Genomic DNA, 57,671 nt, shown 5'->3' with positions numbered 1-57,671 from the left:
GGCCGCGACCAAGCGCTGGGGCTGGGTCAAGAAGGGCGCGCCGATCGTGATCGAGGTTGGCGGTCGTGACGTTGCCGGTGGCAATGTCTCCGTCATCCGCCGCGATCGCCTTTATCGCGAGGATGGCAAGCTCGACAGCCAGATCGTCGCCAAGGGCGATTTCGTCGCTGGCGCAACTGCGATGCTGGAGGATATCCAGACGTCGCTGTTCGCTGACGCGAAGGCGCGTCTGGACGGCAATATCGACAAGTCGATCACCGATCTCGACGCACTCAAGGCCTATTTCAAGGCCAGCAAGAACCCCGGCTGGGCGCTGGTCCAGTGGGCCAAGCCGACCGGCCCGGAACTGGAGAAGGTCGTGCAGTGGCTGAAGGGCGAGAAGCTCACCCTGCGCAACGTGCCGACCGATGCGGAAGCGGCCGATGGCGCCTGCATCTTCACCGGCGGCACCGCCGTGGAGCGGGTGCTGGTGGGCCGCAGCTACTGACCTACTGACTTTTAATCAGTTGTCCGTTCGTTTCGAGCGTGTCGAGAAACGCGAGCGCCGTGCTTTCGGCTTCTCAACTTCATCGTTAAAGACGATGAAGTTTATCCTGAGCGCCTGCTGCAAGCAGGCAGTCGAAGGGCTCGAAGCGAACGGATTTATGTGCCTGGGGACTGGCTATTGGGCCACCCCCAATTGCTCCAGCGCGAAGGCGCTATATTCGGCCTGGTCGCGATAGCGGCGGAAACGGCCCGACTTGCCGCCATGGCCGGCCTCCATGTTGATGCGGAAGACCAGCGGATTGCTGTCGGTCTTGGTCGCGCGCAGCTTGGCCACCCATTTGGTCGGCTCATAATATTGGACCTGGCTGTCCCATAGGCCGGTGCCGACGAACAGGCTGGGATAGGCTTTCGCCTCGACATGGTCGTAGGGCGAATAGGCGAGCATCACATCATACCAGGACTGCTGCTCGGGATTGCCCCATTCGTCATATTCGCCGGTGGTGAGCGGGATGGTTGGATCGAGCATGGTGGTCACGACATCCACGAACGGCACCTGCGCGATGATGACCTTGTAATCCTGCGGCGCCATGTTCGCGACCGCGCCCATCAGCAGACCGCCAGCGCTGCCGCCCATCGCGGCGACCCGGCCCTTCTTTGCATAACCCTGATCCACCAGCGCGCGGGTCACGTCGATGAAGTCGGTGAAGCTGTTCATCTTGTTCTTGAGATGGCCGTCATCATACCATTGGCGGCCCATTTCCTGGCCGCCGCGAATATGGGCGATGGCATAGACGACACCGCGATCGAGCAGGCTGGGCAGCAACGGCGAAAAGGCCGGGTCGGTCGAATAGCCATAGCTGCCATAGGCATATTGGTAGAGCGGGGCCGAGCCATTCTTCTGGAAGCCCTTGGCGTAGATGAGCGAGACCGGCACCTTCGTGCCGTCGCGCGCGGTCGCCCAGATCCGTTCGGTCACATATTTGGCGGGATCATAGCCTTTTACTTCCTGGACCTTCAGTATCTTGCGTTCGCCGGTATCGACATTGACCTCATAGGTGGTCTGCGGCGTGCGCAAGCTGTCATAGGTGTAGCGGACCCAGGGCGTGCCGCTTTCGGCATTGACGTTGAGCGCCATGGCATAGGCGGGTTCGTCCGCCTCCACGAAGCTGCTCTTGCCGCCCTTGGTCAGCAGGCGCAGGCGCTTGTTGCCGCCCGACCGTTCCTCGATCGCCAAGAAGCTATCGAAGGGCTGGAAATTCTCGATGAACACGCTGGCGCTGGTCGGCACGATGTCCGTCCAGGCGGCGCGGCCCTTGGCGGCATCGGCGTCCGATATGGTCATCAGCCGGTAATTGGGGGCCTGCCAATTGGTGCGGATCGTCCATTTGCCGCCCACATTGTCGCTGCTGTAGAGGAAGTCGCGTTCGCGCGGGGCGAGCGGCGTGAAGCTTGCCGGATTGGCCGACGGGGCGCAGCGTTCCTCATTGCTGACGGTCGATTGCAGGACGATGCAGATGAACTTGTCCGACGTCGTCTTCTTGAGGCCCATGTAGAAGCTATCGTCCTTCTCCTCATAGACCAGTCGATCGGCGCTGAGGGGCGTGCCCAGCACATGCGCCTTCACCCGCTTGCCGAGCAGGGTGGTCGGGTCTTTCTCGACATAGAAGATCGTCTTGCTGTCATCGGCCCAGGCGAAATCGGGTTCGGCATTGGGGATTTCGTCGCTCAGCAGCTTGCCGTCGGCGAGTCCCTTGACCCGGATCACATATTGGCGGCGGCCGACCAGATCCTCGGCATAGGCGAGCAATTTGTCGTCGGGGCTGACTTCCTTGCCACCGATCGCGAAATAGCCCTTGCCCGCGCCCATCTTGGGTTCGTCGAGCAATATTTGCTCGGGCGCGTCCATGCTGCCCTTGCGTCGGGCGACGATCGGATAGTCGCCGCCGGTCTCGAAGCGGCTGTAATACCAGTAGCCCTTCTTGCGATAGGGGACGCTGCTGTCGTCCTGCTTTATGCGGCCGGTGATCTCGGCGTAGAGCTTGTCCTGCAACGGCTTGGTCGGCGCCAGCAGTGTGTCGGCATAGGCATTTTCGGCCGCCAGATAGGCGAGCATCTCGGGGTTCTTGCGGCTGTCGTCGCGCAGCCAATAATAGGGATCCTGCCGCGTCGCGCCGAAGGGCGCCTTCACCTCATGCGGCTTCTTTGCCACGACGGGCGGTTTGGCGGCGGTCTGCGCCTCGGCGGTGGTGGACAGCGCGGCAATGCTGAGGCTCGCCAAGAGCCAGGCCGAAGTGCGGATCATATTCCCTCCCTGCGAATCGCATGGCGGAGGCTGACATGATGGCGGGCAGGGGGGAAGATGATCCGGGCCTGCCATAAGAAACGGCAGGCCCGGACTGAAGCTAGGCGCTCAGTTACAGCACATATTTGCTGAGGTCGGTGTCATGGGCAACCGCCGACAATTGCTTGTCGACATAGGCCTGATCGATCACCAGCGTCTCGCCGCGGCGGTCCTCCGCCTCGAAGCTCACATCCTCCAGCAGCTTCTCCATGACGGTCTGCAGGCGGCGGGCGCCGATATTCTCGACCTCGCTGTTCACCTCGGCGGCGATCTTCGCGACCGCGCGGATGCCTTCGGGCGTCAGGTCGATCGTCACTTCCTCGGTCGCCAGCAGCGCACGATATTGCGCAACAAGGCTGGCCTTGGTGTCGGACAGGATCGCGACGAAATCCTCCTCGGTCAGCGCCTTCAGCTCCACGCGGATCGGCAGGCGGCCCTGAAGCTCGGGCAACAGGTCGCTGGGCTTCGCCACATGGAAGGCGCCCGAAGCGATGAAGAGGATATGGTCGGTCTTGAGCGGGCCATATTTGGTCGAGACGGTCGTGCCTTCGATCAGCGGCAGCAGGTCGCGCTGCACACCTTCGCGGCTGACCGAACCGCCACGCACGTCGCTGACGGCGATCTTGTCGATCTCGTCGAGAAAGACGATGCCATTCTGCTCGGCGCTGGTGATGGCGACGCGGGCGACATCATCCTGGTCGAGGCGCTTGTCCTGCTCTTCCTCGACCAGCTTGTCCCAGGCATCGGCGACGCGCATCTTGCGACGCTTTTTCTGTTGCTGGCCAAAGGCCTTGGACATCATGTCGCTGAGGTTGATCATGCCAACCTGGCCGCCCATGCCGGGGATTTCCATCGGCATCGACGGGGCGTCGGCGACCTCCACCTCCACCTCGACATCGTTCATCTGGTTGCCCTCGATCTTCTGGCGGAAGGAAAGGCGGGTGGCTTCGCTGGCATCCTTGCCGGTCAGCGCATCGAGCAGGCGGGCCATGGCGGCTTCCGACGCGGCTTCGCGCACGGCTTCGCGGCGGCGGTCCTTCTCCAGACGCACGGCTTCCTCGACCAGATCACGGACGATCTGCTCGACATCGCGGCCGACATAGCCGACCTCGGTGAACTTGGTGGCCTCGACCTTGACGAAAGGCGCGTCGGCCAGCTTCGCCAGGCGGCGGCTGATTTCGGTCTTGCCGCAGCCCGTCGGCCCGATCATCAGGATATTCTTGGGCGTCACCTCGTCGCGCAAATCGGCGGGCAGGTGCTGGCGGCGCCAACGGTTGCGCAGCGCGACGGCGACGGCGCGCTTGGCATCATGCTGGCCGATGATATGCGCGTCGAGCGCGGCAACGATGGCTTTGGGGGTCAGATTGTCGTTCATGGTCTTTTCTTGGGATCTCAGGCTGCGCTGTCGAGCGTTTCTATGGTGAGCTGGTCGTTGGTGTAGACGCAGATATCCGCCGCCACACCCATCGCCTTGCGGGCCAGGGTTTCGGCATCTTCCTCATATTCCACCAGCGCGCGGGCGGCAGCGAGGGCATAATTGCCGCCCGAACCGATCGCGGCCACGCCGCCGAGCGGCTCCAGCACGTCGCCATTGCCGGTCAGGATCAGGGTGACGTCCTTATCCGCGACGATCATCATCGCTTCCAGGTTGCGGAGATATTTGTCGGTGCGCCAGTCCTTGGCGAGTTCGACGGCGGCGCGCATCAATTGGCCATTATGGCGTTCCAGCTTGGCTTCGAGCCGTTCGAACAGGGTGAAGGCGTCGGCGGTGGCGCCGGCAAAGCCGCCGATGACGCTGCCGTCATGCAGGCGGCGCACCTTGCGCGCATTGGGCTTCATCACCGTCTGGCCCATGGAAACCTGGCCGTCGCCGGCGACGACGACCTTTCCATTCTTGCGGACCGACATGATGGTGGTGCCATGCCAGACCGGCATGGACGAGCGGTTATGGTCATTCATGACCGCGCATATGGGAGCGGCAGTCAAGCGCTGCAAGCGTCTATGTAGAAACACGAGGCCGCCGCCGAAACGTGCGATTTGCGGGACGATTTCTGACTATCGGTTAAGGAACCAATGTCGATGAATTGACATTGTGCAACGCAGCAATCATTGTCGGTCGTCCCAAATGGAGGGAAGCTACTCATGACTCTCAAGGCCAGAGCACAAGAAAAGGTCGAGCGCGCGGGTATTGCCAACTATTCGTTCGACCAGGATGTTCTGGTGATGTGTGGCGTACGCTATGCGATCGAGGCGTGCGAATGCGGCGAGCCGGATTGCGACGGTGTGCGCCTGCGCAAGAAGTCGGCCTTTCCACGCATCCTGCAATGATGCAGGGCGGCAGGACGCCGCCCTGTCCCCGTTATCAGTGAATGACTTCCTTGCCGGCGGTGCCGACCGATTCGATGTCGCGGCCGACGCCCTGCACCGTGTTGCAGGCGGCGAGCGCGGACAGGAACATGGAGGCAAGGACGAGAGCGACGGTCTGACGCATGGATGATGCACTTTCTGATCTATATTGGTCGGGCCTGTATAATGCGGCCAAACGCGCTGGACAGAGATAATTTCCAAAAAGCTGCAAGGCGGCGCTTGACAGGCCCGGCATCGGATGCGAAAGGCCGCCTCCTCCTTACAGGGGGCGCGTAGCTCAGCGGTAGAGCACACCCTTCACACGGGTGGGGTCACAGGTTCAATCCCTGTCGCGCCCACCATGATTTCAACGATTTGCGTTGAAGCATGGCTGGAGATATCCAACATCGGTAGTTGACCGTTGCAGGCACAGACCAGCACCGGCGCTTGTATGTGCGTCGGCAAGTCGATGGTTGCCGCCGAGGATGAAGCGAAGCGGGCAATTTCGCCCTCATCCCCGGCCATCACAGTCTCTCACATATCGTCGAAGCGCGGAGCGCCTTCGAAATCGACCTGCCCGAACGGCTTGTCGGTGAAGAGATAGGCATAATAATAATTGCGCAGCCGGGTGTGAAAGGCGCGGATGCGGTCCTGATAGGCCAGTTGCGCCTGCATGTCGGTGTCGGCGAGGCGGGCGAGCAGCGCCTGTACGCCGACCGAGGGCAGCAGCCAGCCGACCGAACGGGCGGCAGCATCGCGCGCCTCGATCCCGTGGCGGTAGGCGTTCGCCTTGGGCGCGACGCTTTCATCGCCGACCTGGTGGAAGGCGAAATACCATTTCCAGTGGAATGCGTGGCCTAGCGGCGGGCTGTCCTTCCATTCGGGATGGCCGGCATAGAAGGCCTGCATGGTCTGTTCGCGCGGAATGTCCCAGGCGCGGTTGACCGCCTCGCGCTGGGCGAGCGTCAGTTCCACGCCCTGGCCGACCGGGATGGCACGGTTGATCGCGACATGGGCGATGGTCGGCAGTAGCAGGGTAAGCAGCAGCCACAGGCCGGCAAGCGTCGCGGCATTGGTGACCGAACTCCAGCGCAGCCGTCCTACCAGCAACGTGACGCCGATCCAGAAGGCGAGATAGAGGGCGACGAGGCCGAGCACCGCCAGCAGCGGCAGCAGCGGCACATGCGAAAGACTTGCCCCGATACTGACAGGCAGGGCGAGCGTGAGAAACAGCAGGCCACCACGCAGCAGCACACGCCGTGCCCAGAGATGCCGTCCCGATCCTGCGAGCGCATCGAGCATCCGCAGCCGCCCGGCTTCCCGCTCGCCCGAGACCAGGTCGTGGATCAGGGCAATCACGAACAAAGGCGTCAGATAGACGAGCACGAAGGCGAAATCGAAACGACCGGGCAGCGCCAGTTCGGGATTGAACGCCTCGCCATCGTAAAGCTGTGCTTCCAGCCCCAGCGCGCGGACACGCAGGATGTAAGGTGCGACGTCCCGCAGCCCGAGCGCCACGAAGGCGAGCGGTGCGGGCGCATCCCAGGTGGCATGGAAGCTGTAATAGGCCGCGTTGCCGGGATCCTGTGTCTTGCCGGCCCATTGCGCGACGGCGGCGATATCCTGTGCCTGTTTCGGCTGGATGCGGGCGATGACGGCGCGCTGTCGGGCGACTTCGGTCATGCCGGCAGCGACCGAGGCGATGGCGAGCAGGGCGACGAGCAGCAGCGCCAGCAGCGCCATGCGTGATCGCAGCAGCAGGCGCAGTTCATGGGTGAGGAGGGTCATGGACGGGCTTTCTGAAGATGGCGGGCGACGGGCAGCAGCGCTAGCAGCGCGAGTGCCAGCCAGGCGAGTAGCAGGCCCAGGCCGGGCAGGCTGGCGGTCACCAGGTCGCCGGCGGTCGGCGCGATGAAGCGGAATTGCGGGATCGACTGCCAATGATCGGCAGAGATGCGCTTGCGCTGATCGGCGCCGGCATCCTTGGCCTTGTCATCGGCATAGCTGACGGCATCCGCCTGCAACTGGTTGAGATGCTGGACCATGGCGAAGCGATAGGCTTCGGCCTGAGCGAGGAAGCGGCGATGGCCCGCAAGATCGGTGCCCGCGGCTGCCATCGACAATTGCCGCAGCGAGATGGCCGGGCTGATGATACCGAAGCCGTCGGTGAGCCGGCTCTGCGCCTGCTGGATCGCGAAGCTGCGATCGGCATAGTGGTCGAACAGCCCCGACGTCAGCTTCTCGCCCTCGACCGCGAGCAGGCCGTTATAATTGACCGGCAGATCCTCTACCTTGTCGACGCCATAGCGGCGCAGCACCTTCTGCTTGAAGGCGTTGAAGAAGGGATCGTCAGGATTATGCGCGTCGCCAAGGCGATGCAGATCCTGCTGGATGGCGATGTCGGTTTCCAGGCGGGTGGGCAGGCTATGGGCCTGCGCCGCGATGTCGGGCGCCACGCGCGGCAGCAGGATGACCAGCACCGCCCAAAGCGCCAGCAACGCCAGCAACGCGTCGCGGCCGCGCCTTACCAGCGCGGAGACAAGGATGACGATGATCGACCAGAGTGCCAGATAGGCGCCATAGCCAAGCGCGATCACCGCCATCGGCCCGGCCAGCGCGCCGGGTTGGCCCGCGATCAGCAGGAAGGCGATGAGCGCGGGCAGCCCGACCAGCGCGGCGACCAGCGCCAGCGCCAGCAGCTTGCCCATGACAAGCGCGCGGGCGGACACACCCTGCACCAGCATCTGGCGCAGCGTGCCGCGTTCGCGTTCGCGCGCGACCGCGCCATAGCCAAGGAAGATCAGCAGCAGCGGCGCAATCACCTGCAACACGAAGGCCGGGGTCAACTGGCCGAAGCGGACCAGCAGCGAGGATTGGCGGACATCACCGAAATTGGCACTGTTCTGGCGATGACCTTCCAGGAAGATGCTGTTGCCGGTGAAGGCATCGACGCCGGGATCGAAGGCAGCGAGCGGTGGCAGCGGGCGGAAGATGAAATTGCCGAAATGGGCCATGCGATGGGGGTGGCGGTCGGGCTGCGCCTCGAACGCCTCGGCTGCCTGGGCCTGGAACCGGGTGCGGGTTTCGGCGATGCCGCTCTGGTGCGACCAACTGATGAGCGCGGCGGCGAGCGTCAGCAGGACGAGCAGCGCGAAGGCGATGACGGCGACGCGGTTGCGCCGCATCAGCCGCAATTCGTCACGCGCGATCAGGGTGATGGCCCTCATGCGGCAACGGCCTCCCGCGCGAACTTGCGGTGCAGGTCGCGCACGTCGAAGCGGTCCGTGCCTTGCGCCAATGCCTCGTCGACGATCCGGCCGGATTCGAGGAAGCCGATCCGGTCGGCAATGTCGGCCGCCGACAGCAGGTCATGGGTGACCATCAGCACGGCCGCGCCCTTGCGCGCGACATCGTGGACCAGCCGGTTGAAATCGGCGGTCGCGCGCGGGTCAAGGCCGGAAGAGGGCTCGTCGAGCAGCAGCACCGGCACTTCGCGCAATAGGGCGATGGCGATCGCCACCTTCTGCCGCATCCCCTTGGAAAAGCCGCCGAGACGCTTGTCCCAGGCCGGTGCCTGCAGGCCCGTTGCGTCGAACGCGCCGTCAATCTCCTGCGGGGCCGGGTGGCGGCCGGCCAGCGCCAGCAGATAGGCGGCATTTTCCGGCGCTGTCAGATGCTCGTAAAGGGCGACATTTTCGGGGACATAGGCGATCTGCTCGCGCGCCTTGTCGGGCTGCGCCGCCGGGTCATGGCCGGCCACCAGCACCATGCCGCTGTCGGGCTGGGCAAAACCCAGCAGGGTCGACATGGTGGTCGACTTGCCCGCCCCATTGCCGCCGAGCAGCGCATAGATTTCGCCGGCATGGACATGCAGGGTCAGGCCGCGCAGCACATGATGGCTGCCATAGGACAGGTGGACGTCGGACAATAGGATGGGCTGGCCGGTGGCGGTCAGGGACATGGGGGCAAGGCTCCTTGGCTGTTGCGTCGGACCATTTCGGCGATGCAGTAATCTGTCAATGAAATAATATAACATTTCCATTGACGGGTGCGACGAGCCTACCCTAGGGGCAGCGGCGAATGAGATTTCGTCTCATTTCATTCAGGGGAAAATATGTCGATCCAGTTCCTGCCGCGCGCCTGCGCTGCGCCCGTCCGTTCCCGTCGCTTCCATCACATCGCCCGCGCGCTGCCGCTGGCTGCTGTCCTGGCCTGGCTTCCAGCCCAGGCGCAGACCGGCGATGCGGTTCATCATGTGCCGGAGGGCGAGGGTGCCATCACGGTCGACGGCGTGCGTCAGGCCTATCGCGGCGATTTCTCCGTGAAGGAAATTCCCCAGGCCATCACAGAGATCGACGCGGAGACGCTGCAGCAGAATAATATCCTGCGTCTGACCGACGCGCTGGACATGAATGCCTCGGTCGCGCGCCAGAATACGTTGGGCGGGTTGTGGGACAGTTTCGCCATTCGCGGCTTTGCCGGAGATGAAAATCTGCCGAGCGGCTATCTGGTCAATGGCTTCAACGCCGGGCGCGGCTTTGGCGGCCAGCGCGACGTGGCCGGGATCGAGCGGGTCGAGGTGCTGAAAGGGCCGGCGGCGGCGCTGATCGGGCGCGGCGAGCCGGGCGGCACGATCAATCTGGTGACCAAGCAGGCCGAAATCGGCCGGACCTTCGGCACGGGCACGCTGCAATATGGCAGCTATGACCGGTTCCGCGCCGACGCCGACGCCAATCTGGCGCTGACCGACGGCATCACCGCGCGGCTGATCGGCTATTATGAGAAGGGCGACACGTTCCGCGACTATGTCTCGCAGAAGCGCTGGGGCTTCCTGCCCTCGATCGGCGTCGCGCTCGGCGATCGGACGCGCCTCACCTATGATTTCGAATGGACCCGCGTGGAAGTGCCGTTCGATCGCGGCATCGTAGTCCTGGACAATGACTTCAACACCGTGCCACGCTCGCGCTTCCTGGGCGAGCCAGGCGATGGCGACACGGTGGCGCGCGCCACCGGCCACCAGTTGCGGCTCGACCATCAGTTCAATGACGACTGGAGCCTGCTGGTCGGGGCCAGCCATCGCGACACGCTGCTGACCGGTTTCTCGTCCGACGCGGAGCAGACCGCATCGCGCCAGAAACTCTACGTTGACGGCCACTCCCTGTCGCGCCAGCGCCGCTCGCGCCGCTATGATGCGGAACATAGCGTGGTCCGCGCCGAGGTCGCCGGCAAGTTCGAGACCGGATCGCTACGTCATCGGGTGCTGATCGGCGGCGATTTCGACCAGTTCGAATATGATAATTATTTCACCCGCTATCGCCCGCCGGCGCTGAGCAGCAATCCGAGCGACCAGGCCGGCTATGTCATCGACATCGACAATCCGGTCTATGGCCAATATCCGCTGCCTGCGACGTCGGTGCTGACCAATCGTCTGGATACCCAGCGCAGCTTCGGCTTCTATGTGCAGGACCAGATCGAACTGACCGATCGACTGCAGATCCGCATCGGCGGCCGCTATGACAATCTGACGCTGAAGGTCGATAACCGCGTGCTTGCGGAGGCCAATCGTTACAATAGCCGCAAATATGAGCGGTTCAGCCCGCAGGCCGGCATCGTCTATGACCTCAGCGATCCGATCACCCTCTATGCCGCCTATGGCCAGGGCTATCGCGCCAATGTCGGCGCGGATTTCTTCAACAATATCTTCGACCCGGAAACGAGTGAGTCGATCGAGGCTGGCGTCAAGCTGACCGCGCTCGGCGGTGCCTTGACCGGCACCCTGTCCGTCTATCAGCTGACCAAGGACAATGTGCTGGCCAGCGACAATAATAATCCCGGCTTTTCCGTCGCGATCGGCAAGGCGCGCAGCCGCGGTATCGAACTGGACGTGAACGGCCATCTGCCCGGCGACATCGATGTCCTGCTGAGCTACGCCTATACCGATGCCGAAGCGCGGGAGGCGGTGAACGATCCCAATTTCGCCACCCAGATCCTGCCGGGGGACAGGCTGATCAACATTCCCGACCATGTTCTCAACATCCAGGTCGCGAAGCATTTCGAACTGGCCGGGCGCGAGGCCCAACTGGGCGCAGGCATGCAATATGTCGGCGAACGGCTGGGCGAAACGGGCACGGACTTCACCCTGCCGTCGCACACCCTGTTCCGCCTGTTCGGCAGCGTCGATGTGATCGAGGGTGTCGAGCTGTTCGGGACGATCAGCAACCTGTTCGACGAGACATGGTATGCCAGCAGCTATAGCTCGGTCTGGGTGCAGCCGGGCACGCCGCGCACCGCCACCGTCGGCGTGCGCGCCCGCTTCTGAGCCGGAAGGATAGAGACATGAGCAAGAGCATGACGCGCCTTCTGGGCGCCGCCGCTTTATGTGTTGCTGGCACCGCCATCGCGCAGCAGCCGACTGAGGCGCCGCTGCCGGGTCTACCCGCGTCGGTGCTACCGCCAACGCTGCCCTGGTCGGGGGCAAGTGAAAAACTGGTCGTCGGCAAGGATGATCCCTGGATCACGCCGGCCGAGCAGGCCGGCTTTGCCACCACGCCGCGCTATGATGAGGTTACGGCCTGGTTGAAGCGTCTGGATGCGGCCTCGCCCCTCATCAGCCTCGAAACCTTCGGCCGCACTGGCGAAGGGCGCGACATGCTGCTGGTGCGGGCCAGCAAGGCCAAAGATGGGTCGGGCACGGGCAAGCCGGTCGTGCTGGTGCAGGCGGGCATCCATGCGGGCGAGATTGACGGCAAGGATGCCGGCCTGATGCTGCTGCGCGACATCGCGCTGCGCGGCAAGGACGGGCTGCTCGACAAGGTCGATCTGGTGTTCGTGCCAGTCTATAATATCGACGGGCATGAGAAGATGAGCCGCTGGAACTTCCCGGCGCTGCGCGGCCCGGCGGAGAAGGGCTATGTCGGCAATAGCCGCAACATCAACCTGAACCGCGACTATTCCAAAGCGGACGCGCCCGAAAGCCGGGCGATGATCGGCCTGCTGCGTCGGCTGGACCCGATCCTCTATGTCGATTGCCATGTCAGCGACGGCTTCGACATGCAATATGACATCACATTCACTTATGCCGGCTGGGGCCGCTATGCCTATCATCGCGCCACCGCAGACTGGCTGCAGGGCCGTTTCGGACCGAGCGTGACGTCAGCACTGGAAAAGGCTGGCCATATCCCCACCATCTATCCCAGCCCGATCGACACGCGGGAGCCGACAAAGGGCATCCGTCAGGCGCCCGAAGGGCCGCGCTATTCGACCGGCTATGGCGATTTCATCGGCGTCCCGACCGTGCTGGTCGAAAACCACATGATGAAGCCCTATCGCCAACGGGTGCTGGGCACCTATGTCCTGCTGGAGGCGGCGCTGGAGCTGGCCGGGCAGGATGCCGGAGCGATTGCGCAGGCGAAGGCCAGCGACCAGGCATCGCGCCCCGCCGAAATGCTGACCCGCTGGAAGCCCGCCGTGCAGCCCATCGGCTGGGTCGAGCGGTTCAAGGGCATCGCCTTCGACACCTATGTCTCGCCGGCGAGCGGGCGCAGGGAACAGAAATGGCTGGGCCGCCCGGTCGACTGGCGGATGCCGATCATCGGCCAGGAACCGGTCGAGACGGTGCGCCTGCCCAAGGCATGGTGGGTGCCGGCCGGGCAGGCCGAAGTGATCGACCGGCTGACGCTGCACGGCATTCAGTATGATGTGCTGGACGCGCCGCGCACGCTGACGCTCGATCGGGCGCGGCTGGTGGACCCGCAATCGATGTCGGTGCGCGACGCGCGCATCCCGCTGGACACGAAGTTGCGGCACGAGACCGTGACTGAAACGCTGCCAGCCGGCACGGTGCGCGTGCCTGCCGATCAGCCGCTGGGCCTTTTGGCGGCCGCGCTGCTGGAGCCGGAAAGCCAGGACAGTTTCCTTGCCTGGGGCTTCTTCCCGGAGATATTGGCGGCGCCTTCTGGGGCGGAGGACTTCGTCCGGGCGCCGATCGCCGAGGCGCTCCTCGCCGCTGATGCGCAGATTCGCGCAGAGTTTGAGGCGAAATTGGCCGCTGATGCCGCATTCGCGGCCGATGGCGATGCGCGGCTCGACTGGCTTTCGGCCCGGCTGCCCGATCGCAGCCCCTATCATCATCTCTATCCGGTGCTCAGGGAGAACTGAGCCCGATGAACCGGGGCGGTCGACCCGCCCCGGTTCATCCAAATCAGAAACTGACCCGCGCGGTCACGCGGATGTCGCGGCCGGTGAGCGGGGCATAGTCCTTGAGGAAGGACGAGGCCCGGCGGGCGACCACATCGAAGATGTTGTTGGCCGACAGGGCGAAGCTGAGCGGACGTTCCTTGCCCCAGGGGCGAACATTCAACTCGGCATTGACCATGGTGTAGCCGGGCGTCGTGGTCTCGAACTCGGCGACCCGGTCCTGCTTGCTGACACGCTCGACTTCGCCGCGCAGGTCGAACTTGGTCGCCTGATAGGCCAGGCCACCGAGCAGACGGAGCGGAGGAATGCGCGGCGCCGGCCCGACGCTCTTCACATTGGCATGGACATAGTCGGCCAGGCCATCAGCGACGATCTTGCCGTCGCCCAGCTTGGCCAGGGTCAGCGATCCCTGCACCTCGAAGCCATAATAGCGGGCGTCCGCCTGGTTGAACGCATAGACGGGCAGGCCATCTTCTTCCTCGCCGGTCAGATCCTCATAGATGAAGTTCGAGAACCAGGTGTGATAGGCCGACGCCTCGAAGCTGTAATTGTCGCCGCTGCCGCGCAGGATGGCCTCGACGCTGTTGGCCTTTTCCAGATTGAAGTCGGGATTGCCGACCTCATAGGCCTGGGTGCCGGCATGGGGACCGTTGGCGAACAATTCTTCAGCCGCCGGCGCGCGTTCGGTGTGCGACAGGTTGAGGCCGATGCGCCAGCTGTCGGTCAGGCCATAGGAGGCACCGACCGAGCCGGAGAAGGCGTCGAAGCTGCGCTTGCCGGCGAAGAACTGCTCCTGATCCTCAAGCGGATTGGCAGTCAGGCTGGTATGTTCGTAGCGACCGCCGAGCTCGAACTTGAGCGCGCCATAATCGAGCTGCTGCAAGGTGAAGACGCCGACCTGCGTGGTCGAGTTTTTCGGCAGGAAGGCTTCCTCGCCGATCACGTTGAAGTCGCGGTTGAACAGTTGCACGCCGGTCGCGCCGCGCCAGGCGCCATGCTTGGTCTGGGTCAGTTCCAGCCTGGCTTCCATGCCCTTGCTGAAGAAGGCGGTGCCGACCGAACCATCTTCCTCCAGCTCGGCATGGGTATAGTCCGCATAGCCCAGACGCAGCGAAACCTTGTCCAGCACATTGCCGTCGCCATTCACTTCGGCGCGTAGGTTGACGCTGTCCTGCTTCATGCTGAGGCGCGGGGCTTCCTGCTCGTCGCCCGGCTGGGTCGCGAAGCGGATCGGCACGCCATAAAGGCTGTCATAATGGTCGTAGGAAATGCCGATATTGCCGGTGTCGCCGATATAGGCGATGCCGCCGCCGGCGGTCCAGGTCTTGGCCGCCGAATTGGGCAGCTTGCCCTTGACCGCGGCATTGCCGGCAAAGTCGATCGCTTCCTCGCCTTCTTCCGCCGGTTCGGCGGGGAGCAGGCTCGATGCCAGCGCTTTGGCACGCAGTGCTGGCGTCAGCGCATGGCCGCCGATGCGGACATCGTCACTCTTGAGATAGCTGCCATCGGCATGGGCAACCCAGCCGCCCGACAGCGGGACATCGACCGAGGCCGCGCCCGAACGCTCGTCCGCGGCCGAACCATAGGTGCCGATCGCATCGACATGGACCGGCTCATCCGGGATAGCCGTGGGGATACGCTTGTCGATGACGTTGACCACGCCACCGATCGCTGAAGATCCATAGAGCAGCGACTGCGGCCCGCGCAGCACCTCGATCCGTTCGGCAAGCAGCGGATTGACGACGACGGCATGATCGACCGAGGTGTTGGACACGTCGACGGTCGACAGGCTGTTGGTCAGCATCTTGACGCGTTCGCCCTGCAGGCCGCGCAGCACCGGGCGCGAGGCACTGGGGCCGAAGGAGGTGGCGGATACGCCCGGCTGATGTTCCAGCGTCTCGCCGATCGATGGGCGGATCGCCTGGGTCAGATCCTTGCCTTCGACCACGGCGACGCTGGACAGCATGTCCTGGCGGCGGGTCGGCAATATGCCGGTGACGATGATGTCGGAACGGGCCGCCTGATGATAGCCGTCGGCGGCGTCATCCGATGCGGTTTGCGCATGGGCGGCCGTCGAAATGCCGAGAACGGCAAGCGCGCAGCCGGCGAGAAACTGGAATTGCATGGACTTGGATCCCCCGAGGTGGATGGAGCGACATTATTCTGACCTCCACGCCCTGCTCGGTCGCGCTGGAGGCTGCCTCGCCTCTCTAAAAACATGTCCATGATGTTACAACATATCAAACATTACATTTCTGTCATGTGGCTGGCGCCCTATCCATCCAGCCCGCGCAATTTCCGCAGGTCGATGCCCAGCCGCCGGACCCGATAGTAGAAGGTCTTGCGCGGCAGGCCGAGGCGCTCGATCGCCTGGCCCATGTCGCCGCCGGTCGCGTGGATCGCCTCGATGATCGCCATGCGCTCGAACGCGTCCATGCGCGCGTCGAGCGGCAGCGTCGCGCCATCGGCAACGGGTTCCTGCTCCAGGCCCAGCGCCAGCCGTTCGGCCAGCCGCCCCAGTTCATGGACATTGCCGGGCCAGTCATGGTCCAGAAGATGGGCCAGTACCGCCCGGCTGACCGGCGGCACCGCGCGGCGAAAGCGGCGGGCGGCGGCGTCGAGCAGATGGGCGAAGATCAGCGGAATATCCTCGCGCCGTTCGCGCAGCGGCGGGATGTGCAGCCGCACCGCCGCCAGCCGATAGAGCAGGGCCGGCTGGATCGTCCCCGCCTGGCCCTGCGGCGTCATGCAGCCGATCACGCGCAGGTCCACCGGCTGGGGTTCGCGCGCGCCGACCGGGCGGACCAGTCGATCCTCCAGAAACTGGATCAGATGCGCCTGCAGCGCCGGGCCCGACTGGTCGACATCGTCCAGGAACAAGGTGCCCTGATGCGCGCGGGCCAGCCGGCCTTCGAGCGGCGCGCGCCCGGCCAGGCTTTCGCCATGCAGGCTGGTCTCGGCGATCGAATCCGGCACCGCGGCGCAGGCGATGCTGACGAACTGAGCGCTGGCGCGGCGGCTGCGCTGATGGATCATGCGCGCGACCAGTTCCTTGCCGGTGCCGGTCTCGCCCTCGACCAATATGTCGATATTGGTGTCGGCCAGGGTCGCCACCATGTCGCGCAGCCGCTCGATCGCCGGGGAATGGCCGATCAGCGGGGAGGCGACGGCGGTATCGACCATCGCGCGCAGGCGGCGATTCTCGATCACCAGCAGCCTCTTCTCGCTCGCCCGCGCGACCGATGCCAGCAAAGCGTCGGGATCAAAGGGCTTGGTGAGGAAATCCCATGCGCCGGCCTTCAGTGCATCCACCGCCATTGGCACATCGCCATGGCCGGTGACCAGGATCACCGGCAGTTCCGCGTCGCGGGCATGGAGCGCCCGGAACAGGTCGATGCCCGACATGTGCGGCATCCGCACGTCGCTGACCACGACGCCGGGAAAATCCGCCTTGATCGCCGCCAGCGCGTCGGCGGCGCGGGCGAAGGCGCACACCTCATGGCCCGCCAGCGTCAGTGTCTGCGCCATGGCGGCGCGCAGGTCGTCATCATCGTCGACCAGGGCAATCGGACGGGGGGGCATGTCGGTCATGCGCGTTTCAAACTCAGTTGGAAATGGGCGCCGGCCTCACTGGGCAGCAGGAACAGCGATCCGCCCATGTCAGCCATGATGTCGCTGGCGATGACAAGGCCGAGCCCCAGGCCCGACGGGCGGCTGGTGACGAAGGGCGTGAAAAGCTGGCCCTGCACCGACGGATCGATGCCCGGCCCATTGTCGATCACCGACAACAGCACCGTCTCCGCATCGAGCGCGACCGACAGGCGGATGGCGGGCGCGGCCACGCCCTCCAGTGCTTCCAGCGCATTTTGCAGCAGATTGACCAGCACCTGTTCCAGCCGGATCGTGTCGGCCATGACGCGCAGATCGTCCGGCAGGTCCGGCAGGTGCAGGTCGACCCGCGCGAGCCGCGATTTGAGGATCAGCACACTGCCCTCGATCGGCCCGGCCAGCGGGATGGTGGTGATCGTGCCGGTCGCCTTGCGCGAAAATCCGCGCAGTTCGGCCGTGACCTTGCCAATCCGGTCGGTCAGGCGCTCGATCGCCGCCATATTCTCGGCCGCAGCCTCGCTGTCGCCGCGCTCGATCAACAACCGCCCATTGGCGGCATAGCTGCGGATCGCGGCGACGGGCTGGGCGGTTTCATGGGCGATGCCGGCGGTGATCTGGCCCAGCGATGCCAGGCGATTGGCCTGGCGCAGCCCTTCGCGCAGCGTGTCGGCGCGCGTCTCGCTGGCGGCGCGCTCCTCCATCTCGCGGCGAAGTTCGCGGGTACGGTCCGTCACCATCGCCTCCAGTTCGCTGGTGCGGGCGGCGGCCATGGCGGCCCGTTCGGCGCGGCGATGGGCACGCTCGCGCAATATCCAGATGCCGCCGGCGAGCAGCAGCAGCAGCAGCAGGGTCGCCAGCCGCACCGTGCGCACGAAGCTTTCCACGCCATGCAGCGGCGTCAGCATGTTGAGCTGCCAGCCCGGTTCGCCGGCCGCGACCGATTGCCACAGCAGGCGGCGACGCGGTTCGTCGGCGGGGCTGACGATCTGCCGGCCATCGGCATCGCCCATGCCCCTGAGCGGCACCGGCAGCAGTGAGCCGCGGCCGGACTGCAATTCGGCGCGAAAGCGCTGCTTGGCCTGCGCCGACAGCGGATGGATGGTGGTGAAGCGCCAGTCGGGGCGGCTGGTGATCAGGATGATGCCCTCGCGACTGGTGATGAAGGTGATTTCGCCCAGCCGCGCCCACTGCTGCTCGATCCCGTCAAATTCCAGCTTCACCACGACATAGCCGCCGCCGCGCGATCGCCGCGACAGATACATGCCGGGCCGTTCACTGATCGTGCCGAGGGCGAATTGCGCGCCCGATCCATGGGCGGCGGCGAGCTTGAAATAATTGCGGAAGGAATAGTCCTGGCCGACAAAGCTGCGCTCGCTGCCCCAGTTGCTCGATGCGACGGTGCGCCCGGATGCGTCGAGCACATAGATTTGCGCCGCGCCGGTGGTGCGGGCGAGCGCCTGCAGCTTGCGGTCCAGCGCCCGCAGGGCGGTCTGCGATCCGGTCAGGCCCGCGACCAGATCGCTATCGTCGGACAGGGCAATGGGCAACAGCCTGAACCGCTCGATCTCGCTCTTGAGATAGGCCTGCCGCAGGATCGCGGCGCCGCGCGTCTCCGCACTCAAGCGGGCAATGGCATTGCGCTCGGCAACCTCGCCCGACAGCCAGAGCAGACCGCTAGCCACGCCCAGGAACAGGGCGATCCACAGGATGCGATTCGGGAAGCGGGCGCCGTCCATAGCCCTGCATATCGCGCCGGTAAGCAATGTGCAAATTTCTGCACATTGCGCGATATTTTTGGGCAAATATATGCACTAGATAAATTGGCGGCAGACGTGAAAAGTTTATTACTGCACTGAATTATAATGATTTAATTTCATTCCTCCTACAATTTGTCGCGCATGGCTGACAGCTCGATACTGGCCACCTCAATTCCCGACCCGCCCAACCAAGAAGGCGGGAAGGCTTTTGGCGAGGGCCAGAAAGATAACTGTCATGCAGATTTCCGATTTCCCCGACACGCCGGTCGCCCGGCGTCCCTGGTATCTCCATCTCTATGCGCAGGTGCTGCTGGCGATCATCGCAGGCGTGGCGCTCGGCCATTTTGCGCCGCATCTGGGGGAGGCGATGAAGCCGGTCGGCGACGCCTTCATCAAGGCGGTGAAGATGGTCATCGCCCCGGTCATCTTCCTGACGATCGTCACCGGCATTGCCGGCATGCGCGACATTGCCAGCGTCGGCAGGGTCGCGGGCAAGGCCTTCGCCTATTTCCTCTTCTTCTCCACCCTGGCGCTGGTCGTCGGCATGATCGTCGCCAATGTGGTGCAGCCGGGCGCGGGCCTCAACATCGACCCCGCCACGCTCGACGCCAGCAAGGTCAGCGAATATGCGCAGAAGGCGCATGACAGCACGCTGACCGGCTTCCTCACCGGCATCATTCCCGACAGTTTCCTGTCCGCCTTCGTCAGCGGCAATATCCTTCAGGTGCTGTTCGTCGCGATCCTGTTCGGTGTCGCTCTGGCGCTGGTCGGTGATCGCGGCGCGCGCGTGCTCGACCTGCTCGAAGATGTCTCGACCGCCGTGTTCAAGCTGGTCGCCATTGTCATGAAGGCCGCGCCCGTGGGTGCGTTCGGCGCCATGGCCTTCACCATCGGCAAATATGGCGTCGGCACGCTCGCCAATCTCGCCTTCCTGGTCGGCACCTTCTACCTCACTTCGGCGCTGTTCGTGGTCGTGATCCTGGGCCTCGTTGCCCGTGCCGCCGGTTTTTCGATCTTCGGCCTGATCCGCTACCTGAAGACCGAATTGCTGCTGGTGCTGGGCACCTCCTCGTCGGAAAGCGCGCTGCCGGCGCTGATCGAGAAGATGGAGCGGGCGGGCTGCCCCAAGTCGATCGTCGGCCTGGTCGTGCCGACCGGCTACAGCTTCAACCTCGACGGCACCAATATCTACATGACGCTGGCCGCGCTGTTCATCGCGCAGGCTACCGGTGTCGACCTGTCGATCGGCGATCAGATCCTGTTGCTGGGCGTCGCCATGCTCTCGTCCAAGGGCGCGGCGGGCGTGACCGGTGCAGGCTTCATCACGCTGGCGGCGACCCTCTCCATCGTCCCATCCGTGCCGGTCGCCGGCATGGCCCTGATCCTGGGCGTCGACCGCTTCATGAGCGAATGCCGCAGCCTCACCAACTTCATCGGCAATGCGGTGGCGACGATCGTCGTGTCGCGCTGGGAAGGGAAGTTGGACCGGACGCAGTTGCAGGCCGCGATGCGGGGGGATGGCGGGGCGCCATCGCCAGCCGAGCCCGCGCTCGCCAACGCCGTACCGGCGGAATGAGGCGCAGCCACCATGGTTCGTTTCTCCTGCGCGGCCGTGCGCCGCCCCGTCGCCGTCTCCGCTCTCACCCTGGCCGCCCTGTTCGCCCACCCCGCATGGGCCGACGACATGCCCGCTGAGCCCGTCAGCCTCTATCCCGCCGATGCTGTCGGCGAAGGCGCGGTATCGGGCGGCTACGCCCTGTCGCGCTGGGCGGAGGACTGGCGCAGCAAGGCCGATCCCGCACAGCGCGACGACCTGTTCGATCGCCTCAAATATCTGCCGCTGGATGAGGATGGCGACATCTATCTGACGCTCAGCGGCGAGGCGCGGGTGCGGGTCAACTACACCACCAACCTCAATCTGCGGAACGTCGGCAGCCAGCGGCAGGACATCAACCGGCTGGTCGGTGGCGCCGACCTGCATGTCGGACCACATCTGCGCTTCTATGGCGAGATCGCCCATGGCGGCATGTCCGGTGACAATATCGGCACGCCGTCGGGATCGCTGCGCAATGATCTGGTGCTGCTCCAGTCCTTCGCCGAACTGAAGGGCCGGGTTGCGGGCATGGACCTTGGCCTGCGCTATGGGCGGCAGGAATTTACCGACGGCCCCAATCTGCTGACGTCGCAGCGCGACAACAACACGATCCGCTATGCGCTGAACGGCGTGCGGGCCTGGGCACGGACGGGATCGCTGCGCATCGATGCCTTCGATTTCAAGCCGACCGCGCTGGGCAATGGTGGCATCGATGATGACAAGGTCGAGCAGGGGCGGCGCTTTTCCGGTTTTACCGCCGGCATCCGTTTGCCCGAAAAGGCGCTGGGCGGGTCGGAGCTCTATCTCGATCCCTTCTTCTGGCGGTTGCGCACCAGCGAAGCGCTCTGGGGCGGCGTGACCGGCCGGGTCGAGCGCTTCTATGCCGGCGCGCGCCTGTGGGGGGAGGTCGGCCCGGTCAATCTCGACTGGACCGTCAACCACCAGTTCGGCGATTTCGACGGTCGCGACATCAGCGCCTGGCAGCTCTTCTTCAACCAGAGCTACAAGCTGCCCGGCGATCTGCCGATGGCGCCGCGCATCGGCTTCCACGCCGATTATGCCAGCGGCGGCGGCACGTTCGAGGGCGGTACGCTGAAGGCCGCCTACGCCCCCTTCGGCAACAATATCTATTACAGCTACCAGCTGTGCATGACGCCGACCAACCTCAAGACGCTGGCGCCCAGCCTGACCATATCACCGCTCAAGGGCGTGAAGGCGACGATGGAATATCAGTTTGCCTGGCGCGCCGATGAAAATGATGCGGTCTATCGCGCCAACAAGTCGATCTTCGCCGGCACCCAATCGGTTCCCGGTCACAAGATCGGCGAATCCATCCGTGCGCAGATCACATGGTCGATCACGCCGCGCCTGTCCTTTGTCGGGCGCTACGAGCATCTGGATGCAGGACCGGTGCTTAGCCGTGCTGGCTATGGCAACAGCGATTATCTGGCCGGCTGGCTGAGCTTCCGTTTCTGAAGGTGGATGGGGTGGTGCGCATGACCTGACGGACAAGATTGGCGAACGCGCATCCGGCCGCCCGGCCCCTTTCCACGCAGATTTGGAACCCACGATCATGACATCCTCCTCCAGTCCGGCGGCACCGCGTCGCCGGCCCCTGTTCAAGAAGATCCTCCTTACCCTCGCCATTCTCCTCCTGGTGCTGGCGATTGCCGCCACCGCCTTCCTGTTCCGTCCGATGGCCTCGCCCGCCGGCAAGGCGGCCGCCAATGACCAGGCGGTCGACGTGCTGGTGATCGGTGGCGGCATCATGGGCGTGACGCTGGCCACCTATCTCCAGGAAATGGAGCCGGACTGGCGGATCGACATCTACGAGCGGATGGACAAGGTCGCGCAGGAAAGCTCCAATGGCTGGAACAATGCCGGCACCGGCCATTCGGGCTTTGCCGAGTTGAACTACACGCCGGAAAAGGATGACGGATCGATCGCGACCGACAAGGCCGTCGACATCGCCGAGCAGTTCGAGATTTCGCGCCAGTTCTGGTCGCATGAGGTCAAGCAGGGCCGTCTGCCCAAGCCGACCGATTTCATCAACGCGACGCCGCATATGAGCTTCGTCTGGGGCGACGACAATATCGCCTATCTGCACAAGCGCCGCGATGCGCTGGTCAAGAACCCGCTCTTCTACGGCATGCAATATTCGCAGGATCCGGCGCAGATTCGCCGCTGGGCGCCGCTGGTGATGGAGGGGCGCGACCCGAAGCAGAAGGTGGCGGCGACGTTCATGCCGCTCGGCACCGATGTCAATTTCGGTGTCATCACGACCCAGCTGACCAACGCGCTGACCCGCAATCCCAATTTCAACCTGCAGCTTGGCCATGAGGTGCGCGGCCTGCATCAGAATGCGGACAAGACGTGGAACGTCACCGTCCATGACCTCAAGAAAAACAGCGATGCCGTGGTGAAGGCGAAGTTCGTCTTCATCGGCGCGGGCGGGGCCTCGCTCAAGCTGCTGCAGATGTCGGGCATTCCGGAATCGAAAAATTATGCCGGCTTCCCGGTCGGCGGCCAGTTCCTGGCGTTCGAGGGGCCGGCCGCGACCAGCCGTCACAATGTGAAGGTCTATGGCAAGGCAGAGGCCGGATCGCCGCCCATGTCGGTGCCGCATCTCGATGCGCGCAAGCTCGACGGCAAGTCGGTGACCCTGTTCGGTCCCTTCGCGCTGCAGAGCACGAAGTTCCTGAAAAATGGCTCGTCGCTCGATTTGTTCGCCTCCATCTACAAGAATAATGTCGGCGGCATGATGAAGGTTGGTGCGGAAAATCTCGATCTGGTCCGCTATCTGGCGCAGCAGGCGACGCTGACCGATGCCCAGCGCCAGGCCGAACTGGTCAAATATTATCCCAATGCCAAGCGCGGCGACTGGAAGCTGATCACCGCGGGCCAGCGCGTGCAGGTGATCAAATATGATCCCAAGAAGGGCACGGTGCTGCAGTTCGGGACCGAAATCGTCACCGACAAGGATGCCAGCATCGCCGCGCTGCTGGGCGCCTCGCCCGGCGCTTCCACCTCGCCGGCGATCATGCTGGAAGTCATGCGCCGCGCCTTCCCGCAACAGATGGCGACCAGCTGGAAGCCCAAGGTGGCGGCGATGGTGCCCTCCTATGGACAGAAGCTCAACGCCAGCCCGGACCTCACCAACCGCATCCGTCGCATGACCAGCCAGACGCTAGGCCTGCCTTATGTCGAGGTGCCGGCGAGCCTCAATGGTGCGACGCCCGATGCCGGCGCCAAACTGCCGGCGAAGCGCAACCTCAATTCGGAACAGCAGGCGCTGTAACGACCGGACAGGGGAGAGGCTGGTGCGTGATCGCCAGCCTGTTCCCTGTCCCTCAGCCTATCGCCGAGTGATGCCCGCGCCGCCATCCACCGGGAACACGCCGCCGGTGATCCAGGCGGCTTCATCCGACGCGAGGAACAGCACCAGATTGGCAACATCCTCGACGGTGCCGAGCCGGCCGAGCGGATGGCGCAGGATGTTGGCGGCCAGCGCGGCCGCCGGATCGGGCTGTTGGTCGAAGGAGGCGCGCAGCATTGCCGTGTCGATCGAGGCCGGGGCGACGCAATTGGCGCGCAGGCCGTCGGCCGCGACGTCCAGCGCAAAGCCCTTCATGAAGGTTTCCAGGCCGCCCTTCGACGCGGCATAGGCGGCCAGGCTGGGCGCGCCCATGCGGGCATTGATCGAGGAAATGAAGACGAAATTGCCCCGGCCCGCGTCCTGCATGGCGGGGGCGAAGGCCTGGACCAGGCGGACCGCGCCACCGACATTCACGTCATAGATCGCATTGAAGGCTTGCGGTGAGGAGGCGAAGATGTCCGCCTGTTCGGTCGCGGCGCCGGCATGGACGATGATGTCCGGCGGCCCAAGCCGTGCCAGCAGGTCGGCCGCGCCCTGCGCAATGCCGGCGTCGTCGGCCAAGTCGCAGACCCACGCCTCGTCCCCCGCATCAGGGGCGATCCGGTCCATCGCGACGACATGGGCGCCCTCCGCCTTGAAGCGGACGCAAATGGCCGCGCCGATGCCGCCGGCGGCACCGGTGACGAGGGCGATCTTACCGGACAGGCGGGGCATATCTTCTCCATTCGTATTTATAAAAGCAACATATCATCTGGTGATGCGCTCGCAATGGCATAATTTTAACAATGTCAGATTGACGTGTTGCTAAATGAGCGATAATTGAAGCGGAAATAGGAGAGGAAGGGGTTCCATGAAGGTCAGTGGCGTATATCCGGTTCTGCCCACGCCGTTCGATGCGTCGGGCGCTATCGACGATAGCGGCATGGATGCGATTGTCGATTTCGTCGTCGATTGCGGTGTCGATGGCGCAGTCTTTCCGGGCCTCGCCAGCGAATATGACATGCTCTCGCTCGATGAGCGGATCGGCCTCATTACCCGGATCGCCACGCGTATCGATGGCCGCATCGGCTTCATCATCGGCGGGTCCAGCCCGGACGTCGAAGAAAGCCTGGCGCTGATCCGTGCGGGCAAGGAAGCGGGTGCCGCCGGCGCGATGGTGATGACGCCGGGCGCGCTGGCCGGCGACAATGACGCGCTGGCCGCCCATTATCGCAAACTTGGCGAGGCTGGCCTGCCGTTGATGCTGCAAAATGCGCCCCGACCGATGGGGGCGGGCCTGAGCGCCGAGGATGTCATCGCCGTCGTCGGTGCCGTCCCCGCCATCCACTGGGTCAAGGAAGAGAATATGCCCTGCGGCCAGCGGATCAGTGCGATCCGCGCCGCCGCGCCCGATCATCTGCTGGGCGTGTTCGGCGGGGCCGGTGGCCGCTACATCACCGACGAACTGGCGCGCGGCGCGATCGGCACCATGCCGGCGGCCGAACTGCCCGAGGCGCATGTCGCGCTGATGGCCGCCCATCTGGCCGGCGACGGCGACGCGGTGCGCACCCATTATGAACGGATGCTGCCGCTGTTGATGATGCAGGCGGTTTTCCGCTGGCGCCTGACCAAGGAAGTCTTGCGCCGGCGCGGCCTGATCGCCGACGCCTTCACCCGCGCGCCCGGCCCGGAACTGGACGAGGGCGACCAGCGCGAGCTTGACCGCATCCTCGCGCGGATCGACGATTGGACCGGAATCGGCGTGGTGCAGGGCTGAAGGATATGGGCGCGATGGACGATGTGATCGAGCGGCTGGACGTCTTCACCGTCACCATTCCCCGCGACGTGCCCTATCTGGGCGCGCTGGGGCCGGGCGAGGAAGTGAACGCGGCCGGCTATATCGTCCGGCGCCGCAATGGCACCATCTATCCGACGGTCGACCGATCGGTGGTGGTGCGCGTCACCAGTCGGTCTGGGCTGGTCGGTTGGGGCGAAACCTATGGCCTGGTCGCGCCGGGCGCGATCCACGAACTGGTCGACGATGTCATCGCGCCGATCCTGATCGGCCGTTCGGCCCATGATGTCGAGGTGATCTGGGAAGATCTTTACGACCTGATGCGGGTGCGCGGCTATCAGGGCGGTTTCTGGCTGGATGCGATGGCGGCGGTCGACATCGCGCTGTGGGATATCCATGCCCGCGCCGTCGGCCTGCCGCTCTGCCGCGTGCTGGGCGGGCAGCGGCGCGAGACCATTCCGGCCTATGTCTCCGGCCTGCCCGAACCGACATTGGAGGCGCGCTGCGCGCTGGCGAAGCGCTTCGTCGACCAGGGGTTCGACGCGATCAAGTTCGCCGGCGTGGTCAGCTTCGACGGGATCGAGGCGGAGGCGCGGGCCTTGCGCGCGGCGATCGGCCCGGACGTCAAGCTGATGGTGGATCTTCACTGGATGTATTCGGCGGCCGAGGCAGTGGCGCTCATCCGCCGGCTGGAACCGCATGACCTTTATTTCGCCGAGGCGCCGGTCAAGCCCGAGGATGTGGCGGGGCTGGCCGATGTCGCCGCCCGCGTCGCGACGCCGATCGCGGCGGGCGAGGAATGGCGCAGCGTGTTCGATGCCCGGCCAAGACTGGAAGCGCGCGCGGTATCGATCGTGCAGCCCGAAATGGGGCATACCGGCATCACCCAGTTCATGCGCATCGCCCGGCTGGCGGAGGCGCATCATGTCCGGGTGATGCCGCACGCGACCATCGGCGTTGGCATCTTTGCAGCGGCCAGCCTGCATGCCGCCGCGGCGGTGCGCGACCTACCCTATCATGAATATCAGCATTCGATCCTGCCGCGTTCGGCGCAATTGCTCGACGGGCGCCTGACCTGCACCGCCGGCGCCTTTGCCCTGCCCGAAGGGCCGGGGCTGGGGGTGGCGCCGAACGCGGCCTTCTGGAACCATGTAACGCGGGGGCGTCAATGAGATATCTGGGCTGGCTAAACCCCATGGTCGGACGCTAGAAACGGCCATGCGCACGAAAATCAACGCCCAGCCCAACCAGAGCCTGATCGACGGGATCACCACGCTTCAGGCGCTCGCTTCATCGCCCGAGCCGATCGGCTGTCGCGAACTGGCGCGGCAGCTGGATTCCGATCCGACCAAGATCAACCGCCTGCTCAAGACGCTGGCCTATCTGGGCATCGCGCGCCAGACCGCGAACCGCAAATATACCGCCGGGCCGGGCATGCATGTGCTGGCGGCGCAGAGCCTGTTCGCGTCCGGCTTGATCCGTCGCGCCCTGCCAGAACTGGAGCAACTGCGCCGCTACGGCCATACGGTGGCGATGGGCGTGCTGTGGAATGACAGTGTCTCCTATCTCTTCCACGCCCCGCCGGGGATTGAAGCGTCGCGCGGCCTGGGCCGTATCGGCCTGTTGCCAGCGACGACCAGCGGCATCGGCATCGCCCTGCTCGCGGAGCTGGAGGATGCGGATGTGCGCGAACTCTATGACGGGCGCGACATTCCGATGTTCCCGGACGGCATCGACAGCCTGCTCGCCAAGCTGAGTGAGGTTCGTGCGTTGGGCTATGCGCGCGTCCATGTGGCGGATGAGCGCGACCATCATATCGTGTCGGTGTCGATGGGCGATCCGGTCCATGCCGGCATCGCCATGTCGGGCTGGATTCCCGAGGGGGCGACGGCGCCGCTGGTCGAGGCCCTGCGCGAGGCGGCGCAGCGCATCGGAGAGTAAGTGTTGCTTCATGTGATACGGATATGCTGATGTGTCGATTTTTCTTAGCAAAATTGGCCAATTAAATCGATATAAAAGCAACAAATTTCAGATTTCGGGATTGACACGTCGCTAATTGTGCAACAATTTCCCTCTCAGAAGCACAATGCTCGCACAGGAGGGGATGAAGATGCGCAAGGTAGCAAAATGCGCGAGCCTGTTGGTACTGGCCAGCACGGCCGCGTTTCCGACGATCGTAGCCGGCCAGGAAACCGCAGAGCCGCAGCCCGCCCAGGCGGCGGACGGCGCGGTCGCCGATATCGTCGTCACCGGCATTCGTCAGAGCCTGAGCAAGGGCATCGAGACCAAGCGCCAGGCTGTCACCTTCGTTGACTCGATCGTGGCCGAGGATGTCGGCAAGCTGCCCGACCAGAATATCGCGGAATCGCTCCAGCGCGTATCGGGCGTGCAAATCCGCCGCTCGCTGGGCGATGGCACCAGCGTCTCGATCCGCGGCCTGCGTCAGAACCGGACCGAGGTGAATGGGCGCTCGCTGGTCAGCCCCTTTGGTCGTGGTCCCGGCGTGCCGGCCGATGCCGATTTCAATCCGCTGTCGCTTTATCCCGCCGAACTGATCAGCCGCCTGGAAGTCACCAAGCTGCTGTCGGCCGACCAGATTGACGGGTCGCTGGGCGGCACGGTCAACATCATCACCCGCAAGCCGCTCGACGCGCCGAACACGATGGTCGCCGGCCGGATCGAAGGCAGCTATGCCGACATGCTCGACCGCAAGGGTGTCAGCGGTTCGCTGCTCTATTCGCGCAATTTCGATGACCGGTTCGGCGTGCTGGTGAATGTGACCGCATCCGACCGGCCGATCCAGGAAGACAGTTTCAACAGCTTCGCCGGCTTCCTGCCGCTGACCGGCGCGTTCGATCCCAATGGCGATGGCGTGGCCGACAATGATCCCAATGGCGACGGCCTGGCCGGCACCTATATCGCCGACCTTCGCTATCAGCGGCTGCGCGAACGCCGCAAGCGGCTTGGCGCCAATGTCGTGTTGCAATGGCGACCCACCGACGAACTCGAGCTGTCGCTGGACACCGTCTATGCCGCCGGCAAGGCCAAGCGCCGCCGCAACTGGTTCGCTGTCGCGCTGACCAGCAATGGCGCGGACTATGTCGACTACAGCTTCTCACCCAATGAGGTGCTGGTCGCGGGCACGGTCCGCCGGCCGCTGCAGGGCAATGACGAGCGGCTGACGATCAAGGATGACTCGCTCTCCAGCGCGCTGAACCTGCGTTATGAGAAGGGGCCGTGGACGATCAAGGCGGAGGGCAGCTATTCGGATGCCCAGCTCAACTACAACCAGACCTATGTCCGCACCCAGACGCGGGCATCCTATCTGACCTCGTTCGATTTCACCGGCGGCGGCGTGCCGCAACTGGCCCTGCCGTCGGGCGTCGACCTGCTCGATCCGTCGCTCTACAATTATTCCAACTTCTTCGATAACCGCTTTGAATCCAATGCGAAGGAATATGCCGGCCGGGTCGACCTGCGCTATGCGATCGAAAGCGGCGTGCTGGACTCCTTCGAGGTCGGCGGCCGTATCGCCAAGCTCAAGACCGCGCGCAATTCGCTGCTGTCACAGCTCACCTCCTCGGTCCGCCTGACCGATCGCGATGCGGCGCTCTATGAGGTCGGCAGCTTCCCCGATCTGCTGGGTGGCAAGGCGCCCTTCGCCCAATCCTATCTGGTCGGCAATCCGTTCGGCACCGGCGCGGACTTCGCCTGCGAGGCGATATTGGGCAGTTGCACGCCACGCGTGCTGGACCCCACCGCCTCCTACAAGCTCGATGAAGTCACCAAGGCGGGCTATGTGAAGCTCAATCTGAAGGGCGACCTAGGCAGCATTCCCTTCTCCGGCAATATCGGCCTGCGTTACACCCGCACCGACCGCGATGCGGTGTCCGCGCTGCGCCGCGCCGACGGCACGTTCCAGCCGGTCACCGCATCGCCCTCCTATGAGGACTGGTTGCCGAGCGCGGTGTTGAAGTTCGACCTGACCGATCAACTGGTGGCCCGTGTCGGTGCGGCCAAGGTCGTCGGCCTGCCGGACTCGCAGGATCTGAGCCCCGGCTTGCTGCTCAACCGCATCGTCTATACCGGGACCGGCGGCAATCCGAACCTCAAGCCGTTCCGCGCCGACCAGTATGACGTGTCGCTGGAATGGTATTTCCGCCAGGGATCGGCGCTGACGGTCGGCCTCTTCTACAAGGATATCGGCTCCTTCCTGACCACCCGCTCGACCTTCGAGGATGTGCCGGGTGAGGCCCAGCAATTCCTGGTCACGCGCAAGGTCAATGGAGAGGGCGGCAAGCTCAAGGGTGCGGAAGTGATGCTGCAGCTGCCGTTAAACTTCCTGGATGGCTTTGCCAGCGGCTTCGGCATTCTGGCGAACTACAGCTATATCGACAGCAGCACGCCGTTCGTGAATGCCCGCACCGGCGCCACCCTGCCGCTGGAAGGGCTGTCCAAGCATAATGCCAATCTGGTCGGCTATTATGAAAAGGACGGGTTCGGCCTGCGCGTCGCCTATAATTATCGCTCGGGCTATCTCGACAGCGTGACGGCGGGTGGCGAAGGCTCCTTCTTCAAGCCCTATGAGACGATCGACGCATCGATCCGCTATGATTTTGGCGCCTTTGGTATCTATGCCGAGGCCGGCAACCTGACCAACGAGAAGCAGATCCGCTATACCGGCGCGCCCGAAGCGATCGCCCTCTATGCCGAGCAGGGGCGCCGCTTCGCCATCGGCGCCAACTTCAAGTTCTGAGGACGGGATGACTATGCTGATCGCGGGCGATTGGGGATCGAGCAACATGCGCCTTCACCTGTGCCGGGTGGAGGAGGGGCGGCTGATCCCGGTCGAGACGGTGCGTGGCAAGGGCGCCAAGGATGTGGCCGATCATGAAACCGCCTTCCGCGCGGCGGCAGGGGACTGGATCGATCGTCATGGTCCGATGCCGGTGCTGCTGTCGGGCATGATCGGGTCGACCATCGGCTGGCGTGAGGCGGCCTATCTGCCTTGCCCGGCCGGGCCAGAGGCGATGGCCGGCGCGTTGCTGCGGTTCGAGGCGGCGGGATGCCCTATCGCGATCGTGCCGGGCCTGTCCTGCCGCAACATCTTCGGCCAGCCCGATGTGATGCGCGGCGAGGAAGTGCAATTGTTCGGCTGGCTGGCGGGCGTGGCGGATGATGATGCCGAACGGCTGATCTGCCTGCCGGGCACCCATGCCAAATGGGTGCGGGTGCGCGGGCGGACGGTGCTGGATTTCGTCACCTCTATGCAGGGGGAAATGCGCGAGCTGCTGCTCGCCCATGGCCTGCTCGGTCGGTCGTTGGCAAAACCCTATGATCCGGCCGCGCCGACCGACATCGCCGCCTTCGATGTCGGAGCCGGGCTGGTGATCGATGATCCGAGCTTGGCGATCGAACATGGACTGTTCGCGCTGCGCAGTCGCATCCTGATGGGCGAACTGACCAGCGACGCCGCGCCTTCCTTCCTGTCCGGGTTGATGATCGGTGCGGAGGTCCGCGACGCGGTCGCCGCCCATCGCGCGCGCGGCATGGCGGTGGACACCATCGTCCTGGTCGGCGCGGAACTGCTGGTCGATCTCTATGGCCGGGTCTGCGATCGCCTGGGGATCGCGATCGAAAAGGCGGCGGGCGACGGCACCGCGCTTGCCGGCCTGTCGGCGATCGCCGCGCGCATGGAGGCCGCCACCGCATGATCGAGGGGAAGGCCCGCAAGATCAGATGGGCGATCCTGGCGATGCTGTTCGCCTCGACCGTGATCAACTATCTCGACCGGCAGGCGCTTTCGATCCTGGCGACGACGGTGCAACAAGACCTGCATATGGACGACATCGCCTATGCGCGCGTCGTCCAGGCTTTCCTCATTGCCTATACCTTCGCCTATCTGATGGCCGGCCGGGTGACCGACTGGCTGGGCACGCGCCTGTCTTTGGCGCTGTTCGTGGGCTGGTGGTCGCTGGCGAACCTGCTGACCGGTTTCGTCCGGTCGGCAGGGGCGCTGGGCGCGGCGCGCTTCGCACTGGGGCTGGGGGAGGCGGGCAACTACACTGCCGGCCCCAAGGCGGTGTCGGAACATTTTCCGCCCAGGGAACGGGGTATAGCGCTCGGCATCTATACGGCCGGGGCGATGATCGGCGCGACGCTGGCGCCACCGCTGATCGCCGGCATCGCGCTGCATTTCGGCTGGCGCGCGGCGTTCATCGCCACTGGCGCGGCGGGGCTTGTCTGGCTGGTCGTCTGGCTGATGGTCTATCCGCGCAGCGCGCCGGAGCCGAAGGAGGAGCGGATCAGCGAGGGCGCCCTATGGGGCCGCATCCTGCGCGACCGGTCGGTCTGGCTGCTTGCCGGTGCCCGTGCGGTCGCCGATCCGGTCTGGTATTTCTACCTCTTCTGGTTTCCCAAATATCTGACCGATATCTATGGCCTGACCCTGATCGCGGTCGCCTCCATAGCGTGGATCGTCTATCTCGCAGCCGATCTTGGCAGCATCGGCGGGGGCTTCTTCTCCAGCCGGTTGATCGCGCGCGGTGTGGCGCCGGCAACCAGCCGCATCATCGTGATGGGCGCGGCCGCGCTGGTGGCGCCGCTCGGCGCGATCGCGGCCAGCCATCCGGCCCTGCCGATCCTGTTCGCGCTCGCCTCTGCCGTGGCCTTCGCCCATCTGGTGTTCCAGATCAATATCAGCACGCTGATCGTCGATCTCTATCCCACCCGAATCGTCGCCACCGTGTTCGGCGTGGTCGCGGCGGGCAGCGGGCTTGGCGGGCTGCTCTCGACCCAATTGGTCGGCCAGCTTGTCGCGGGCGGTGCGTTCGAACGCAGCTTCCTGCTGATGGCGCTGCTCCATCCGATCGCCTTTCTGCTTGCCTTCCTGGCGCTGCGCAGTGCGCGCCGATCCAATGGGGAAGGGCAACTCGTCCACGCATAACAACAAGTGGGAGAGGAAGATGAAGCGTTTCTATGGACTGGCAGGGGGACTGACCCTTGCCGGAACGGCGTCGGCCGCGCTGCTGCTGAGCAATACGGCCACCACGGGCGGCGCCAGCGGATCGACCAGCGCCATCGCCAACTGGGTCAGCCTCGGCAGCCCGCTCCAGGCCACGGCGGAAGAACCGATGGCCGCTGCGCTCGCCGCCAGCATCAGTGTCGAACGGGTGCCGCGAGACGCGGACTCCTCCAACCAGGCCGCCTGGTGGGTGCCGATCGCGCTGGCGCCCGATGGCACGCTCTATGTCGCCTTCGACAGTCCGCCAGCCTCCGGCGCGGCCGGTAGCCATGAGGTCAAGATCGGCAAGCGCGACACGAGCGGCACCTGGACCTTCGCCGTGCTGCGCAATCCGGATGGCACGGTCTGGACCGAGGCGGACGATATCGGCCACAAGCAGCCGACTATCGCGGTCGATGGCGCGGGCGTGCTGCATGTCTGGGCCGACATGCATAATCTGTCGGATGGCATGCGCTATTTCCGCGCCGATGCGCCCGGTGGCATGAGCTTCACCCGCCAGACCGATATTCCCGCTACCGGCCTCTATACCTATCCGGTCGCCAAGCGGGCGCCCAATGGCGACGTCTATCTGATGATCCGCAGCTATGATGCGGCGACCTATGATGGCGAGGGCGAACTGTTTCGCTGGGCCATGTCGGGCAGCAGTGGCGCTTGGAGCCATGTCGGCACCTTTGCCGCCGCCAATGATGCGGTCGTCTATCCCGACGACATGAATTTCGGCGGCGACGGCAGCGTTCATCTGCTGTGGGAATGGGCCAAGTCGCTGCCCCGGTCGCTGCGTCATTATGGCAGCTATCTGCGCTACTCGCCGACCGGCGGCGGCTGGAGCTATGCCGACGGCACGGCGGCGACGCTGCCGGTGGGCCTGGCCAATGCCAAGCTCTTCTTCCTGCCGCTCCAGTCGGGCGAGGTCTTCACCACCGATCAGACGCTCAAGGGGTTGCAGAGCGCCAAGCTGGCGCTTGACGATTATAATCAGCCGACCATCGCCTATCGCTATCGCCCGACCGACGGCAGCGGCGACGCGAATTTCGACGTCTGGCGCGTGCGCTGGAGCGGCACCGGCTGGACCAGCCGGGAAAAAATCTTTGCCGCCAGCAACAATGTGCCCGCAGCGCTGGGCATATCGCGCACGGCGGCGCAGGTCCGCGTCTATTTCGCTACCACCGGCGAAGGGCTGCGACAGGGGCTCAAGACATCGACGGCGTCGGGCTGGACCATCACCGACCTCGCGCCCGGCAAGGCGATAACCCGGCTTGCCACGGTGCCGCTGTCGGCCGACACCGATATCATCTACGGCGCCGCGCCGACCGATGTGAACAGCACCACCGGCAGCGTCTATCTGACGCAGGTCACGAACTGAAAGGGAGACGGGATGATCGGCAGTCGACGCGAATTTCTGGCGGCGGTGGCAAGTTCACCGCTGTTCGGCCGCTTTTCCGCGGCCACCGACGAGCCGACCCAGATCATCCCGCTCTGGCCCGACGGCGTGCCGGGCGGCAAGATGCCGGCCGTCACCGAAGTGGTGGACGACCAGATTGACACGCTGGGCTATCGCTACCGCGTCGGCATCCATGTGACGCGGCCGACCCTGTCCTGGTTCGCGGCGGCCAAGCCCACGGGCGCGGCAGTGCTGATCATTCCTGGCGGCGGCTATTCGCGGGTCGGCATTGATCGGGAAGGCTATGAATGTGCGCGCTGGATGGCCGACATGGGCATCCATGCCTTCGTCCTGCGCTATCGCCTGCCGGCCGATCGCTGGGCGGCGGGCGCCGATGTCGCTCTACAGGATGCGCAGCGGGCGATGCGGCTGATCCGGGCCGGGCGCAGCGGCGGCTGGACCGTCGATCCGCAGAGGGTGCTGGTGCTGGGGGGCTCCGCCGGCGGTCATCTGGCCGGGAGCCTGTGCATGCGGCCCAATGACCGCATCTATCCGATGGCGGAAAGTGCGGACCATCTGTCGGCCCGGCCGGACGGGGCAATCCTGCTCTATCCGGTAGTGACGATGGCCGGCGCCACCAATGGCGGGAGCCGAAGGTCGCTGATCGGCGACGATCCGACTGAAGCGCAAATAGCTGCCTATTCGCTGGACAAGATCGTGGCGTCGACCACGCCGCCGATGATCCTGTTCCATTCGGTCCATGACCGCACCGTGCCGGTAGACCAGTCGCTGACCCTGTTCGGGGCGGTGCGGGCCGCGCAGGGGGGCGATCGACATGCATCTGTTCGACGAGGGCAGCCATGGCGTCGGCCTGCGCGGCGATCCGGCCCAGCCCTTTGCCGACTGGCCGACAATCGCGCGCAAATGGCAGGTGCGGAGCGGGCTGGTCTGAGTGTTGGGGGGGGGCGTGGCAGGAGGACATATTCTTCCAACCGATTGATCTTTTCCGTCGCATCGCGCTAAGCCCGGCCGATATTGTGGCGCCCGATCGGGCGCTGCCCGGAAAGGATGAGCATGTCCCCATATCTGAAGGCCGGCGCTGCGTTGGGCGCCTTGCTGCTGCTTCCCGTCACCGCCGCGCAAGCGCAGGAAAAGCTGACGCTGGAGCGTGTGTTCGCAAGCCCCGACCTTGCCGGCCCGCAGCCGCGTGCGCTCAAGCTCTCGCCCGACGGCAAGCTGGTAACCTTGCTCAAGCCGCGCGCTGACGAGAAGGAGCGGCTCGACCTGTGGGCGATCGACACCGCGACCGGCGCCGAGCGCATGCTGGTTGATTCGAAGAAGACCGGCAGCGGCGCGGAACTGAGCGAAGCGGAAAAGATGCAGCGCGAGCGCGACCGCTCGGTCGCCGGCAGCACCGGCATCACCAGCTATGACTGGTCGCCCGATGGCAAGACCATCCTGGTGCCGGTCGATGGCGATCTCTATCTCGCCGCGCTTGACGGCAAGGTCACCCGCCTCACCGACACGCCGGACGGCGAGCTCAATGGCGTGGTCAGCCCAAAGGGCGGCTTCGTGTCGTTCGTGCGGGGCGGCAACCTGTTCGTGCAGCCGATGAATGGCCGCGAGAAGCAACTGACCCAGGGCGCGAGCGAGACGCTCAGCTGGGGCGTATCGGAGTTCGTGGCGCAGGAGGAAATGGACCGACGCACCGGCTATTGGTGGTCGCCTACCGATGCACAGATCGCCGTGGCGCGGGTCGATGAAAGCCCGGTCGGCATCGTCACCCGCACCGCGATCGGCGGCGAGGGGACCAAGGTCTATCAGCAGCGCTATCCCGCAGCCGGCACGCCCAACGCCATCGTCGACCTGTTCGTCATGAACGCGGACGGCTCCGGCCAGGTCCAGGTCGACCTCGGCGCGGACAAGAATGTCTATCTCGCCCGCGTCGACTGGTCGAAGGATGGCAAGACCCTCTATGTCCAGCGCGAAAGCCGGGACCAGCAGCGCCTCGACCTGCTTGCGGTCGATCCGACGACCGGCAAGGCCAAGATCGTCCTCACCGAAACGTCGAAAAGCTGGATCAACCTCAGCAATAATTTCACGCCGCTGAGCGACGGCAGCTTCCTGTGGTGGTCGGAAAAGACCGGCCATGGCCATCTCTATCACGTCCGGAACGGCAAATGGACCGCGCTGACCAGCGGCGAATGGGAAGTACGCGATATTGTCGGCGTGGATGAGGACAAGGGCCTGGTCTATTTCACCGGCAATCGCGAGACGCCGCTGGAGCAGCAGCTTTATGTCACGTCGCTAGCCAAGGCCGGTCCGCTGAAGGCGCTGACCGCCAAGAGCTGGTGGAACGATGCGGTGATGGATGGTGCGGCGAGCCGGATCGTCGTCTCGCGCCAGAATGCCGACCAGCCCAAGCAGGTCTATCTGGCTGATAGCAGCGGCAAGCAGCTGCAGTGGATTTCGGAAAATGCGCTGAAGGGCGATCATCCCTATGCGCCCTATCTGGCGAGCCATGCCAGGACCGTGTTCGGCACCGTCAAGGCGGCCGATGGCAGCACCCTCTACACCAAGATGCTGACCCCGCCGATGCAGCCGGGCAAGCGCTATCCCGTCTTCATGATCCATTATGGCGGTCCGGGTGCTGGGCGCCAGGTGACCAACACCTGGAGCGGCGCGCTCAACCAATATCTGGTCGACCGGGGCTGGATCGTCTTCTCGATCGACAATCGCGGCACGCCCGATCGCGGCAAGGCATTCGAGGACCAGATCCATCGCGCCATGGGCACGGTCGAGGTCGACGATCAGTTGAAGGGCGTCGAATGGCTGAAGGCCCAGCCCTTCGTCGATCCCGAGCGGATTGCTACCTATGGCTGGTCCTATGGCGGCTATATGTCGCTCAAGCTGGCGGAAAAGGCGCCGGGCACCTTCGCCGCGATCGTCTCGGGCGCGCCGGTGACGAAATGGGAGTTTTACGACACTCATTATACCGAACGTTATCTGGGCCAGCCGCAGGACAAGGCGAGCGCCTATCCGGGCTCCGACGCGGTCGATGATGCGGTGAAGATCAAGGATCCGCTGCTGCTGATCCACGGCATGTCTGACGACAATGTCGTGTTCGACAATTCCACCGCGCTGATGGCCAAGATGCAGGGGGCGGCCGTGCCGTTCGAACTGATGGTCTATCCGGGGCAGACGCACCGCGTCGGCGGTCCCAAGATCAGCGTTCACCTCTGGACCACGATCGAGAATTTCCTGCGCGATCAGGGTGTCGATCCGGCCAAGTGAAGGCCGGGCGTGAGGAGTAAGGGAGAGGTGGTGTCGGCCGTGCTGACGCCACCTCCCACCCCGTGACTATCGTTGGCAATAGCCCTTCTATCTGGACAAATCGCGCCACTGCGCTATGCGCCACCCCGCAATACTGCATGGAGTGGAGTGTTAAGTCATGGGTTATAAGGTCGTCGTCGTTGGTGCCACCGGTAATGTGGGCCGCGAGATGCTGACCATTCTCGCCGAACGCGAATTCCCGATTGACGAGATCGCGGCGGTTGCATCGCCCCGGTCGCAGGGCACCGAAATTGATTTCGGTGACACCGGCAAGACACTCAAATGCAAAAATATTGAACATTTCGATTTCACCGGCTGGGACATTGCCCTGTTCGCGGCCGGCTCCGGCCCGACCGCCGAATATGCGCCCAAGGCGGCTGCGGCCGGCTGCGTCGTGATCGACAATTCGTCGCTCTATCGCATGGACCCGGACGTGCCGCTGATCGTGCCCGAAGTGAACCCGGACGCGATCGATGGCTATGTGAAGAAGAACATCATCGCCAACCCCAACTGCTCGACCGCGCAGATGGTCGTGGCGCTCAAGCCGCTGCATGACGCCGCCAAGATCAAGCGCGTCGTCGTCGCCACCTACCAGTCGGTGTCGGGCGCCGGCAAGGAAGGCATGGACGAGCTGTTCGAGCAGTCGCGCAACATCTTCGTCGGTGATCCGGCCGAGCCGAAGAAGTTCACCAAGCAGATCGCCTTCAACGTGATCCCGCACATCGACGTCTTCCTGGACGATGGTTCGACCAAGGAAGAATGGAAGATGGTTGCCGAAACCAAGAAGATCCTTGATCCCAAGATCAAGCTGACCGCGACTTGCGTGCGCGTGCCGGTGTTCGTCGGCCATAGCGAAGCGATCAACATCGAGTTCGAGAATGAGATCTCGGCCAAGGAAGCGCAGGACATCCTGCGCGAAGCGCCGGGCATCATGCTGGTCGATAAGCGCGAGGACGGTGGCTACATCACGCCGATCGAATGCGTCGGCGATTTCGCGACCTTCATCAGCCGCGTGCGTGAGGATTCGACCATCGAGAACGGCATCAACCTGTGGTGCGTCAGCGACAATCTGCGCAAGGGCGCGGCGCTGAACGCAGTGCAGATCGCCGAACTGCTGGGCCGTCGCCACCTCAAGAAGGGCTGAGCCTGCACATGATCGCCGGCGCTGTCGCGACGTGGAAGGCTCTTCCTGTCGCGCAGCGCCGGATGATCGCCGCCTTGCTGGTGGCGATCGGGCTGGCCAATGTCGCGCAGCCCTTTCCCGACCTTGCCCCGTTGCAGCATGGGCCGACGTTGCTGCTGACGTTTGCCACGCCCTGGCTGCTGTGGCGCTGGCCGCTCTCGACCGGATCGGTCGGCTGCATCTGCCTGTTCCTGCTGCTCCACACCTGCGGCGCGCGCTGGATCTATTCCTATGTGCCCTATGACGATTGGGCGCGGATGCTCAGCGGTCATGATATTTCCAGCCTCCTCGGGCTGCAGCGCAATGCTTATGACCGGCTCGTCCATTTCGCCTTTGGGGCATTGCTGACCGCACCGGTGGCGGAGATTGCGCGACGCAAGGGCGGCCTATGCCATGGCTGGAGCCTCGCCTTCGCCTTTGCCGCGATCGGCCTCGGCAGCGCGCTTTACGAGATATTCGAATGGCTGCTGACGGTGATCGCCGCCGGCGAGACGGCGGATTATTATAATGGCCAGCAGGGCGATGTGTGGGATCCGCAGAAGGACATGGCCGCCGCCCAGATCGGCAGCGCCCTTGCCCTGATCGCGCTCTTGCGCGGGCGCGGCGGAGATCCTATCGGCGAGACCCCAAGCCCCGAAGGACCAGCGCAATGACCGACCTCCAGATCGAACGCCATGATATCAAGGGCCTGGGCGGCCTGCCGATCGCGGTGCATGTCGTGGGACAGGGACGCGATTTGGTGCTGATCCACGGCTATTTCTCCAACGCCTGGACCAACTGGATCCGCTATGGTCATGCCGCCAAGCTGGTGGAGGCGGGTTTCCGCCTGATCATGCCGGACCTGCGCGGTCATGGCGAAAGCGGCAAGCCGCATGACGCTGCCGCCTATCCGGCCGATGCGCTGACCGACGACAATCTGGCGCTAGTCGAGCAGATGGGCCTCACCGACTATGACCTCGGCGGCTATTCGCTGGGCGCGCGCACGACCGTGCGGATGCTGGCGCGCGGCGCGACGCCGCGTCGGGTGATCCTGGCCGGCATGGGCCTGCGCGGGCTGACCAAGACGCTCGACAAGGGTGGTTATTACAAGAAGGTGCTGACCAATCTCGGCACGTTCGAGCGCGGCACGTCGGAATGGATGACGGAGGCGTTCCTCAAGACTACCAAGGGCGACCCGGTGGCGATGCTGCATATCCTCAATACCTTCGTCGATACCGACGAGGCGACCATTGCCGGCTTCCAGCAGCCGACCGAGGTGATCTGCGGCGCCGACGATCAGGACAACGGCATCGCGCAGGAACTGGTCGATGCGCTGCCGAACGGCCGCTATGTCGAGATTCCGGGCAATCATATGAACGCCGTGACCCGCAAGGAGCTGGGCCAGGCGATGGTCGATTTCCTGACCGCTTGACTGTCTCGTCCGCCTAATCCACCTTGGCCCCATAAGAAGACCTGAGGGGCCAAGTTCCATGAAAATCGCCATTTCGATCGCCGCGCTTGCGGCTGCCCTTGTTGCATCGCCGGTGCTGGCGCAGCAGGCGCCGACCGCGCAGCAGGCGACCGCTGCCGAGGCGGAAGCCTTCCTGACCAAGGCGGAGAAGGCGCTGTTCGATCAGTCGCTGATCAGCAGCCGCGCCGCCTGGATCAACGCGACCTACATCACCGACGACACCGACGCGCTCGCTTCCTATTTCGGCGCGATCGATACGACGATGCGGGTCGATTATGCGCTGGAGGCGGCAAAGTTCGCGACCGCGCCGGGCCTGACCGAGGAAACCAAGCGTCGCCTGACGTTGCTGCGCACGGCGCTGACCCTGCCCGCGCCGACCACGCCGGGGGCCTCGCAGGAGCTGAACGATCTCGCGACCAAGCTGCAGTCCACCTATGGTAAGGGCAAGGGCACGCTGAACGGCCAGCCGATCAACGGCAGCGACATTGAAGAGAAGATGGGTACGGACCGCAATCCGGACGAGCTCAAGGAAATGTGGGTCAGCTGGCACGACAATGTCGGCGCGCCGATGCGCGGCGACTATGCCAAGCTGGTTACGATCGCCAACCAGGGTGCCAAGGAACTGGGCTTTGCCGACACCGGCGCGATGTGGCGGTCGAAATATGACATGCCGGCCGATGACTTCGCCAAGCTGACCGACAAGATCTGGGCCGAGGTGAAGCCGCTCTACGATGACCTGCACTGCTACACGCGTACCAAGCTCAACGAGAAATATGGCGATGCGGTCCAGTCCAAGACCGGGCCGATCCGCGCGGACCTGCTCGGCAATATGTGGGCACAGGAATGGGGCAATATCTATGACATCGTCGCGCCCGCCGGTGCCGGTGACCTCGGCTATGACGTCACCGACCTGCTGACGGCCAAGAATTACGATCCCATCAAGATGGTGAAGACGGGGGAGGGCTTCTACAGCTCGCTCGGCTTCGCGCCGCTGCCCCAGACTTTCTGGGATCGCTCACAGATTACCAAGCCGCGCGACCGCGAAGTGATCTGCCACGCCTCCGCCTGGGATCTGGATAACAAGGACGATATCCGGATCAAGATGTGTACCAAGGTGAATGGCGACGATTTCGTCACCATCCATCATGAGCTGGGCCATAATTATTACCAGCGCGCCTATAATATCCAGAAGCCGCTCTATCTCGACGGCGCCAATGACGGCTTTCATGAGGCGATCGGCGATTTCATCGCGCTGTCGATCACGCCCGACTATCTGGTGAAGATCGGCCTGCTCGATCCGGCCAAGGTGCCGGGCACCGACAAGGATCTGGGTCTGCTGCTGCGCCAGGCGATGGACAAGGTCGCCTTCCTTCCGTTCGGCCTGCTTATCGACAAATGGCGCTGGGGCGTGTTCGACGGATCGATCCCGGATTCCAAATATGAGTCGGCCTGGACCGACCTGCGCCGTCAGTATCAGGGCATCGTTCCGCCGGTGTCCCGTGACGAGACGAAGTTCGATGCCGGCGCGAAATTCCATATCCCCGGCAACACGCCCTACACCCGTTATTTCCTGGCGCGCGTGCTGCAATTCCAATTCTATGAGGCGGCCTGCCGTCAGTCCGGCTGGAAGGGACCGCTCCATCGCTGTTCCTTTTATGGAAACAAGGCGGTAGGCGAGAAACTTGATGCCATGTTGAAGATGGGTGCATCCAAGCCCTGGCCCGATGCGCTGCAGGCCTTCACCGGCAGCCGCGAGATGTCGGGCAAGGCGCTGGTCAATTATTTCGCGCCGCTTCAGACATGGTTGAAGACGCAGAATAAGGGCAAGTCCTGCGGCTGGTAAGTCGCCGTAAAAATTGGTAAATGGCCGGCGCATGAGCGCGCCGGCCGTTATTCTTTCCCTGCTTTTCGGTACTGCCCTGGTGATGACCATCGCCATGGGTGTTTCATGGCTGCATTTCGGCCGCCAGAGGCATGTGCTGACCTGGACCGCATCCTATGCGGTCGCCATCCTCCAATGGATCGCCAATGCAGGTGGCTATTTCCTGCACAGCCGCTGGCTGTTCATCCTGACCGGCATCGGCCTCATTGTCAGCGCGTCGCTACTGGCGATCGGCATCCGTCAGCGGTCGGGCCGCCCCTTGCAATTGCTTGCCTTTGCCGTCCCGGCTGTCCTGGTGAGCCTGGCGATGGCGATTGCGATCGGGCCGGTGGGCAGTCAGATCATGCAGGGGATGATCATTCCCGCCTATGTCGGTCTGCTCATGGCGGTCAGTGCGCTGTCGCTCTGGCCGCGCAATCGGTCCTTCACGCCGCCCGAGCTGGCCTTCTTTGCCGCGCTGCTCGCCTTTGCCCTGGGCCAGCTGGCGCTGGCCACATCGGCAGCCCTGATCCGCGGCCCGGAGGAGGGCAAGGAACTCTATCGCGCGATCCTGGGGCTGTTCATGCCGACCGTCTATGTCGGCACGGCGGTCACGGCCGTGCTGGTGGTGGCTGGGGACCTGGCCCAGCAGCTTCGGCAGCAAATGATGCATGACCCGCTGACCAACGTCCTCAATCGTCGCGGTATCGAAGAAGCGGCCGAACGGGCGATCGCCAACGCCCGACGGCAGGGGCGACCGGTTGCGCTGGTCATTTGCGATCTGGATGGCTTCAAGGGGCTGAATGACGGCTATGGTCATATGGCGGGCGACGCAGCACTGCGCGGCTTTGCTCATTTGCTGACCAATGCGGTGCGGCGCGGTGATGTGGTTGGCCGCCTGGGTGGCGACGAGTTCGGCCTGCTGATGGTCGACACCGGCGCGGAAGTCGCGGCCGATGCGATGGAGCGCGTGCGGGCGGAAATCAGCTGCCTGCGCCTTGGTGAGGCGCCCCAGGCGCTGCTGCGGGCGAGCTTTGGCGTTACCGATTTGCGACCGGATGATCGGGAACTGGACGACCTGGTCGCGCGAGCGGATGCGGCGCTTTATGCCGCGAAGCGAGAGGGCAAGAACCGGGTCACGGTATCCCGCGCCGCCGCCTGATCCGTCGGATCGGGCGACAGCGCGGACATTCCGGCCTTACCGGAAGGGGGGCTCGTTGAAGGCACGCAGCTTACGGCTGTGCAGCTTGGGGCCTTCCTGGCGCAACAGTTCGCAGGCCATCAGTCCGACGCGCAGATGGCCGGCAATGGCTTCCTCATAGAAACGGTTGGCCTGGCCGGGCAGCTTCAGTTCGCCATGGATCGGCTTGTCCGACACGCAGAGCAACGTGCCATAGGGAACGCGGAAGCGATAACCTTGCGCCGCAATCGTCGCGGATTCCATGTCGATGCCGACCGCGCGCGACAGGCTGAAGCGCAGGGCGGAGCTGGAATAGCGCAATTCCCAGTTGCGATCGTCGGTGGTGACGACCGTGCCGGTGCGCAGGCGGCGCTTGAAATCCTCCGGATTGCCGCCGCCCAATATCGCTTCGGCGGCGCTCGCCATTGCGACTTGGACCTCGGCGATCGCCGGCACCGGGATTTCCGGCGGTAGCATCTCGTCCAGCACATGGTCGTCGCGCAGATAGGCGTGGGCCAGCACATAGTCGCCGATCCGCTGGCTGGGTCGCAAGCCGCCGCAATGGCCGATCATCAGCCAGGCTTCGGGACGCACCACCGCCAGATGGTCGCAGATGGTCTTGGCGTTGGATGGACCGACACCGATGTTGACAAGGGTGATGCCACTGCGATCCGGTGCGATCAGATGATAGGCCGGCATCTGATGCTTGCGCCAAGCGCTGTCGGCGATCATCTGGGCCGGGTCCGCCGTTTCAGGCGTCACGAAGACGCCGCCGGCACCGGATAGCGCGGTGAAGCGGCTGTCAGGACGCTGCAGTTCCTTGCACGCCCAGTCCACGAACTCGTCGACATAGCGATGATAGTTGGTGAACAGGATATAGCGCTGCACATGCTCGGCCGGGGTACCGGTATAGTGCTTCAGGCGCGCCAGCGAGAAATCGGTGCGCAGCCCGTCGAACAGGGCGAGCGGGCGGTCCCCTTCGGCATCGGGCGTGAACAGTCCGTCGGCGATCTCGTCGCCGATCTCGGCCAGTTCCGTTGCCGGGAAGTGGCGCGCCAACTCGGTCGGCGGCGTGCCGTCGAGCGCATTGATGTCGAGCCCGTCGAGGACATAGGGGAAGGGGATCTGCTGATCCGACAGGCCTGTTTCGACCTCCACACCATAGTCGCGGACCAGAAGGTCGATCTGTTCGGCGAGATAATCGGCGAACATGGCGGGCCGGGTGACCGTGGTCACATAGCGACCGGGCTTCGACAGGCGCGCGAAGGAGCGGCCCGGCGGTGGCGCCTGGCTGTCATCCTGATAGGTGACCCGCAGTTCGGGATAGCAGAAGCGCCGGTCGGCCCGCGCCTCGGGCGGCGGGATGCTGCCGTCGCGGGCATAGGCACGCATGGCCTCCCGCAGATTTTCGATGGATGTCTGATAGATGGCGTCGAGTTGCGCGACGATCGCTGTGCCGATGCTCTGTGTCATCACCTCTTGCTACCGCACTTGTGTGACGGAAGGAAGATGCCAGCGAAACAATCGCGCGCCCGACCGATCCGGCCGGGCGCGCGACCGGAAAATTCAGAGCTGTTCGAGCATGAAGTCAGCCGAGGAGACCTTGAAGTCGCCCGGTGCTTCGACGTTCAGTTCCTCGACGACACCGTCCTTGACGATCATCGAGAAGCGCTGGCCGCGCTCGCCAAGGCCGAACTTGCTGCCGTCCATGGTCAGGCCCACGGCCTGCGCGAAGCTGCCATTGCCGTCTGCCAGCATGGTCACCTTGTCATCGGCGCCGGCCGACTTGCCCCATGCGCCCATGACGAAGGCGTCGTTGACGGCGGTGCAGGCGATTTCATCGACGCCCTTGCCCTTGAGGGCCTCGGCCTTTTCGATGAAGCCGGGCAGGTGCTTGGCCGAGCAGGTCGGCGTGAAGGCGCCGGGCACCGAGAAGAGGGCGACGGTGCGGCTCGCGAAATAATCATCCGAAACAACCTGTTCGGGGCCGTTTTCGGTCATCTTCGTGAAGGTCGTGCTGGGAAGGCGGTCACCCTTGGCGATGGTCATATCTTGTCTCCTGGCCTGTGGCGTCGCGGAGTTCGTTGCTCGCGCCTTCGCTGTCAAGGGTGCGGGCGCGGAATATGGCACGATGCCCCTTTGTCGCGACGGTCGCCGATTGGCATCGTCGCGATTGTGCCTATATTCGCTGGCATGACCGATCCGCGCTTTTTTGGCGGCCGCTTCCTTCTGGCATTGCCGGGCATGGAGGATGAGCGCTTCGACCATTCCGTGATTGCGCTGTGCGTGCATGACGAGGATGGAGCGCTGGGTATTTCCCTGAGCGAGGAGGTCGAGGGGGTCGGCTTGCGCGATCTGCTCCAGAGTTTCGATATCGACGCTTCGGCCATTCCTGACCAGCCCGTCCTGAAAGGCGGACCGGTGGAGCCGCGGCGCGGCTTCGTGCTGCATTCGCTCGACTGGGCCGGGCAGGATATGGTGCAGTCCGGGCCGGACTGGGGCCTTTCCGGCTCGCTCGACATATTGAAGGCCATTGCCGAAGGACGCGGCCCGAGCCGCTATCTTGTCGCGCTGGGCTATGCGGGCTGGGGCGCAGGCCAGCTGGAACGGGAAATGGCCGGCGAAAGCTGGTTCCTGGCCGAGGGCGATGCGGCGCTACTGTTCGACACGCCTGCGCACCGCAAATGGCGCGCCGCCTATGCCGCTGCGGGGGTCGATTCGGCCCATCTGGTGAGCGGCGGCGGGTCGGCCTGACTTTTTGATCCGTTGCGCTGTCGATTTCCGGCCGTTTCAGGGACAGAACAACAACAGCCATTGGCCGCTTGTTCTGGCATCGTAACTGAACCGTTTAGGGTAAATTCGCCTTAACCATAGCGCGATAGATTGCAGCAATCGGTTCCGCTCATTCTCCGTCTCTGGGGAATATGCGGGGTTATTTCATGAAGAAGATTATCTGTGCGGCGCTTGCCGCAGCGATGCCACTCGCGCCGGCGTCGGCGGCGACCTGCTGGAAGAAGGATCATGTCGAGGCGGCACAGGTCCGCAATTTCGAGATGATGCTGATGGTGTCGGCGCTTCGCTGCAACACGAGTGCCTATGATTTCCTGCCGGCCTATAACCAGTTCGTGCGCGACAAGCGGGCGGCGCTGGTCGAGGTGAATGACGCGCTGCGCAGTCACTTCGCGGATGTTGCGGGGCTGGAGGGCGGCCTCGATGCCTATGATGATTATGTGATCATGCTGGCGAACAGCTATGGCGCGGGTGCCGGCGGGCTGGAATGCCGGGATCTCCAGGCGATCCAGGCGGCGGCCAATGCGGTTCCGGCCAATCGGGCTGCGATCTGGAAATTGTCGGAATCTGCCGGCATCGCGCCGCGGATCGATGCGCCCCAGTGCGACATGGCGATCGCCCTCGCCAATGATCTGCTGGCCGACGAAGGCGTGAGTGGCGGCTCGACGGGTCGATCCATCGCTATGGCCGAAGGGGCAGCGCGCCTGCCGTCCGCACAGGTTCGGGGTCCGGTCAATTAACACATAAAGAAAACTTTATATTGAGTTGCCATGCTTGGCGGCGATTGGTAAAGCCCGACCATCGCCGCCGCCTTCCTTATGCCGGCGGCCGGTCAATTTCTAATGATGGAGACAGGCTCGTGGCCACCGTACCCGCTGACAAGGCGCAGGATTATGTGATCGCCGATATCGGCCTTGCCGCCTTTGGTCGCAAGGAAATCGAGATCGCCGAAACCGAAATGCCCGGCCTGATGGCTCTGCGCGCCGAATTCGGTGCGTCGCAGCCGCTCAAGGGCGCGCGCATCACCGGTTCGCTGCACATGACGATCCAGACCGCCGTGCTGATCGAGACGTTGACCGCGCTGGGCGCGCAGGTCCGCTGGGCGACCTGCAACATCTATTCGACGCAGGACCATGCCGCCGCCGCGATTGCCGCGTCGGGCGTGCCGGTCTTCGCCGTCAAGGGTGAAAGCCTTCAGGAATATTGGGACTATGTCGAGCGCATCTTCGACTGGCACAATGACGACAGCGGCGTCTGCAACCTGATCCTCGACGATGGCGGCGATGCCACCATGTTCGCCCTGTGGGGCGCCCGCGTCGAAGCTGGCGAAGAGCTGTTCACGCCGTCGAACGAGGAAGAGGAAATCTTCTGCGCCGTGCTGAAGCGCGTTCTGGCCGAGCGTCCGGGCTTCCTGACCAAGACCGTCCAGTCGATCAAGGGCGTGTCGGAAGAAACCACCACCGGCGTGCATCGTCTGTATGAACTGTCGAAGAAGGGCAAGCTGCCTTTCCCCGCGATCAACGTGAACGACAGCGTCACCAAGTCGAAGTTCGACAACCTCTATGGTTGCAAGGAATCGCTGGTCGACGCCATCCGTCGCGGCACCGACGTCATGCTGGCCGGCAAGGTCGCCTGCGTTGCCGGTTTCGGCGACGTCGGCAAGGGTTCTGCTGCCTCGCTGCGCAATGGCGGCGCCCGCGTTCTCGTGACCGAAATCGATCCGATCTGCGCCCTGCAGGCCGCGATGGAAGGCTATGAAGTCGTGACGATGGAAGAAGCCGCGCCGCGCGCCGACATCTTCGTCACCGCGACCGGCAACGAAGGCGTCCTGACCGTCGATCATATGCGCGCCATGAAGAATATGGCGATCGTGTCGAACATCGGTCACTTCGACAGCGAGATCGAAATCGCCGGCCTCGCCAACATGAAGTGGACCGAGATCAAGCCGCAGGTCGACGAAGTCGAGTTCCCCGATGGCAAGAAGATCATCGTCCTGTCGAAGGGCCGCCTGGTCAACCTGGGCAACGCCACCGGCCACCCGAGCTTCGTGATGTCGGCCAGCTTCACCAACCAGACGCTGGCGCAGATCGAACTGTGGACCAAGAGCGAGATCTACGGCAACGACGTCTATGTCCTGCCCAAGCATCTGGACGAGAAGGTCGCCGCGCTGCACCTGGAAAAGCTGGGCGTGAAGCTGACCCAGCTCAGCCAGCGTCAGGCCGACTATATCGGCGTGCCGGTCGAAGGCCCGTTCAAGCCGGACCACTACCGCTACTAAAAATTGAAAAAGTGGGAGGGCCATCCTCCCCCTTTTACCTTATCCGATGCCCGGACCATGCTGTGCCGGGCATTCATCATATCTGGGCGCTTTCCGCCGGCGCCAAGTTGCGTTAGGCCCGTGGCCATTGGTCTGTATGAACGATAAACAACTGGTCGCGAACGGGATGGGAATGGCGCAATGGGGTCTATGAGCCCGCTTGCCACTTTGTTGCTGGGCACGGTGATGGCCGGCTGGCTGGGGGCTGCGATATGGGCGCTGATCACGGGTCAGCGCATGCGCCGCGCAGGGATGCAGGCGCAGGGCAAGCTGGATCGGCTGACGACGCTGCTCGCGTCGGCGCCGGCTGCGCCCGTCATCATTCATCCCGACGGCCGGATGGAGGCCGCCGACCGGCTGGGCAAATGGCTGGGCCGGGACCGCGTGCCGACCTTCGTGTCCGAACTGACGGCGCCCGATGGCGGGCTTGAGCCGGCCGATGCCGCTGCACTGGGGCGCGAGATCGGCGCCGCACAGAAAGCGGGTAAGAGTTTTTCGCTGCCGATCCGGGGCAGCGGTTCGTCGCGCACGCTGCTGGTTCGCGGTGCGCCAGCCGGGCCGGCGCTGGCCGCCAATGGCGGCGTCGTGCTGTGGATCTTCGACGCGACCGACAGCCAGGCGGAAATCCAGGCGCTGAGCGCGACCGTCGGGCAATTGCGCGAGGCGCTGGAGGCGCTCGCCGGACTGGTCGAGGCCGCGCCCTTCCCGATGTGGCACCGCACGCCCGACCTGCGCCTGAGCCTGGTCAACAGCGCCTATGTCCGTGCTGTCGATGGCGCCGGCGCCCATGACGTGATCATGAACGGCACCGAACTGGTCGAGAATGTGAACGGCTTCAGCCCGCAGGACGCCGCGGCACAGGCGCTCGACGAAGGCAATTCGCTTGCCCGTATCGTTCCGGCAACGATCGATGGCGAACGGCGGACGATGCGCGTCGTCGACGTGCCGCTGGGCGCGGCCGGGGTCGCAGGTTTCGCGATGGACCAGCATGAACTGGAACAGGCGCGGGTCGAGCATCGTCGGCTGGAAGCGGCGCAGCGCGATCTGCTCGATCGGCTGTCGGCCGGTGTTGCGCGCTTCGGTCCCGACCGGGCGCTGCGTTTCTGGAACCAGCCCTTCATCAGCCTGTTCGGCCTGAAACAGGAAGCGCTCACGGATGCACCGCTGTTCGAGCGCGTGCTCGATCAGATGCGCGATGCGCGCCGGCTGCCGGAAAATCGTGACTTCCCGGCCTGGCGCGCGGAACGGCGGGACTGGTTCCTGTCGCCTGATCCGCTGGAGGAAAACTGGCTGCTGGTCGATGGCACGCATTTGCGCGTCTATGCCCAGCCGCTGCCCGACGGTGGCCTGTTGCTGATCTTCGAGGACCGGACCGAACAGGTGCAATTGTCGAGCGCCCGCGACACGCTGTTGCGGGTGCGGACGGCGACCTTCGACAATCTGTTCGAGGCGATCGGCGTCTTCTCGTCGGATGGGCGCCTGCATCTGTGGAACAGCCGTTTCCGCACCATCTGGGACATCAGCGAAGAGGCGTTGGGCAAGCATCCCCGTATCGATGAGTTGATGCGTGCCGTGCAGAGCCGGCTTGCCAAGCCGCAGCAGAGCAATCTGGTGCGCGAACTGGTCCGCGCGGCAACGGTGGAGCGCAAGCAGCGTGTCGGCCATGTCGGCTTTGCCGACGGGCGCATCTTCGAATTTGCCGCCATTCCGCTGCCGGATGGCAATGCGCTGTTCACTATGCTGGATGTCACCGACAGCCGGCGGGTCGAACAGATGCTGCGCGACCGCAACGAGGCCCTGGAACAGGCCGACAAGGTCAAAACCGCCTTCGTCACCAACATGAGCTATGAGTTGCGCACCCCGCTGACGACCATCGCCGGCTTTGCCGAGATGATGAGCGCGGGCTATGCAGGCGAACTCAGCGACAGCGCGGTCGAATATGTGAACGGCATCCTGCAGAGCACCGGGCGCCTGTCGATGCTGATCGACAATGTGCTCGACCTTACCCAGGGCGAGGCCGGCACTTTGCCGATTGAACGCAGCGAGGTCGATCTGGCGGCGCTGGTGCGCGCCAGCGTCGCGCGCATCGACGCCGAGGCGAAGGCCAAGGGGATCGATCTTTCCGTCACCCTGCAGGATACGCTGGGGGTGATCCAGGGCGATGCGCGCCGGATCGGTCAGGCGGTCGATCATCTTCTGGAAAATGCGGTGCGCTATTGCGGCTCCGGCGCACGGGTGTTGCTGCATGGCGATGGCGGCCCCGATCTCGCCCGCCTGGTCGTGTCGGACAATGGCCCTGGTATCGATGCCACCCGGCAAGCCACGATCTTCGATGCGATCAGCCGTGCCGAGCAGAATCGCAAGGGCGCGCGCGCGACGATTGGCCTGCCGCTCGTCAAGCAGTTGGCGCAGGCCCATGGCGGCACGTTCGAACTGGTATCGGAGCCGGGTCAGGGAACGATGGTCGTGATCGAGCTGCCCCGTGGCTGAGCTGGATATGATCCTGGAGGGCGAGGGCGCCCAACTCGATCTGGGCCGACGGCTCGCGAGCCATGTCCGCATCGGTGACGTCATCGCGCTGGAAGGCGGCCTCGGCGCCGGCAAGACGACGCTGGCGCGGGGCCTGCTGGAAGGGCTTGGTCTGGAGGGGGAGGCGCCCAGCCCCAGCTTCGCGATCGTCCAGCCCTATGACATTCCCGATGTCCGCCTGCCGGTCGCCCATGTCGATCTCTACCGGCTTGACGATGCGGAGGAAGCGGCCGAGCTGGCGCTGGACGAATATCTGCAGGACAGCCTGCTAGTCATCGAATGGCCCGACAGGCTGGGCGATGGGCTCTGGTCGCACGCCCTGTTTCTGACCATCATGGTCGAGCCGGATGGCGCACGGCGCTTGACAGCGCGCGTGCCCGACGCTTGGACGGACCGATGGTCACAGATATGATCCCCCCCGCAACCGCCCCCGCTTTCCTCACGCAGGCGGGTTGGGATGGCGCCGCCATCGTTCCGCTTGCCGGCGATGCCTCCTTCCGTCGTTATTTCCGCGTGGTCGACGGCGGCCGCCGTGCCGTGCTGATGGACGCGCCGCCGCCGCATGAAGATCCGCGTCCGTTCATCGCGATTGCTCAGCATCTGCTGGGTCAGGGCTTTGCCGCGCCGGCAATCCTGGCGCAGGATCTGACGCAGGGCCTCGTCCTGATCGAGGATTTTGGTGACGAGCGCCTGAAGGAGCATGTCGAGGAGGATCCGGCGGGCGAACTGGCGGTCTATCGCCGCGCGATCGATCTGCTGGCCGACCTGCACAAGCTGCCCGCAGCGGATGTCCCGCCCTATGACCGCGCGGTCTATCAGCGCGAGGTCGGGCTGCTGACCGAATGGTATTGCCCGGCGCTGGGGCTGGACGTCGATGCCGAAGCCTATCATGCGGCCTGGGACGCGGTGCTGCCGATCGCCGAACAGTCGGCAAGCCCTGTCGTCACCGTGCTGCGCGACTATCATGCCGAAAATATCATGTTGATCGACCGGCCCGAAGTGCGCGGCCTGGGTCTGCTCGATTTCCAGGACGCGCTGGCCGGCCATCCGGCCTATGACCTCGTGTCGCTGCTGCAGGATGCCCGGCGCGACGTGTCGCCGGAACTGGAGGCGGCGATGCTGGCCCATTATCATGCGGTCGCCAATCCGCCGGCCGATTTCGACGCTGCCTATGCGGTGCTGGGCGCCCAGCGCAACGCGAAGATCATCGGCATCTTCACCCGCCTTTGGAAGCGCGACCACAAGCCGCGCTATCTGTCCTACCTGCCGCGCATGTGGGGGCTGCTGGAACGCGATCTCGCCCATCCGGCGCTGGCGCCGGTGAAGGTCTGGTTCGACGCCAATATCCCTGCCGACAAGCGCCATCATGCGCTCGCGGAGTTTGCCCAGGCATGATCGATACCGCCATGCTCATGGCAGCAGGACTCGGCAAGCGGATGCGCCCGCTGACGGCGACCCGTCCCAAGCCGCTGGTGAAGGTCGCCGGCAAGGCGCTGATGGACCATGCGCTCGATCGCCTGGCGGCCGGTGGCATCAAGACCGTGGTCGTCAACGTCCATTATCTCGCCGATACGGTCGAGGCGCATCTCAAAACGCGCAAGGACATGGACTTCCGCATTTCCGACGAGCGGGCCAAGCTCCTGGAAACCGGCGGAGGGCTGATCCACGCCAGGCCACTGCTCGGCGACAAGCCGTTCATCTGCGCCAATAGCGACAATCTCTGGATCGACGGCCCGGCCGAGACGCTGGGCATGATGCAGCGGCTATGGGATCCCGAACGGATGGACGCGCTGCTGCTGCTGGTGCCGCTGGCGCGGGCCAATTGCCATAGCGGACCGGGCGATTTCCATATGGACGCCAATGGCCGCCTGACGCGGCGCAAGACCGCCCATGTCGCGCCGTTCGTCTTCACCGGCGTACAGATCCTTTCGCCCCGCCTGCTGGTTGATCCGCCGGCGGATGTCTTTTCGACGAACATCTTCTGGAACCGCGCGATCGAGGCCGGACGCCTCTATGGCGCGGTCCATCAGGGGCTATGGTTCGACGTGGGCACGCCGCAGGCCATTCCCGTCGTGGAGTCGATGATCGCCCATGGGTGACCGGGCCAAGCCGGCGCTGTACACCATCCCGGCGCACCGCGCCTTCGCCGACGCGCTGGTCGCCGGCATATTGGCGCAGCAGGGGAGCGATCCCGTCCGCCTGGCGCAGGGCATGATCCTGTTGCCCAGCAATCGCGCCGTCCGTGCCGTGAGCGACGCCTTTGTCCGCCGGGCCGAGGGCGGCCTGCTGCTGCCCCGTCTGGTCGCGCTGGGCGATCCGGAACTGGGCGAGGAAGTGGGGGGCGCGCTCGATCCGCTTTGGGAGGGCGATGCCGTTCCCGCGGCCATCCCGCCGATGCGACGACAGATGATCCTGGCGCGCATGGTGCAGGATGCCGGCGGCGCGGCGGATGCTGGCCAGGCGCTGCAACTGGGGCAGGCGCTCGGCGCTGTGCTTGACCAGATGCAGGTGGAGCGGGTGCCGCTCGATGCGCTGTCGAAGCTCGACCTGATCGAGGGGCTTTCGAGCCATTGGGAAAAATCGCTCGATCTCTTTTCCATCCTGATCGCCCGCTGGCCGGCAGAACTAGCGCGGCTGGGCCTCATTGACCTGGCCGACCGGCGCAATCGGCTGTTCGACCGGGTCGCAGCGCGCTGGAGCGAAGCGCCACCACCGGGGTTCATTGTCGCGGCCGGCATCAGCGCCGCCGCGCCGGCGATCGCCGGGCTGCTGCGGCGGATCGCCGAACTGCCCAATGGACAGGTGGTGTTCGCCGACCTCGACCAGAATTTGGACGAGGACGCCTGGGCCGCGATCGGTCCGTTCCCGCCCGATCCCGTCACCGGCCGCAGCGCTGCGGGACATGAGACCCATCCCCAATATACGCTCAAGCGCCTGCTCGACCGGATGAGCGCGAGCCGCGAGGATGTCGCCCAGTGGCGTTGGGGCAGCGAGCATGATGCTCGCGCCGTGCGCGGCCGCAATATTTCCAACGCGATGCTGCCGCCGCGCCTGACCAGTCGTTGGCGCGACCTCAAGACCGCCGACCGCTCGCTCGCCGGGGTCGAAGCGCTGGAGGTGGCGACGCCGGGCGAGGAAGCGCAGGCCATCGCCATCGCGCTGCGCGAGGCGCTGGAAACACCCGAACGGACCGCCGCGCTGGTGACGCCGGATCGGCAGCTGGCGGTGCGCGTCTCCGCGCATCTGCGCCGCTGGGGCATAGAGGCCGACGACTCCGCCGGTCAGCCGCTCTCTCGCCTGCCGCCCGGCACCTTGCTGATCGCGATGGCGGAGGCCGCGGCCGAGCGTTTTGCGCCGGTCGCGCTGCTGACCCTGCTCAAGCATCCGCTGGTGATGCGCGGCGAAATGCGCCTGCCCTGGCTGGAGGGGGTGCGTCAGCTCGATCTGCTGCTGCGGGGGCCGCGGCCGCAGGCGGGGCTGCGCGGCATCGACCTGCTGCTGGAAGCGCGTGAGGGCGAGGACCGGCAGAAGGAGCTACGTGCGCAGGCCCGCGCCTGGTGGCCCTGGGCGCGCGATCTGCTCGAACCGCTGGAGGCCGCCTTCGCGCTCGCGCCCGATCTGGCCGGGCAATTGGCGGCCGTGCGCGAACAGGCCGGGGCGCTGACCAATGACGCGCTCTGGGCCGGGCATCAGGGCCATGCCGCCGCCGACCTGTTCGCCGAGATGGAGGCCGCCGCGACCGAAGGGCCGCGCCAGGCCGATATCCGATCGCTGCCGGCGCTGCTCGACCATATGCTGGGCGGCGTGTCGGTGCGCCCGCCACAGGGCGGCCATCCGCGCATCGCCATATTGGGTCTGGTCGAAGCGCAGCTGGTGCAGGCGGACCTGATGATCCTGGGCGGCCTCAACGAAGGCAGCTGGCCGGGCCTGCCGTCGCCTGATCCCTGGCTGGCGCCGCGCATTCGCCGCGAACTGGGTCTGCCGGGTCTCGAAACCCGGATCGGCCTTGCCGCGCATGATTTTGCGAGCGCGCTCGGCGCCCCGCATGTCCTCATCACCCGTGCCCGGCGCGGCAGCGGCGGCCCGGCGATCGCCTCGCGCTTCTGGCTGCGGCTGAAGGCGATGGCCGGGCCGCAATGGAAGACGGCCGATCGCTATCGCCTGCTGGCCGACGCGCTGGACCTGCCACCCAGCCACCGGCCGTCCGCCCGCCCCGCGCCGGTGCCGCCGCTCGCCGCCCGGCCGACCCGCATTCCGGTCACCGATGTCGACCGGCTGAAGGCCGATCCCTTCGCTTTCTATGCCCGACGCATCCTGAAGCTCAATCGCCTCGATCCGGTCGATGCCGATGCCGGACCGGCCTGGCGCGGCACGGTCGTGCATGAGATATTGGAGCATTGGGCGCAGGGTGGCAGCCGCGATCCGGCCGATCTGGAGGCGCGCGCCCGCGCCATGTTCGCCCGGCCCGATGTCCATCCGCTGCTCCGGGCCCTGTGGCAGCCGCGCCTGATCGAGGCGATCCGCTGGATCGCGGCCGAAGTGGCGAAGGATCAGGCCGCGGGCCGCCATATCCTGGCGGTGGAGACGGAAGGGAAGGCAGAGATTGCCGGCGTATTGCTGACCGGCAAGGCCGACCGGATCGACCGCATGCCCGACGGCAGCATCGGCATCGTCGACTACAAGACCGGCAAGCCGCCCAGCGCGCGACAGGTACGCGGCGGCTATGCGCTGCAGCTCGGCCTGCTCGGACTGATCGCTGAATCCGCCGATGGCGCCTTTCCGGGCGTTGCCGGTGCGCGGGTGGCGGGCAGTTTCGAATATTGGTCGCTGGCCAAGAAGGGTGACGCCTTTGGCTATCGCGAGAGCCCGGTCGACCCGATGGGCAAGCGCGACAAGATCGTCACCGCCGATTTCACTGCCTTCGTCTATGACCAGTTCCGCGACGCGGCCGAAACCTGGCTGACCGGTGCTGCGCCCTTCGCTGCGCAGGTCAATCCGGAAGTGGCCAATTATGGCGATTATGACCAGCTGATGCGGCTGGAGGAATGGTATGGGCGCGACGATGGCTAAAGGCTCCAGCCCTTTGCAACCGCTGGCCGGCGCGCAGGCGCTGGCCGCCGCGCCCGACGCCCATGTCTGGCTGTCGGCCTCCGCCGGCACCGGCAAGACCCATGTGCTGACCGCGCGTGTCTTCCGCCTGCTGCTGCAGGGCGTGCGGCCGGAAAACATCCTCTGCCTGACCTTTACCAAGGCCGGCGCGGCGGAAATGGCCGACCGCATCCATGATCGGCTCGCCACCTGGGTGCAGGCCGAGGAACGTGATCTGTTCAACGATCTGGAGGCGCTGGGCGAGGAAAGCGGACCGGAGGCGCGCGACCGCGCCCGCCGCCTGTTCGCCGAAGTGCTGGAATCGACCGGCGGCGGCCTGCGCATCCAGACCATCCATGGTTTCTGCCAGCAATTGCTTGCGTCCTTCCCGCTGGAAGCGGACCTGGCCCCCGGATTCCGCCCGCTCGACACGCGCGAACAGAGTGTGCTGGCCCGCCAGACATTGGCCGACATGGTCATCCGCGCCGAGGAACTGGGCGATGGCGACCTGATCGACGCCTTGCAGGCTTTGAGCCTGCGGCTGGGCGAGGGCGCGGCCGAGACGTTCCTGCTGCGCTGTGCCGCGCGCCTTTCCGCGCTGGCAGAGCTACCCGGCGATATCGGTCCCTGGCTGGCGCGCGAACTGGGCCTGCCCGAAGGCGATATCGACGCCTGGCTGGCGGACCAGTGCAGCGACGACATGTTCGACATCCGCAGCCTTGCCTGGGTGGCGCAGGCCAATGCGGACTGGGGCACGGGGCGGGCGCTGGAGCGCTGCGACCGGATCGCCGCTTGGCGCGGCCGCGATCCCGCCGCGCGTGCCGAGACCCTGACCGACCTGCACAGCGCCTGGGCCAAGGCGGATGGCGACCTCATCTCCGCCAAGGGCTGGGTGCCACCGATCGACGGCTATGGCGAAGCGACCGCGCGCCTCCATGCCCGTTGCGCCGAACTGATCGGCGTCAAGCTGCAGGCCGATTATGCCGCGTTGCTGGCCCGCGCGCTACATGCCGGGCGCGCCTATGCCCGCGCCTATGACGAAGCCAAGCGGCTCGCCGGTGCGGTCGATTTCGACGACCTGATCGCGCGCACGGCGTCCCTGCTCCAGAAGGAGGGGATCGCCGAATGGATACGCTACAAGCTGGACCAGCGGATCGATCACATCCTGGTCGACGAAGCGCAGGACACCAACGTCCATCAATGGGCGATCGTCGGCGCGCTGGCGGCCGAGTTTTTTGCGGGGGACGGTGCCAAGGCCGACAAGGTCCGCACCATCTTCACCGTGGGCGATTTCAAGCAGGCGATCTTCGGTTTCCAGGGCACCAGCCCGCAGGCCTTCGCCGCCGCGCAGATGGTGTTCGCCCGCCATGCCGACATGGCCGGCCATGCCTTCCACGACCTGTCGCTCGACCGCAGTTTCCGCTCGACCCCGCCGGTGCTGGATCTGGTCGACCGGACGATCGCCACCTTGCGGGCGCAATCGCTGGGCCTGTCCGACGGCGAGGTGCGCCATATCAGCGCCAATCGCCATCCGGGCGAGGTGCTACTGTGGAAGCCGACGATCGCGGGCCTGGCCGACGAGGTCGAGGGCGAGGAGGATTGGGTCGCCGATCAGGAACGGGAATTGGCCGGCAAGATCGCGCGGCAGATCCGGCTATGGATCGACGACAAGATGATGCTGGAGGCGCGGGGGCGCCCGGTCCGCCCCGGCGACATCATGATCCTGGTCCGCCGCCGCAGCGAGCTGGCGCGGCTGATCGTCGCGCGGCTTTACGAGGAAAAGGTCGCGGTGGCCGGGATCGACCGCCTGCGCCTCAACGCGCCACTGGCGGTCCGCGACCTGCTGGCAGCGCTGCGCTTTGCCACGCAGCCCGACGATGACCTGAACCTCGCCGCCCTGCTGGTGTCGCCGCTGATCGGCTGGACCCAGGACGAACTGATGGAGCGGGCCATCGGGCGCAAGGGTGGCCTGTGGCGCCATCTCCTCCAGCGGCTGGACGACGCGCAATTGCTGCCGCTGCGCCAATTGCTGGGGCAGGCGGACTTCACCACCCCC

At 64.9% G+C, this 57,671-nt stretch carries 43 protein-coding genes and 1 tRNA gene (2 of these 44 cut by a window edge); 31 read left to right on the top strand and 13 right to left on the bottom strand.

Translation table 11 applies throughout. The features are described 5' to 3' along the window. On the top strand, positions 1-487 hold the final stretch of the coding sequence (proS, locus tag HH800_RS10045; protein ID WP_169860963.1) for a proline--tRNA ligase. It extends 1,040 nt beyond the left edge of the window; only the last 487 of its 1,527 coding nucleotides appear in the window; its start codon lies beyond the left edge, outside the window; it ends in the stop codon at positions 485-487. A gap of 174 nt (positions 488-661) precedes the next feature. Here proS and HH800_RS10040 read toward each other — a convergent pair whose 3' ends face one another. The 3 genes from HH800_RS10040 to hslV all read right to left on the bottom strand — a co-directional run bounded on the left by HH800_RS10040 (position 662) and on the right by hslV (position 4,786). Next, a complete protein-coding gene (locus HH800_RS10040; protein WP_169860962.1) occupies positions 662-2,788 on the bottom strand; it encodes a S9 family peptidase in 2,127 nt (708 codons plus the stop codon). Between the two features lie 112 nt (positions 2,789-2,900). Next, a complete protein-coding gene (gene hslU / locus HH800_RS10035) occupies positions 2,901-4,202 on the bottom strand; it encodes an ATP-dependent protease ATPase subunit HslU (protein WP_037506705.1) in 1,302 nt (433 codons plus the stop codon). A gap of 17 nt (positions 4,203-4,219) precedes the next feature. Next, positions 4,220-4,786 carry an ATP-dependent protease subunit HslV gene (hslV, locus tag HH800_RS10030; protein ID WP_004207214.1) on the bottom strand — a complete coding sequence of 189 codons (567 nt, stop codon included), beginning with the start codon at positions 4,784-4,786 and terminating at the stop codon, positions 4,220-4,222. A 183-nt stretch (positions 4,787-4,969) separates the two neighbouring features. Here hslV and HH800_RS10025 point away from each other — a divergent pair, with 183 nt between their 5' ends. Continuing rightward, positions 4,970-5,155 carry a hypothetical protein gene (locus tag HH800_RS10025; protein ID WP_004207213.1) on the top strand — a complete coding sequence of 62 codons (186 nt, stop codon included), beginning with the start codon at positions 4,970-4,972 and terminating at the stop codon, positions 5,153-5,155. Between the two features lie 34 nt (positions 5,156-5,189). Here the strand turns inward: HH800_RS10025 and HH800_RS10020 are convergent, their stop codons facing one another. Then, positions 5,190-5,318 (bottom strand): entericidin A/B family lipoprotein, encoded by a 129-nt coding sequence (locus HH800_RS10020; protein ID WP_046989731.1) that lies wholly within the window; start codon positions 5,316-5,318, stop codon positions 5,190-5,192. A gap of 142 nt (positions 5,319-5,460) precedes the next feature. Between HH800_RS10020 and HH800_RS10015 the strand changes: the two genes are divergently transcribed. After that, positions 5,461-5,535 (top strand) — tRNA-Val (locus tag HH800_RS10015). A 172-nt stretch (positions 5,536-5,707) separates the two neighbouring features. Here HH800_RS10015 and HH800_RS10010 read toward each other — a convergent pair. Genes HH800_RS10010 through HH800_RS10000 form a run of 3 tightly spaced genes read right to left on the bottom strand, consistent with a single transcriptional unit; the run spans position 5,708 to position 9,134 of the window. Continuing rightward, on the bottom strand, positions 5,708-6,961 hold the full coding sequence (locus tag HH800_RS10010) for a DUF3526 domain-containing protein (RefSeq protein ID WP_169860961.1): 1,254 nt from the start codon (positions 6,959-6,961) through the stop codon (positions 5,708-5,710). Then, positions 6,958-8,400 carry an ABC transporter permease gene (locus tag HH800_RS10005; RefSeq protein WP_169860960.1) on the bottom strand — a complete coding sequence of 481 codons (1,443 nt, stop codon included), beginning with the start codon at positions 8,398-8,400 and terminating at the stop codon, positions 6,958-6,960. The genes HH800_RS10010 and HH800_RS10005 overlap by 4 nt, the downstream gene beginning before the upstream one ends. Continuing rightward, positions 8,397-9,134, bottom strand: coding sequence for an ABC transporter ATP-binding protein (locus tag HH800_RS10000; protein ID WP_169860959.1), 738 nt, complete (start codon positions 9,132-9,134; stop codon positions 8,397-8,399). The genes HH800_RS10005 and HH800_RS10000 overlap by 4 nt, the downstream gene beginning before the upstream one ends. Before the next feature lie 153 nt (positions 9,135-9,287). On the opposite strand from HH800_RS10000, the gene HH800_RS09995 reads away from it, so the two are divergent. Then, the gene (locus HH800_RS09995) at positions 9,288-11,492 is read left to right on the top strand and encodes a TonB-dependent siderophore receptor (RefSeq protein WP_169860958.1); all 2,205 of its coding nucleotides are present in this window, start codon (positions 9,288-9,290) and stop codon (positions 11,490-11,492) included. Between the two features lie 17 nt (positions 11,493-11,509). Continuing rightward, a complete protein-coding gene (locus HH800_RS09990; protein ID WP_169860957.1) occupies positions 11,510-13,330 on the top strand; it encodes a M14 family metallopeptidase in 1,821 nt (606 codons plus the stop codon). Between the two features lie 43 nt (positions 13,331-13,373). On the opposite strand, the gene HH800_RS09985 is transcribed toward HH800_RS09990, so the two are convergent. From HH800_RS09985 to HH800_RS09975, 3 genes are all read right to left on the bottom strand, one after another. Next, on the bottom strand, positions 13,374-15,494 hold the full coding sequence (locus HH800_RS09985; protein WP_169860956.1) for a TonB-dependent receptor: 2,121 nt from the start codon (positions 15,492-15,494) through the stop codon (positions 13,374-13,376). A gap of 149 nt (positions 15,495-15,643) precedes the next feature. Beyond that, positions 15,644-16,960 carry a sigma-54-dependent transcriptional regulator gene (locus HH800_RS09980; protein WP_097383336.1) on the bottom strand — a complete coding sequence of 439 codons (1,317 nt, stop codon included), beginning with the start codon at positions 16,958-16,960 and terminating at the stop codon, positions 15,644-15,646. Continuing rightward, positions 16,957-18,714 carry a sensor histidine kinase gene (locus HH800_RS09975; RefSeq protein WP_097383335.1) on the bottom strand — a complete coding sequence of 586 codons (1,758 nt, stop codon included), beginning with the start codon at positions 18,712-18,714 and terminating at the stop codon, positions 16,957-16,959. The genes HH800_RS09980 and HH800_RS09975 overlap by 4 nt, the downstream gene beginning before the upstream one ends. Before the next feature lie 256 nt (positions 18,715-18,970). On the opposite strand from HH800_RS09975, the gene HH800_RS09970 reads away from it, so the two are divergent. From HH800_RS09970 to mqo, 3 genes are all read left to right on the top strand, one after another. Beyond that, the gene (locus tag HH800_RS09970) at positions 18,971-20,311 is read left to right on the top strand and encodes a dicarboxylate/amino acid:cation symporter (protein WP_169860955.1); all 1,341 of its coding nucleotides are present in this window, start codon (positions 18,971-18,973) and stop codon (positions 20,309-20,311) included. 12 nt (positions 20,312-20,323) lie between these two features. Beyond that, complete coding sequence (locus HH800_RS09965; protein ID WP_169860954.1) at positions 20,324-21,805, top strand: alginate export family protein; 1,482 nt, start codon at positions 20,324-20,326, stop codon at positions 21,803-21,805. A 97-nt stretch (positions 21,806-21,902) separates the two neighbouring features. Further along, on the top strand, positions 21,903-23,627 hold the full coding sequence (gene mqo / locus HH800_RS09960) for a malate dehydrogenase (quinone) (RefSeq protein WP_206379213.1): 1,725 nt from the start codon (positions 21,903-21,905) through the stop codon (positions 23,625-23,627). A gap of 57 nt (positions 23,628-23,684) precedes the next feature. On the opposite strand, the gene HH800_RS09955 is transcribed toward mqo, so the two are convergent. Further along, the gene (locus tag HH800_RS09955; protein ID WP_169860953.1) at positions 23,685-24,419 is read right to left on the bottom strand and encodes an SDR family NAD(P)-dependent oxidoreductase; all 735 of its coding nucleotides are present in this window, start codon (positions 24,417-24,419) and stop codon (positions 23,685-23,687) included. A 136-nt stretch (positions 24,420-24,555) separates the two neighbouring features. Between HH800_RS09955 and HH800_RS09950 the strand changes: the two genes are divergently transcribed. The 14 genes from HH800_RS09950 (at position 24,556) to HH800_RS09885 (ending at position 42,873) form a co-directional block, all read left to right on the top strand. Then, on the top strand, positions 24,556-25,461 hold the full coding sequence (locus tag HH800_RS09950; RefSeq protein WP_169860952.1) for a dihydrodipicolinate synthase family protein: 906 nt from the start codon (positions 24,556-24,558) through the stop codon (positions 25,459-25,461). A gap of 14 nt (positions 25,462-25,475) precedes the next feature. Continuing rightward, positions 25,476-26,651 (top strand): mandelate racemase/muconate lactonizing enzyme family protein, encoded by a 1,176-nt coding sequence (locus tag HH800_RS09945; protein ID WP_169860951.1) that lies wholly within the window; start codon positions 25,476-25,478, stop codon positions 26,649-26,651. A 46-nt stretch (positions 26,652-26,697) separates the two neighbouring features. Then, positions 26,698-27,420 carry an IclR family transcriptional regulator gene (locus tag HH800_RS09940; protein ID WP_069336054.1) on the top strand — a complete coding sequence of 241 codons (723 nt, stop codon included), beginning with the start codon at positions 26,698-26,700 and terminating at the stop codon, positions 27,418-27,420. 169 nt (positions 27,421-27,589) lie between these two features. After that, entirely contained in the window at positions 27,590-30,235 is a 2,646-nt protein-coding gene (locus HH800_RS09935) for a TonB-dependent receptor (RefSeq protein ID WP_235682081.1), read from the top strand. Between the two features lie 7 nt (positions 30,236-30,242). Then, the gene (locus HH800_RS09930; protein ID WP_235682080.1) at positions 30,243-31,193 is read left to right on the top strand and encodes a 2-dehydro-3-deoxygalactonokinase; all 951 of its coding nucleotides are present in this window, start codon (positions 30,243-30,245) and stop codon (positions 31,191-31,193) included. Further along, complete coding sequence (locus HH800_RS09925) at positions 31,190-32,425, top strand: MFS transporter (protein ID WP_169860949.1); 1,236 nt, start codon at positions 31,190-31,192, stop codon at positions 32,423-32,425. The genes HH800_RS09930 and HH800_RS09925 overlap by 4 nt, the downstream gene beginning before the upstream one ends. Positions 32,426-32,444: 19 nt before the next feature. Continuing rightward, positions 32,445-33,866 carry a BNR-4 repeat-containing protein gene (locus HH800_RS09920; RefSeq protein WP_169860948.1) on the top strand — a complete coding sequence of 474 codons (1,422 nt, stop codon included), beginning with the start codon at positions 32,445-32,447 and terminating at the stop codon, positions 33,864-33,866. Between the two features lie 12 nt (positions 33,867-33,878). Next, positions 33,879-34,907 (top strand): alpha/beta hydrolase, encoded by a 1,029-nt coding sequence (locus tag HH800_RS09915; RefSeq protein ID WP_235682079.1) that lies wholly within the window; start codon positions 33,879-33,881, stop codon positions 34,905-34,907. 51 nt (positions 34,908-34,958) lie between these two features. After that, positions 34,959-37,178: a S9 family peptidase gene (locus HH800_RS09910; RefSeq protein WP_169860947.1), complete on the top strand. Its 2,220-nt coding sequence runs from the start codon at positions 34,959-34,961 to the stop codon at positions 37,176-37,178. Between the two features lie 157 nt (positions 37,179-37,335). Continuing rightward, positions 37,336-38,361, top strand: coding sequence for an aspartate-semialdehyde dehydrogenase (locus HH800_RS09905; protein ID WP_004207185.1), 1,026 nt, complete (start codon positions 37,336-37,338; stop codon positions 38,359-38,361). A gap of 8 nt (positions 38,362-38,369) precedes the next feature. Then, the gene (locus HH800_RS09900) at positions 38,370-39,053 is read left to right on the top strand and encodes a DUF2238 domain-containing protein (RefSeq protein WP_169860946.1); all 684 of its coding nucleotides are present in this window, start codon (positions 38,370-38,372) and stop codon (positions 39,051-39,053) included. Next, positions 39,050-39,811, top strand: coding sequence for an alpha/beta fold hydrolase (locus tag HH800_RS09895; RefSeq protein ID WP_010338774.1), 762 nt, complete (start codon positions 39,050-39,052; stop codon positions 39,809-39,811). The genes HH800_RS09900 and HH800_RS09895 overlap by 4 nt, the downstream gene beginning before the upstream one ends. 58 nt (positions 39,812-39,869) lie before the next feature. Continuing rightward, positions 39,870-41,693 carry a M2 family metallopeptidase gene (locus tag HH800_RS09890; RefSeq protein WP_169860945.1) on the top strand — a complete coding sequence of 608 codons (1,824 nt, stop codon included), beginning with the start codon at positions 39,870-39,872 and terminating at the stop codon, positions 41,691-41,693. 31 nt (positions 41,694-41,724) lie between these two features. Beyond that, positions 41,725-42,873, top strand: coding sequence for a sensor domain-containing diguanylate cyclase (locus HH800_RS09885; RefSeq protein ID WP_169860944.1), 1,149 nt, complete (start codon positions 41,725-41,727; stop codon positions 42,871-42,873). A 36-nt stretch (positions 42,874-42,909) separates the two neighbouring features. Here the strand turns inward: HH800_RS09885 and HH800_RS09880 are convergent, their stop codons facing one another. Then, on the bottom strand, positions 42,910-44,364 hold the full coding sequence (locus HH800_RS09880; protein ID WP_010338771.1) for an AMP nucleosidase: 1,455 nt from the start codon (positions 44,362-44,364) through the stop codon (positions 42,910-42,912). Positions 44,365-44,457: 93 nt separating this feature from the next. Then, complete coding sequence (locus HH800_RS09875) at positions 44,458-44,940, bottom strand: peroxiredoxin (protein ID WP_169860943.1); 483 nt, start codon at positions 44,938-44,940, stop codon at positions 44,458-44,460. 144 nt (positions 44,941-45,084) lie between these two features. Between HH800_RS09875 and HH800_RS09870 the strand changes: the two genes are divergently transcribed. The 9 genes from HH800_RS09870 to addA all read left to right on the top strand — a co-directional run. After that, positions 45,085-45,645: a YqgE/AlgH family protein gene (locus tag HH800_RS09870; protein WP_048937090.1), complete on the top strand. Its 561-nt coding sequence runs from the start codon at positions 45,085-45,087 to the stop codon at positions 45,643-45,645. A 170-nt stretch (positions 45,646-45,815) separates the two neighbouring features. Next, positions 45,816-46,421, top strand: coding sequence for a hypothetical protein (locus tag HH800_RS09865; RefSeq protein WP_169860942.1), 606 nt, complete (start codon positions 45,816-45,818; stop codon positions 46,419-46,421). 119 nt (positions 46,422-46,540) lie between these two features. Beyond that, a complete protein-coding gene (gene ahcY / locus HH800_RS09860; RefSeq protein WP_169860941.1) occupies positions 46,541-47,959 on the top strand; it encodes an adenosylhomocysteinase in 1,419 nt (472 codons plus the stop codon). A gap of 180 nt (positions 47,960-48,139) precedes the next feature. Further along, a complete protein-coding gene (locus HH800_RS09855) occupies positions 48,140-50,488 on the top strand; it encodes a sensor histidine kinase (protein ID WP_169860940.1) in 2,349 nt (782 codons plus the stop codon). Positions 50,489-50,495: 7 nt separating this feature from the next. After that, a complete protein-coding gene (gene tsaE, locus HH800_RS09850) occupies positions 50,496-50,939 on the top strand; it encodes a tRNA (adenosine(37)-N6)-threonylcarbamoyltransferase complex ATPase subunit type 1 TsaE (protein ID WP_419248226.1) in 444 nt (147 codons plus the stop codon). Next, positions 50,936-51,922, top strand: a complete 987-nt coding sequence (locus HH800_RS09845; RefSeq protein WP_169860938.1) for an aminoglycoside phosphotransferase family protein — start codon at positions 50,936-50,938, stop codon at positions 51,920-51,922. The genes tsaE and HH800_RS09845 overlap by 4 nt, the downstream gene beginning before the upstream one ends. Beyond that, positions 51,919-52,626, top strand: coding sequence for a nucleotidyltransferase family protein (locus HH800_RS09840; protein ID WP_169860937.1), 708 nt, complete (start codon positions 51,919-51,921; stop codon positions 52,624-52,626). The genes HH800_RS09845 and HH800_RS09840 overlap by 4 nt, the downstream gene beginning before the upstream one ends. Next, complete coding sequence (addB, locus tag HH800_RS09835) at positions 52,619-55,597, top strand: double-strand break repair protein AddB (protein ID WP_169860936.1); 2,979 nt, start codon at positions 52,619-52,621, stop codon at positions 55,595-55,597. The genes HH800_RS09840 and addB overlap by 8 nt, the downstream gene beginning before the upstream one ends. Continuing rightward, positions 55,578-57,671, top strand: partial view of a double-strand break repair helicase AddA gene (gene addA, locus HH800_RS09830; RefSeq protein WP_169860935.1) — the 5' portion only. The gene runs 1,317 nt beyond the window's last position; the window shows 2,094 of its 3,411 coding nt (coding positions 1-2,094); its start codon is at positions 55,578-55,580; its stop codon lies beyond the right edge, outside the window. The genes addB and addA overlap by 20 nt, the downstream gene beginning before the upstream one ends.

The organism is Sphingobium yanoikuyae (assembly GCF_013001025.1).
GTDB classification, from domain to species: Bacteria; Pseudomonadota; Alphaproteobacteria; order Sphingomonadales; family Sphingomonadaceae; genus Sphingobium; species Sphingobium yanoikuyae_A.
Note: the sequence above shows the minus strand (reverse complement) of the source record. Positions and strands in the feature narration are given on the sequence as shown.

Coding starts and splice junctions, on each gene's coding strand:
- HH800_RS10040 (WP_169860962.1), bottom strand. CDS start 2,788: ATGATCCGCACTTCGGCCTGGCTCTTGGCGAGCCTCAGCATTGCCGCG.
- hslU (WP_037506705.1), bottom strand. CDS start 4,202: ATGAACGACAATCTGACCCCCAAAGCCATCGTTGCCGCGCTCGACGCG.
- hslV (WP_004207214.1), bottom strand. CDS start 4,786: ATGAATGACCATAACCGCTCGTCCATGCCGGTCTGGCATGGCACCACC.
- HH800_RS10025 (WP_004207213.1), top strand. CDS start 4,970: ATGACTCTCAAGGCCAGAGCACAAGAAAAGGTCGAGCGCGCGGGTATT.
- HH800_RS10020 (WP_046989731.1), bottom strand. CDS start 5,318: ATGCGTCAGACCGTCGCTCTCGTCCTTGCCTCCATGTTCCTGTCCGCG.
- HH800_RS10010 (WP_169860961.1), bottom strand. CDS start 6,961: ATGACCCTCCTCACCCATGAACTGCGCCTGCTGCTGCGATCACGCATG.
- HH800_RS10005 (WP_169860960.1), bottom strand. CDS start 8,400: ATGAGGGCCATCACCCTGATCGCGCGTGACGAATTGCGGCTGATGCGG.
- HH800_RS10000 (WP_169860959.1), bottom strand. CDS start 9,134: ATGTCCCTGACCGCCACCGGCCAGCCCATCCTATTGTCCGACGTCCAC.
- HH800_RS09995 (WP_169860958.1), top strand. CDS start 9,288: ATGTCGATCCAGTTCCTGCCGCGCGCCTGCGCTGCGCCCGTCCGTTCC.
- HH800_RS09990 (WP_169860957.1), top strand. CDS start 11,510: ATGAGCAAGAGCATGACGCGCCTTCTGGGCGCCGCCGCTTTATGTGTT.
- HH800_RS09985 (WP_169860956.1), bottom strand. CDS start 15,494: ATGCAATTCCAGTTTCTCGCCGGCTGCGCGCTTGCCGTTCTCGGCATT.
- HH800_RS09980 (WP_097383336.1), bottom strand. CDS start 16,960: ATGACCGACATGCCCCCCCGTCCGATTGCCCTGGTCGACGATGATGAC.
- HH800_RS09975 (WP_097383335.1), bottom strand. CDS start 18,714: ATGGACGGCGCCCGCTTCCCGAATCGCATCCTGTGGATCGCCCTGTTC.
- HH800_RS09970 (WP_169860955.1), top strand. CDS start 18,971: ATGCAGATTTCCGATTTCCCCGACACGCCGGTCGCCCGGCGTCCCTGG.
- HH800_RS09965 (WP_169860954.1), top strand. CDS start 20,324: ATGGTTCGTTTCTCCTGCGCGGCCGTGCGCCGCCCCGTCGCCGTCTCC.
- mqo (WP_206379213.1), top strand. CDS start 21,903: ATGACATCCTCCTCCAGTCCGGCGGCACCGCGTCGCCGGCCCCTGTTC.
- HH800_RS09955 (WP_169860953.1), bottom strand. CDS start 24,419: ATGCCCCGCCTGTCCGGTAAGATCGCCCTCGTCACCGGTGCCGCCGGC.
- HH800_RS09950 (WP_169860952.1), top strand. CDS start 24,556: ATGAAGGTCAGTGGCGTATATCCGGTTCTGCCCACGCCGTTCGATGCG.
- HH800_RS09945 (WP_169860951.1), top strand. CDS start 25,476: ATGGACGATGTGATCGAGCGGCTGGACGTCTTCACCGTCACCATTCCC.
- HH800_RS09940 (WP_069336054.1), top strand. CDS start 26,698: ATGCGCACGAAAATCAACGCCCAGCCCAACCAGAGCCTGATCGACGGG.
- HH800_RS09935 (WP_235682081.1), top strand. CDS start 27,590: ATGCGCAAGGTAGCAAAATGCGCGAGCCTGTTGGTACTGGCCAGCACG.
- HH800_RS09930 (WP_235682080.1), top strand. CDS start 30,243: ATGACTATGCTGATCGCGGGCGATTGGGGATCGAGCAACATGCGCCTT.
- HH800_RS09925 (WP_169860949.1), top strand. CDS start 31,190: ATGATCGAGGGGAAGGCCCGCAAGATCAGATGGGCGATCCTGGCGATG.
- HH800_RS09920 (WP_169860948.1), top strand. CDS start 32,445: ATGAAGCGTTTCTATGGACTGGCAGGGGGACTGACCCTTGCCGGAACG.
- HH800_RS09915 (WP_235682079.1), top strand. CDS start 33,879: ATGATCGGCAGTCGACGCGAATTTCTGGCGGCGGTGGCAAGTTCACCG.
- HH800_RS09910 (WP_169860947.1), top strand. CDS start 34,959: ATGTCCCCATATCTGAAGGCCGGCGCTGCGTTGGGCGCCTTGCTGCTG.
- HH800_RS09905 (WP_004207185.1), top strand. CDS start 37,336: ATGGGTTATAAGGTCGTCGTCGTTGGTGCCACCGGTAATGTGGGCCGC.
- HH800_RS09900 (WP_169860946.1), top strand. CDS start 38,370: ATGATCGCCGGCGCTGTCGCGACGTGGAAGGCTCTTCCTGTCGCGCAG.
- HH800_RS09895 (WP_010338774.1), top strand. CDS start 39,050: ATGACCGACCTCCAGATCGAACGCCATGATATCAAGGGCCTGGGCGGC.
- HH800_RS09890 (WP_169860945.1), top strand. CDS start 39,870: ATGAAAATCGCCATTTCGATCGCCGCGCTTGCGGCTGCCCTTGTTGCA.
- HH800_RS09885 (WP_169860944.1), top strand. CDS start 41,725: ATGAGCGCGCCGGCCGTTATTCTTTCCCTGCTTTTCGGTACTGCCCTG.
- HH800_RS09880 (WP_010338771.1), bottom strand. CDS start 44,364: ATGACACAGAGCATCGGCACAGCGATCGTCGCGCAACTCGACGCCATC.
- HH800_RS09875 (WP_169860943.1), bottom strand. CDS start 44,940: ATGACCATCGCCAAGGGTGACCGCCTTCCCAGCACGACCTTCACGAAG.
- HH800_RS09870 (WP_048937090.1), top strand. CDS start 45,085: ATGACCGATCCGCGCTTTTTTGGCGGCCGCTTCCTTCTGGCATTGCCG.
- HH800_RS09865 (WP_169860942.1), top strand. CDS start 45,816: ATGCGGGGTTATTTCATGAAGAAGATTATCTGTGCGGCGCTTGCCGCA.
- HH800_RS09855 (WP_169860940.1), top strand. CDS start 48,140: ATGGGGTCTATGAGCCCGCTTGCCACTTTGTTGCTGGGCACGGTGATG.
- tsaE (WP_419248226.1), top strand. CDS start 50,496: ATGATCCTGGAGGGCGAGGGCGCCCAACTCGATCTGGGCCGACGGCTC.
- HH800_RS09845 (WP_169860938.1), top strand. CDS start 50,936: ATGATCCCCCCCGCAACCGCCCCCGCTTTCCTCACGCAGGCGGGTTGG.
- HH800_RS09840 (WP_169860937.1), top strand. CDS start 51,919: ATGATCGATACCGCCATGCTCATGGCAGCAGGACTCGGCAAGCGGATG.
- addB (WP_169860936.1), top strand. CDS start 52,619: ATGGGTGACCGGGCCAAGCCGGCGCTGTACACCATCCCGGCGCACCGC.